Below are 55,497 nucleotides of genomic sequence, written 5' to 3' on the forward strand. Positions count from 1 at the left end.
GCCCATCCTCGGCGAGGCGGTGCGCGTATCGTGGTCCGATTCCGGGGATTGAGCGGAACAGAGCCTCCGGCTCCATCTCGCCCCGCAGCCGCTCCAGTTGGGACCAGCGCCCGGTCGCAACGATCTCGGCAATCGCGCCGGCCAGGCCTGTCCCGATTGCCGGGAGGGCGACGAGGCCATCGCGTCCCTCCCTTGCCAGAATTTCGCTTACGGGCCGTTCCAGCCTGGACAGGACATCCGCCGCCCTCCTGCAGGCCCGTGCGCGGAAACCGTCGGCGCCCTGGCTATCGAGGAGATCGGCAAAATCCCGGAACTTTCCTGCGACCCCGATGTTCTCGGGAAGCGGTGCCGTCGCCATTGCCGTCATTGGCTTCATGCCTGGGTCTGGCGTGGTGATTTGCAGAGGCCCCGGCATGACTTTCCTCGGCGCAGGAGTTCAGGGTCGATCGGTCCTCCTAGGCCATTCGACGCCTCGTATCCTTGACCCGCATCAATCCATTGGACTTCGAAAATGGATAGAAGAAAGTACGTGCTTCTTCGCGCTCGGAGGTTCGGAGCAACTCGGCGCGGCAACGGTGAGTTCGGTTCGCGTGACGAGTGAAGGGAACCATTCGATGGAGCCGCCGGACGCATCGGCTACCACGCGCCGCCGACCCTACAACTTTCTCGGAAGCTTAGGCCCAGGCCTGATCACGGGCGCGGCCGATGACGATCCAAGTGGTATCGCCACCTATAGCCAGGTGGGCGCGCAATTCGGCTACACGCTCGCATGGACCATGCTCTTCAGCTATCCGCTGATGGCTGTAACTCAAGGGATCAGTGCCGGGATCGGCGCGGTAACTGGCCAGGGTATCGCGCGCAATCTGCGTCGACACTACTCGCCCTGGCTGCTGCGCTTCGCCGTTCTCCTGCTGCTTATCGCCAACGTCATCAACATCGGCGCCGACCTCGGCGCCATGGGGGCGGCGCTTAAATTGCTCTTGGGTGGCCCGCAGTCCTTGTATGCGGTCCTCTTCGCTTTGATTTGCAGCTTCCTGGAAATCGTCGTGAGCTATCGGCGCTACGTGATGGTGCTTAAATGGCTGACCATGTCCCTGCTCGCCTATGTGGCGGTGGTGCTGTCAGTCCATGTGCCCTGGAGCGTAGCGCTTTATGGTGCGCTGGTTCCGCAGATCGTCTTCGACGCCGATCACGCCATGGCGCTGGTTGCCGTCCTTGGCACGACAATCAGTCCTTACCTCTTCTTTTGGCAAGCCGGGGAGGAGGTCGAGGAGCAGCACCGGCGACATCGTCAACGGCTGGGCGCCAACTCTCGCGCAGCCGGGCCGGAGCTGTCGCGCATCCGGGGCGACACACTGTTCGGAATGGGCTTCTCCAACTTGGTGGCCATTGTCATCATCATCGCCACCGCGGCAACGCTTCATGCCAACGGGATCACCCAGATCAAGACTTCGTCCGAAGCGGCAGAGGCGCTCAGGCCCGTCGCCGGGGAGTTTGCGTTTGCCATTTTCGCTGCCGGCATTGTCGGCACCGGAATGCTTGCCATTCCCGTGCTTGCCGGCTCCGCCGCCTATGCCGTCGCGGAGATGTTTCGTTGGCCCGAAGGACTCGATCGACCCCCGCGAGATGCCAAGGCCTTCTACGGCACGATCGCGGTCGCAACGCTGGGTGGAGTCTCCCTGACTTTTGTCGGCATGGATCCCATAAGAGCGCTCTATTGGAGTGCTGTGGTGAACGGCGTTTTGGCCGCTCCACTGATGGCGATCATGATGATGATTGCGATGAACCCCCGGATCATGGGTCACCTCACATTGCCACGCTGGATGGCTCTCGCCGGAGCGCTCGCCACGGCGGTGATGGCCTTGGCTTCAATTGGCTTTTTTATGCTGTGACAAAGCGAATGGCGTGCTGCCAGTACAGCCATCAGTGATTTGCGCATTGAGGCGACCGGTCCCGCATCGGCCGCTCTCGCGTGGTATCACTGCGAATGGCCTTCCAGCAAATTGATGCGGTCCTCGGTTATACGGCCGTCTACGACCTGGATGATCCGGTTGCAGCGGTCGGCCAGAGCATGGTTGTGCGTGACGATCAGGAAGGTTGTGCCGCGCTCTCTGTTGAAGCGCCGCATCAATTCGAAAACCGCATCGGCTGAGGCCGTGTCGAGATTGCCGGTTGGTTCATCGGCGAGCACCAGCAACGGATCCATCGCCAAGGCGCGGGCTATGGCCACGCGCTGCTGCTGGCCGCCCGACATGTTCAGCGCCCGATTGTTGCGCCATTTGCCAAGGTCAACCCAGTCGAGGAGTTCGTCGGCACGCCGTTCCATCGCGTCGTCCGGTCGGCCATGATCCAGCAGCATCGGCATCATGACATTCTCGCGAGCGGTGAAAGCAGAGATCAGATAGTGGTACTGGAAAACGAAGCCGATCGTATGGCCGCGCAGGCTGGTCAAGGCCGCTTCCGACAATTGCGTCGTGTCCTCGCCGTGGATCGACAGCCGCCCGGAGGTCGGGCGATCGAGCAGGCCGATGATGTTGAGCAGCGTGCTCTTGCCTGATCCGGATGGCCCCATCAGGGCGACGAATTCGCGGGGATGGATGGTGACGTTGATGCCGTGCAGCACTTCGGTCTCGACCGGGGTGCCGACATTGTAGGATTTGCGAATGCCTTCGAGAGCGAGCAGATCAGCCATGGATGGCATCCACCGGGTCGAGGCTTGCAGCGCGCAGCGCCGGCACGATGCCCGCTATCACCCCGGTAATCGTCGCAAGCGCTGCTGAAGAGACGAATAGGCTCGGTTGTATATAGAGGGGGAACAGTTCCGAGCCATCGGCCTGTCGTGCGTAGCGGTGCCACACCATGAGAGCGGCGGCGCCGACCAGCGCTCCGGCCAACGAGCCGACAAAACCGAGCACGCCGCCCTGGATCAGGAAAATCCTCAGGATTTGTCCGCGCGCGCAACCCATGGCGCGCAATATGCCGATATCCTTGGAGCGCTGAAGCACGGACACCACCAGCACGGCCGCAATGCCGAACGCCACGGACAGGCCGACAAAGATGCGGATCAGTGCACTGGAGAGGTTTTGGGCACGTATCGCGGTGAAGAACTGGGCGTTGGTCTTGATCCAGCTGTCGGCCTCCACCGGCAGCGTCGCCTGAACGTCCTGAGCAATGGTTTCCGCCGCATAGACGTCGGCGACAGTGAGGTCGATCGTCGTCACGCCGCCCAGCAGCCCGAGCAGGCTCTGAGCCGTCCGCAGCGCCACATAGGCGTTGCGCTCGTTCGCGCCCTTGTTGCCGAGATCGAATATTCCCTTGATCGTCAGGGTGCGGCTGCCGCCCATGGCGGTGGTTACGTTGATCTTGTCGCCGATCGTCGCGCCGATGTCCTTGGCGAGTTCGAGGCCGACGAGGATGTCGTCGGAGCCAAGGTCTGAATTGCCGGCGACGATGTAGTCCGGCACACGAACAATGCGGAAATAATCGTCGGGCTGCATTCCAAAGATGCCGATGCTGCGGCTGGCGTCGCCGCGTACGGCAAGCGCTGAACCGGATACGGTCGGGGTTGCGATCACCACGTCCGGCCGGGCGCGCATCGCGGCGAGAATCGTCTGCCACTGATCGATGGAGAGGATGCGCTGCGTCGGCTGCTGGACGATCGCGGCTTCGATCACCCCATCATGCCGTCTTAGCGGCCGGGCGACTTCTTGTGGCGCCAGGAGCTGGATCTGCGGCTGAGAGGTGAGCACGCGATTGGTGAAGTTGGTCTGCACGCTGGTCAGCATCGCCGACATGAACACGATGACGCCGACGCCGATGGCGATGCCGCTGAGGATGAATCCCGACTGCATGCGGCCTTCGGCGAGAAACCGCAGTGCCGCGATCCAGGCGAATGTCAGCCAGGGTTTCATGGCGCCACCGGCCTGATGCGCTGGCCGGCCCTGACGCCGGCGGCGACCGGAACGACCAGGTCGTCCTGCACAAGTCCCTCCAGGACCTCTATCTGGTCGCTCGTGCGCAGGCCGAGCCTGACCGCCTGTTCGCGCGGGCGGCCGTTGCGAACGACGAGAACCCAGGGTGAAGCGGATGTCGGGTCATGCACCGCGCGCGCCGGAACGACCAGCGTCGCGGCGCGCTTGTCGATCTCTATGTCCACGGAGACGGTCATGTCCTGGCGCAGATAGTGCGGCGGAGCTGTCGCGGTGAGCTTCACCGCAACCGACGCGCGCGTGATGTCGACCGACGGATTGATGTACGACACCTTGGCATCGAAGCGCTGGTCTGGATAGGCGTCGGCTGAAACCACTGCGTCCTGACCTACCCGAAGGAGACCGAGGTTCTTCTCGTCGATCTGCAGTACCAACTGGACATCACCGGCGGGCGCCAGCACGAGGAGGGCGTTTCCGGGTTGAACAATGGCGCCACGCTCGACATTGCGGGTGATGAGAGTGCCGTCTCGCGGCGCGGCGATGGTCGCATAGCCAAGGCGCGCTTGCGCGGTCGCGACATTGGCTTGTGCCTGATTGAGCTGGGTCAGCGCCATCACGTAGTCGCTGCCGCCGGGCTGTGCGGTGTAGACAGAGAGCTCGGCCGTGCGGACCTGGGTGCGCGCGACGTCAAGATCCTTGGTGGCGGCGTCAAGTGCCTCGCGGGTGCCGAAACCTGCCTTGGAGAGCTGTTCGGCCCTTTGGTAGGCCGCCTGGGCATTGACCAGTGTCGCCTGGGCCTGCTTGAGCGCTTGCTGCGCCGCCGGCAGCGTGAACTCCCGTTGCTGCCGCATCCGCGCCTCCGCCTGCGCGGCAGCGCTCTGCGCCTGGACGACCGCGGATTTCAGTTCGCTGGACTCCAGGACGATGAGCGGCTGGCCCCGTTTGACGGTCTGACCCTCGTCGACCAGCACCTCCGCCACCGTGCCGGTGTATTGCGTTCCGATACTAACGCGATAGGGTGTCTCGACGTGGCCGCTCGCCACGACGGTCCTTGTGAGATCGCCGCGGATCACGCGATAGACGACGACTTCGGGGCCAACGAGCCAGCGCGCCAGCGCCAGGGCAAGGGCGACCGCCAGCAAGGCCAGCCCGCCAAGCAGCCATTTGTGAAGCCAGATGAAATGTCGGGCCGCCGCCAAGCTGCGCTTGTGAGTGATGTCCGGATGTAAGTCGGCGTTGATCTGCAGCATGGCGGCCTCGATACAGGAATCTCCGAACTCATTACGGCGGCGCTGGCCACCTGGTGCCAGATCAACTCTGGCCTTCGACCGCCGTCGCCAAGTCGCGCGACACTCATTCTTGCCAAGGGCAGGTCGGCAGTGATTTCTCAACTTGGCGGGTCGACCACGATCCCGGACAGTGGCTCGACCCAGTATAGGTGGTCGGTCACAGCCTTTACGCCGGCGACGTTTTCTGCCGCGACAAGCGCGGCCTGGCGCTCGCGCTCGTCGAGGATCGCGCCATTCAGCTCGGCAACCCCCTTGTCGACCCTGACATGGATCATGCCTGTTCCAGCCCATGGCTGGGCGGCAAGTTCCGCAACGATCTTCTGGCGGATCTGTTCGTCGGTTGCCTCCGTCGAATCCTGCCTGGGAAGAGAGCGAAGCAATGCGCGCAGGAGATCGGAACGTGTAACGATGCCGATGACTTTTCCGCCCTCGACCACCGGAATGCGTTTGACGTGGTGCCGCGTCATGAGTTCGACGACGTCCTCCAATGCGCTTTCAGGGAATGCCGTTACGACGTCTTGGGACATCACCTCATCGACCCGCCGGCCGTTGGCATGGACATACTCCTCGGCGACACGTCCGGGACTGACGAGAAACTCCAGCCAGCGCGGGCGCTTGCGTTTGGTGCCCAGCTCGCCGCGGCGCAGAAAATCGCCTTCACTGATAATCCCGACCAGCGCGCCGGCGCGGCTGATGACGGGGAGGCCGCTGATCTTGCGCGACAGCATCAACCCGGCCGCGTCGGCAATCGACGCGGACGGTTCGACGGCGATGACGGGGGAGGTCATTATCGATGAGGCTTGCACGGTCGTCTCCTTTGAAATCGTCACTTCCTCGGCCTGCCGCCAAGGACCCACGACGGCATGGAATGATTAGCCTCATCCTATTTCCTGAGCAGGCGCGCGCTTTGACCGGCGTCAAGGCAGGATCTGCTCAGTGCACGGCCCACGATCGTCTCTGTGCTCGACGATGGTCTGGGTTTTGGTCATGCCGATCTCGTCAAAGTTGAGGTGATGACATCGCCGAAACCTTGGACAGCATGAGACACCAGTGGCTCGTAAACACTTCCGCCACCTCCTGACGACCGCGCCAATCGTCCAACCACCTGATTATCTGACCCGGCATTGAGCAGGATCAATGAGCAACGGCGCAAAGGCTGCTTTTGTCGTGGCTGCGGGCGAGACGTCCGCCTCAACAAACAGGAGACAGACCAATGACGGATTCAACATTGCGTCAGAATATTCTCGATGAGTTGGAGTTCGAGCCGAGCATCGACGCCGCCCACATCGGCGTCGCCGTGGAAGACGGCATCGTCACGCTCGCTGGACACGTTTCTTCCTACTGGGAAAAGACGACCGCCGAGAATGTGGTCAAGCGGGTCAAGGGCGTGAAGGGTATCGCCGAGGAAATCGAAGTCCGGCTGATTGGACAGAAGGGGACCGCGGACGACGAGATCGCCAGGCGGGCGGTCGATGCGGTCACCTGGAATGTTTCCATCCCGAAGGACAAGGTGCAGGTCAAGGTCCAGGACGGCTGGATCACGCTGACCGGAAAAGTTGAATGGCAATACCAGAAAAACGCGGCGGCCGAGGCCGTGCGCGGGCTGGCCGGTGTCGTTGGCGTTGCCAATCAGATCGAAATCACCCCACGTGCCTCGGTACCCGACGTCAAGAAGCGCATCGAGGATGCGCTGAAGCGTGATGCCGAAATCGAGGCGCAGGCGATCCGCGTCAACGTGCAGAATGGCAGGGTGACGCTTGAAGGCAAGGTCAAGGCATGGTCCGAGCGCCAGGCAGCGGAACGTGCCGCCTGGTCGTCGCCGGGCGTCCGGATGGTGGAAGACCGGATCGCGATCGTCTGATGGCTCGACCCGGCTGACGCGGCGGCTCAAGCGGCCGCCGCGCCGATAGTCCGAGGCAGGCGCCATCGCGAAGTGCGTCTGGCGGTGAAGATCGCAGCCAGTAATGGCAAGGCAACACCTTCGATCGATTTCAAAGGAGAACACATGATTATGACGACTGGCACGGTGGTCGCGGTAACCGACGGCAAGAAGTTGCGCCTGTTTCGCAACAAGGGCCACGAACCCCAGATCGACCTGGTTGAATTGGGCGAGCCGACGCTTCAAGCGGCTAGCAGCGGCTCGGGCGGTCGCCACCGCAGCTCCACTGCCAATCCCGACGACTCTCGCCTTCGGGAAGACGATTTTGCCGCTGCCGTTGCCGAATATCTCAATCGCGAGGCGCTCACGGAAGCGTTCGAGCATGTGGTGATGGTTGCCGACCCGCGCACGCTCGGCGAGCTGCGCAAGCACGTCGAGCCGTCGCTGAAAGCGAAACTGGTCGGTGAGCTCGGCAAGGATCTCGTGAAGCACTCAGTCGAAGCCATCGAGAACACGTTGGCAGCGGCTTGAGCAATCCGCACAGCCCGTAGACCGGGCTGCTGTGGACCGTCGTGGGCAACCTGCGGCGGTCTGCAGGCCTCACGCACCGGCGATCGGGAAGGCATTGCTGGCGGCGGAGACCGTCGCCGTCAGTGTCGACCGCAGAAACCCCAGCCAGGAATCTCCAGAGGGCCGCCGTGCCCCCGACAGGTCAGCACCGCGGCTAAAGGAGATAGAATTCCGAATCCAGGAAGACGAGAAACTGTCCGGTGATCAAAGGAATTAGCAGGACAGGACCGTCGTCACCGCTGTCTTGGATCGGTGATCCCGTGACACTCGGGTGCACCCTCAGGATCTCTTTCCAGATCGTCGGGAAATCCGCCCCTTTGCTCTTCTCAGCGTTGCACGCATTGATAAGCTCCCTAACGCTGTCCGTCATTGAAACCATATTGCCCGAGTGCCCGATCCCAAATCATATGAATGAACGCAGCGGGGACGGTCTTGATCTCGATCAAATTGCCCGGCCTGTCCGGATAGGCACCCACTCGCGGCCTTCCCTGCGATAATGGCGCTTCACGGCAGCCCACGCGACGCGATGGGCTGTTTCTTCACGCTTTTCGCCTTGATCGGTATATTCGTCCCAAGCGTTGTTGAAGGCGGCGCGAAAGATCTCCTGGGCGTGCGGGGGCAAATGCTTCCTGACGGGCAGTGGAAGGTCTTGCTCGGTCGCATAAGGCATTTGCCATCCTCCCTTCCAAGCCCCACCAGTGCCGTTGGCCGTAGCCGCTGACAAACACGCCAAGGCACGTCGAGGGTGCGTAGTCAGTTTGACATGAAACGGCAGAGCTGGACGCCGTCGAGCAGCGAGCGGGTAACGCCGCCGAACACCCATTCCCTGATGCGGCTGTGTCCATAAGCGCCTGACACGACCAGGTCGGCCTTGGCGGAACTCAGGAAGTCGATCAGCTTGTCGCTCTCGTCATCGGCTTTCAGCACTTCGGTGCGAGCCGTGATACCGTGCCTGGCCAGGAAGGTCGCGACATCCTTTATGCCGGCGGTCGTTTGGTCATCCGGCTCGGTATCGATCGTGACCACGATCACATCGTCCGCCATCGCCATCAGCGGCACGGCATCGGCCACCGAGCGCCTGGCTTCGCGGGTGTCTTTCCACGCAACCACGATCCTGCCTGTCGGCACGTGGCCTGCGCCGCCTGCCACTATTAGCAGCGGCCTGCCAGCGCGCAGCACCAGGCTGCCGGGATCGACGGTCCGATAGGTGTCTCCGGAAGAGACCCCTTCAGGAGCTCCGGTGATGATGAGATCCGCGCCCCTCGATGCCGCGACCAGGGCTTGGTTGGGATTGTCGAGCGCATTGCGCCATTCCGAAGCCACCGAACCGCCAACCAGCCTGTCAAACTCGACGTGGAGGTCCTCGAAGCGCTTCTTGATGTCATCCCTCAATTGCTGCCAGACCTCGGCGGCTATGGCGGCACCCTCGGGCGCCATCGTGACCGGCAAGGGTGCATCGGCTGCGCAGAACCCGATCAACCGTGCCTCGGAGCGCCTGGCGAGATCGATGGCGATCTTGGTGACCGGCGCGATTGGGCCATCTATGCCCACATTCAACAGAATGGATTTGTAGCTCATTGGTGACGCTCTTTTTCGGTATCGGTCGGATCAGCCAAAACTAGCCCGTCCCATGCATTGCGATCCTTGATGCCGATCAAGTTGCGACCTCAGGGCATGCGCGAATCGAAATGGATGGTCTCTCCGTCCACCACGAAAGTACCCTTTCCAATATGGTGCATGGTCTTTGGCTTTGGCTGCCCCGGGTCCACCCAGGCCTTCACGACCTCCAGAACGAAGAGACTATATTTGTTGACGAGCCGGGTATCGACCACGCGGCATTCGAGATTGGCAAAGCATTCGGCGACCAAGGGTGCGGCGACCTGCCCGGCGGGCAGTGGTGTCAGCCAAATCGTCGCGAACTTGTCTCTGTCCCGGCCTGAGCAGTTGCCGACCGCCACGACTTTCTCCGCCAGCCCCACGGCCGGAATCGCGATCACGCACTCCTTGGTGTCGCGCAACGCGCCGAACGAGAAATCATCACCCGAAACGACGCAGGCAATCGTCGGCGGTGTAAACTCCACCATCATGTGCCAAGACATGGTCATGACATTGGCGCGGCCTCTCGCCCGGGTTGTCAGCAGAACGACTGGACCCGGCTCGATCAGACGATAGACCTCGGCAAGCGGCAGTTCCTTCATCTTCGCACCTCAGTTGCATCCGATATTGGCTGGCGCAAGGCGGCCGCCAACGGGCGAGCGGCCTGCATTCGGCGCGTCAGTTCGAGAACAAGCGGTTGACGGATCCATTCCTGAGCAGGGAGCGGGTCATGCCCCCAAAGGCCCATTCGGACAATCGGCTATGCCCGTAGCCGCCGGCGACGACAAGGTTGGCACCCATGCCGTGGGCGAGTTCGATGATGGTATCGCAAGCATTGCCCGAGTCCAGGACCTTCGATCTCGCCTTGATGCCATGCCTCATCATGAACCGGACGACGTCGCCGGCACTCTCTCGCGCATCCCTCTGGTTATGTTCTTCGATCGTCGCCACGAGCACATCTTGTGCGCCGGCCAGGAAGGGCAATGCATCGGTGACTGCCCGCCGAGCTTCGCGAGTATCCTTCCACGCAACCAGAACCTTCTCGGGGTCGGGTGGAACAAGCCGGTCGGCCGCAATCAGCACAGGCCGTCCGGCCGACAGCACCAATGTTCCGATGTCGACAACCCGGTGGTGGCCGGCGCCGGAGGCCGGCGTTCCCGTCACGACGAGATCGGCGGCGCGGGCATGTTTCGCGAGCAGGCGTGTCGGGTCCCCGATCTCTTCACGCCAGGTGGCGTCGTCTCCGACGAGGCCAAGGAATTCCTCCTTCAGGATCTTCAGGCGATCCTCGATCTCGATCCGGCGCTCACGCATGATTTCCGCCGCCGCCGCCCCACCGTCGTCACCGGGGACAAAGACATATGAATCGGCTGCGGCAAAACCGATCAGCGTGGCTTCGAAGCGTCGCGCCAACTCCAGTGCATAGTTCGTTCGCGGCGCTGCCGGAGAATCGACATCGAGTTGAACCATGATGGTGTTGAAGATCATTTTGGTGGCCTCCGAAGCGATTTGTCGCAGGATCACCTGAGGTCCGATCGTGCGCCTTGATGCGCATCAAAGCCTGCCGGCCTCGCGGGTTCGCGCCTTTCGCCTCCAATCCAAATTCGGTGCTCCGTAACGCGCCGCCTACATCGTCATCTCTGGTTCGAGGGCGCGTTCCTTCGGCGGTTCCGGAATTTCGGTCATGGTCGCCTCGGTCAGGAGCAGGACGCTCGCCACCGAGACTGCGTTCTCCAGCGCGATGCGAACGACCTTGGTCGGATCGATGATGCCGGCTTCGACCAAGTCGACATACTCCTTCTTTCCCGCATCGAAGCCGAAATTGCCTGTGCCTTCGAGCATCTTGGCAATGACGACGCCGCCGTCGACCGCGGAATTCTCGGCGATCTGCCGGACTGGTGCTTCGAGTGCCCGCTTGAGGATCTGCACGCCGGTGCGCTCGTCGCCTTCGCAACGTTCCTGCTCGTCGGTCACAGTCCTTATGCAGCGCAAGAGGGCAAGCCCGCCGCCTGGCACCACGCCTTCGGCGACAGCGGCCTTGGTGGCGCTGATGGCATCGTCGAGCGCTTCCTTCTTCGATTTCATCTCGGCTTCGGTCGGCGCGCCGACCTTGATGACGGCGACACCGCCTGCAAGCTTGGCCAGCCGCTCCTGGAGCTTTTCGCGATCATAGTCGCTCGTCGTATTGTCGATCTCGCGCCGTATCTGTTCGACACGGCCCTTGATCGCCTTTGCGTCTCCGCCGCCGCCGATGATGGTCGTGTTGTCCTTGTCGACGACGATCCGCTTCGCGCGCCCCAACTGCTCCATGGTGACATTTTCCAGTTTGAGGCCGAGATCCTCGGAGATGACCTGTCCGCCGGTCAGGATGGCGATGTCCTGCAACATGGCCTTGCGGCGATCGCCGAAGCCGGGCGCCTTTACGGCACAGTTCTTGAAGGTCCCGCGGATCTGATTGACGATGAGCGTCGCCAGTGCCTCGCCTTCGACTTCTTCGGCGATCACGAGCAGGGGCGCTCCCGACTTTGCCACGGCCTCGAGCAGCTTGATCAGATCGTTCAGCGAAGCGATCTTCTTTTCGACGATGAGCACGAGCGCGTCCTCCAGGACCGCTTCCATCTTCTCGGGATCGGTCACGAAATATGGCGACAGGAATCCGCGATCGAACTGCATGCCCTCGACGACGTCGAGGACGGTTTCCGTGGTCTTCGATTCTTCGACCGTGATGACGCCTTCGCCGCCGACTTTCTCCATTGCTTCACCGACCAACTGACCGATGAGAGGATCGTTGTGCGCGGAGATCGTTGCCACCTGTTCTTTCTCGCGACGGGTCGAGACAGGCCGGGATATCTGCTTGAGCGTTTCGACTGCCCGCTTGGTGGCGCGGTCAAGACCCCGCTTTATGTCGATCGCGCTCGCACCGGCGACGACGTTGCGTACGCCGTCGGCGAACATCGCATGGGCCAGAATGGTCGACGTGCTGGTGCCGTCACCGACCATCTCCCCGGTTTTCTCGGCCGCCTGTCTGAGCATCCGCGCCCCAAGATTCTCCTCCGGGTCCTTCAGGTCGAATTCCTTGGCGATGGTCACGCCGTCGTTACAGACCGTGGGAGCACCCCATTTCTTTTCGATCAGAACCGATTTCGAGCGCGGCCCGAGCGTAACACGTACGGCGTCGGCGAGCTGAGTTGTGCCACGAAGTATCTTTTCGCGCGCTGCTGAACGAAACAATACCTGTTTGTGAGCCATGACCACCTCCGGGCTGTGATGCGTCCTGGCTAACAGGGACGAGTTCAGCCGGCTTTGATACGCATCAATCCAAGCGTCAGCGGCAGGGATCGGCGATGCTCGAGAAATACGGCCTCCGATCCTCATCCTACCTCACATTCGGCCCAGTTTTTGAAGACAAGCCGATCGAAGAGGGGGCCTTTCGACTTTGCTGTGGTGCGCTTTGGCCTGAACAGGCCCGCCACTGGCGGCCATGCGGCGCCATCATGGCACGGCTCGATGGCGACCTGATCTACGTGGCGGACGCGCAGGGAGCGCGCAATTATTCGATCCAACGATCCAGGCGGCTCGCATCGTGCTTGCGGGAGATAACGCCGAGTAGCGCCATCCCGAAGTGATTGCCCAGTAAGTCCCGGCCTAACACAAAGAACGGAAATGCTTGGCCGCCGCTACCGATGCAGACGCACCGTTTAGGGCGCCAGCTTGAAGAGCTAATTCGGGAGATCGAAAGGCTGGTCAACGCCATTGCCAAGGCCACGGCCAGCCGTACTGGGACCGCAATCAAAACGCTGCATGAAGCGCACAAGTGCATTTTGGCTGAATTGGATCAGGTGCCCGCCGCGACCGGAGTGATAGCGCTGCACCCTGCGGTTCTCGAGGAACAACTGAACCAGCTTCAGACCGGGCTTGCCAAGGGCACTGCTTCTGGCGATTCCAAATCTGCCGAGGTAATGCGTGACTTGGTCGAAGCTGTCACGGTGTTTCTAGATCCGTCGAGAACCGGCGGGGTGGAAGCCGAAATCGCTGGTCGGCTGACGGCGCTCTTGGACCCCGTGGTGGCACAGCGCCAACCGGCTGCGCCTTCTGGAGAAGCGGACTTCGACCCGTCCGATCGTGGTGGTGCGGTCGACGAAGGCGGGGCACTCCATATCGCAGCCGAATGAGTTGCAGCCGGAGCCGTTTCGGCGGCGCCCACGCTCCGTCCATCGATCGACTGAATTTTTTGGCCGCGATGAGCAGCGCGGCCGAGACCTAGAGAGCCGTCGCGCTTGGGACGCCAGTTATGGTCTAACGGTAGCGTAGCGGACATTTGGGGCCGTGCAGGACGGAAGCGCATAAAACGCCGTCAGGCGGCCAATGGGACAGAGGCCGCATTTGGGCTCGTCCGAAGGCTCGTCATATCTCGCGGTCTGGATGTGACGAACGACATCAGTGTGTGTTATCCGTTTCGCGATGCATAGCGGCAAATTCCGCCAAGGTTGGAAAATGGCCTCCGACGTTCGGCTGGGCGAGAGGGCGCTTCGTTGCACCTGGTCCCCCCATCCCAAACCTGCGGTCAATCCACACGCCGGCGAGCCCGATGCTCTCTGCCGGCGCATGATCATGAAACAAGCTCTGAGCCACATGCAGGACTTCGTCTTTCTGAATGCCCAGATCTTGCTTGAGCCTTTCGAACAGAAAACGAAAATTGCCCAGATCCGGCTTGTAGCTGCCAATGTCTTCCGCCGTGTAAACAGCATCGAAGCCCACACCAAGCTTACGATTTGAAGCCGCGAAACTTCGGCCGTCGACATTCGACAACACGACCAGACGAAAGTGCTGTTTCAGATAGGCCAGCGCCTCCCTGGAATCGGGAAAGGCGGGCCAGTCTGGCACCGAGGCGCCGAAACGTTCATGCAGATCGGCCTGCGCAGCGATCCCCCAATGTCGAGCGAGCCTTGCATGCACCGTCGCCAACAATGTTCTATAGTGCAAGGAAGGCGTCTCGGCTTCCTGCAGCACTTCTATATTCCCATAGGTTTCCAACGCTTCGTCTCGGCTGATCTCGCCATTTGCGAGGCTCAAAAGCGGCTGGAGCGCGTTCCAGATGCCGGTTTCCCAGTCGATCAGCGTGCCATACACATCGAATGTCAGCGCTTTGAAACGGGTCAAATCCATATCCATGATCCCTCAGACACGCGAAATTTTCGCATCCGTAGCACCCACGCGAGGCCGATATCTTGGCAAAACCTTCCGAATTTTAGGCTTTTCCTCCCGTTCTTCCGAGCAGATTTCGGCGAGCTTCGGCCGGGGTTGAGTTTCGCTCCCGCCGCATCGCGCGCGTCAAGGCGCTTTGGTCGGCGTGACCGCTGAAAATCGCGATATCGGCGATGGAAAGGCGCGGATCGGCAAGCATCCGTTCAGCCGCATCGAGGCGCATTGCAACCAAATACGCATGCGGAGTGATGGCGCGCCGCCTGATGAACGCTTCATGCAGACGGGTTGGGCTCATCCCTATCGCTTCCGCGATATCGGCGATGCGGATTGGTTCTGCGAGGTTTCGTTGCATGAACGCCGTGGCCCTTCTAACAGCCAGCTCTCTGCGATCTGGACGATCCCCGGGAGGAATGATGCGATCCAGCAGCAATGTCGACCAGGCGCGTCGAAGCGAGGCGGAGAGCTCCTGCGATGCGGCCAGTGCTGCGATGTAGTCGATCAGGCCCTGAACCTCCCGGCCGATCGCAAAGAATGCAGGTATGTCTTTATCCGGCTCCCCGATGCCGAGGCGGGACGGCAGGTCGAGGACAACGAAAGAGTCCGTTTGCCTGGCGTAGAACGCGTGCTGGCAACCGGCAGAAATAAAAGCGCCGGTGCTGCTCGAAACCCGTCCTGAACGGTGCCCCAGATCGATTTCGAGCGCTCCGGAAATGGGCAAGATCACTTGGGGGTAGTCGTGCTGGTGCCTCTCGATTTCCTCGGAGTATCTTCGGATTTCAACAACGGTCTCGTTCATCGATAAGTCCTGCACAAGCGTGGGGTATCGCTCTCGTGATGAGAAGCCGCGGGGCTCCGGCCATGGGGTTTATGCCATGCGGAGGGCAGCCTTGTAGAGATCCAGGATCGCCCCGTCGGTGGCGCGAAGGTCTTGGCGTCTGGATAAGGTTCCTGCATTCGGCAAGGAAGATGTGGTGAAGGGAATTCTGTGGCGCGATATAGCGGACCGTTCCGAGCGTATTCACCTCGGCGCGAAGATCGCCTGACAATGCCGTCGGCGACCAAACGAACAAGCCGCCTGTCGCCAGTCTGATGACTGCCACGCGTGTCGGATAGTGAAAACCGGCTGCAGCGGTGACTGTCGGCCCATTTGCAATCCAGATCTCGGAACCGAACTTGGTCAGCATCACAGCTCTCCCATATTCGTTCACAATAATAGCTATGTGAAAAGCCGCGCAGAGGAGCAGGAGGCGGGAATGAAGACCGCCGATGTCTGCCGCAAGCACGGGATCTCGGAAGCGACCTTCTACAAATACAAGGCGAAGTTTGGTGGCATGGACGTTTCCGACGCCCGCAAGCTGAAGGCTTTGGAGGAGGAGAACGCCAAATTGAAGAAGCTGCTGGCCGAGCAGTTGCTGGACAATGCCATCCTGAAGGATGTCGCCGCAAAGAAATGGTGACGCCCGATGCCAAGCGATGCGCTGTGGCCCACGCCTGCGAGCGGCACGGGGTGAGCCAGCGTCGGGCGTGCAAGGCTCTTTTCGTCGATCGCTCGAGCGTTCGCTACACAAGCATTCGGCCGGACGATGCCATCGTTCGAGCCGCGATGAAGACGGTGGCTGCCGAGCGCCGCCGCTTTGGCTACCGGCGCATCCACATCATGCTTGAACGTCAAGGGATCGTGATGAACCAGAAGAAGCTGCGGCGGCTTTATCGGGAGGAGAAGCTCCAGGTCCGCAAGCGTGGCGGCCGCAAGCGGGCCTTGGGAACGAGAAGGCCGATGATCGCGCCGGGCCGGACGAACGAGCGCTGGAGCCTGGACTTCGTGAGCGATGCCTTCACGGACGGACGACGGTTCCGGGTTCTGGCCATCGTCGACGACTTCACGCGGGAATGCCTGGCGTTGGTCGCGGATACATCGCTGTCGGGCGCCCGCGTCGCTCGGGAACTGGATGCCATCATCGCTCGCCGCGGCAGGTCCTGCACGATCGTCTCGGACAATGGCACCGAGTTGACGTCGATGGCGATCCTCAAATGGTGCCAGGAGAGCGGCGTCGAATGGCACTACATCGCACCCGGAAAGCCGATGCAGAACGGATTCGTGGAGAGCTTCAACGGCCGATTTCGCGACGAATGCTTGAACGAAACGCTGTTCTCTACCCTCACGCAAGCGCGGGCGGCAATCGATCTATGGAAGGAGGACTACAACCAGAACAGACCACACTCAGCCCTGGGCAACATCACGCCCATCGAATTCGCCATAAAAATGGCGCTGGAAAAACAGGCCGCATGAGGCCAGAAATGAAGCGCCGGACTCTCCATTGAAATGGAGGGAACAAGGGTCTCAGGTCACTGGTGAGAACACCACTGCAATAAGCGGACATCCTAGGCGCAGGGTGACAATCGCGAAAAGGGGAGCTTGCTCCGAACGGAGCGTGCCAGCGGACATCGGCTATTCTGAGCCATTCCGCGCGTCGCGGAAATCCAAGACGGCTACTAATCAGCCCTCAAATACCGCTTCCAGTAGGCAAATCACCCCCGGCCGACACATGCTCACCGCTGGCTGAGCGACCTGTAGAATTGTTTCTGTGCTCCCGGAGTGGGTTCGTATTGGAAGCAATCAGGAAACTGCTCGATCGCTTGCATGACCCCCAACAACGCTGGACCCGAGAAAGCTTGAGCCTGGCCTGCTTCCCAATGTGATAGGAAGTTTCCGACGATGCTGGCCGAATGCAGTTGCATGTCGCGTCGTTGAATAGCGTCTAGGATTAGATTTTGTGCCTGATGATGCAGTCGCACGGCGGCTTCAATGGCTTTCCTTACCGCGCGGTACACTGGAAAGCCCGCCCCCTCTGGCGGCCGCTACAATGCGGCCGTTGGACACGATAGTGGGTTTGAAGTGGTAGCGGGAGAGGGACTTGAACCCCCGACCCCAGGATTATGATTCCCGTGCTCTAACCAACTGAGCTACCCCGCCAGGGCGGCGAAAGGCCCGAAATCCGCCTTAAATCGAAAGGCATTTCGAGGCGTTCGCCAAGGTCGCGCGGATATAAGGTTGGGAGGGCGAGCCTGTCAAGCTTCGAAGCATTCCATATCGCCGCATATTCTCATTGCTGAAAAAGCTTTGCCGCATGGACATTTGGTTGCGACCGCCGGGGTTGAGTTCGAAGGGGCACGTCGCTATGTCTCGGCCACGAGTTTTTAGAGTTTGAAACAGATGAAGCCGCGCATTGCAGTCCTCGGTTGCGGATACTGGGGCAGCAACCATATCCGCACCCTCAAGGCGCTTGGCGCGCTGCACGCGGTTTCCGACGCCAACCGGGCGCGTGCCGAAGGCTTTGCCAGCGAACAGGATTGCCTGGCGATCGAGCCGGACCAATTGTTCGGCCGGGACGACATCGACGCCATCGTCATGGCCTTGCCGCCACAATACCATGCCGACCTCTCCGTGCGCGCCGTCGAGAGCGGCAAGGACGTGCTGGTGGAAAAGCCGATCGCACTGACCGTGCCGGATGCCGAGCGCTCGGTGCGGGCGGCCAAGGACAATGGCCGCGTCTTCATGGTCGGCCATGTCCTGCGTTTTCATCCCGCCTTCGAGACGCTGAAGGGGCTGATCGACAATGGCGAGCTTGGCGAGGTTCGCTACATCCACTCGCACCGGCTTGGCCTTGGCAAGTTCCACACCGAGAACGATGCGCTGTGGGACCTCGCGCCGCACGATCTGTCGATGATCCTGGCCATCACCGGCACTGAGCCGATCGAGGTGCGCGGCGAGGGTGCGGCACTCCTCGACAACCTCAGCGACTTCGCGCATCTGCACATGCGCTTTCCCAACGGCCTGCGCAGCCATCTTTTCACCTCGCGGCTCAATCCCTATCGCGAGCGACGGCTGACCGTGGTCGGCACCAAGGCGATGGCGGTGTTCGACGACGTCGAGCCTTGGGAGCGCAAGCTTGCCGTCTACCGCCACGCGGTCTGGCAGGACAGCGGCCAATGGGCCTTTACCACCAACGAGCCGTCCTATGTCGCGGTCGCGCAAGGCATGCCGCTGACGCGCGAGCTTGAGCATTTCATCCACTGCATCGAGACGCGGGCCGAACCGCGCACCAGCGGCGAGGAAGCAATCAGGGTGCTGCGCATCCTGACGGCAGGCACGGTCACCCATACCAAGTCGAAAGATTGAAAGAAGCGCCGACCGTCTATTCGGCGGGAATTTGCGCCGGCCTTGCTGCAAGCTTCGTCAGCATGGCCTCTGCCTCGGCGCCGCGCTCCGAGCGCTCGATGAAGCCGCCGCCGAAGACGCGCGCTTCGTTGCCGTCGTCGGAATAGAGCACGCAGGCCTGGCCGGGCGCGATACCGGACTCGCCGTCGGCCAGTTCGACCGACGTCACGCCGGCGATGTGGCGCAGCACCGCCGGACGCGGCGGCCTGGTCGACCGCACCTTGGCGAACAGTTCGAGGCCGCCTTCGGGAATATCGCCGAGCGGCCCGTCGCCAAGCCAGTTCATGTTGCGCAGATAGATCTTGTGCGTCTCCAGCGCCTCGCGCGGGCCGACGACGACGCGGGCCCGTTCGGCATCGAGATGGACGACATAGAGCGGCTCGCCGGAGGCGATGCCGATGCCGCGGCGCTGGCCGATCGTGTAGCGCAATATGCCCTCGTGGCGGCCGAGCACGCGGCCGTCGATATGGACGATGTCGCCCGGATTGGCGGCGGCTGGCTTCAGCTTGGCGATGATGTCGGAATATTTGCCCTGCGGCACGAAGCAGATGTCCTGGCTGTCCTGCTTGGCGGCCACCGTCAGCCCCATCTCCTCGGCTATGGCGCGAACCTGTGGCTTCGACAGTCCGCCCAGGGGGAAGCGCAGATAGTCGATCTGCGCCTGCGTGGTGGCGAACAGGAAATAGCTCTGGTCGCGATCGGCATCGACCGGCCGGTAGAGCGCGCGGTGGGCGCCGTTGGCGCCGGAGCGAATGTAGTGGCCGGTGGCGAGCGCATCGGCGCCCAGTTCCTTGGCGGTGGCCAGCAGATCGGCGAACTTCACAGTCTGGTTGCAGGAGACGCAAGGGATGGGGGTCTCGCCGGCGACATAGCTCTCGGCGAAGGGGTCGATGACGGCTTTGCGGAAGCGCTCCTCATAATCCAGCACATAGTGGGGAATGCCCAGCGTCTCGGAGACACGGCGGGCATCGTCAATGTCCTGCCCCGCGCAGCATGAACCGGCCCGGTGCGTGGCCGCGCCGTGATCGTAAAGCTGCAAGGTGACCCCGACGACATCATAACCTTCGCGCTTCAACAGGCCGGCGACCACGGACGAGTCCACGCCGCCCGACATGGCGACGACAATGCGGGTGTTTTCGGGACGTCCGGGAAGGTCGAGACTGTTCATGATGCTTTCATTCTGCGCGGCGTCTGAATGCCAATGTCGAGAATATAGGTCAAGCTTTCCGCCTGCGCCAGCTTGCAAGGCGATCGACCGATTGCGCGTGATCCGCGACCGGCCGGATTTTTCGCGACCAATCCAAGGCTTCCAGCCGGATATTTCAAATGCCTGCGAAAAGACTAACGCGGCGTTCACGATCCTTACCTAGTCATTAGGGTCTGCTTAGGCAATTTTTAAAGCTGTGGCGGTAACGTGGCGGGGATTGGGTCTTTGAGTTTTTTGTAGAGAGTACGATGACCGATCTGGTTAGACCTAGAGTTAAGTATGTTATCGGGCCCGACGGCAGCCCTCTCACGATTGCCGATCTCCCGCCGACCAACACGCGTCGCTGGGTTATCCGGCGCAAGGCGGAAGTGGTCGCGGCGGTGCGCGGCGGGCTTTTGAGCCTCGAAGAGGCATGCCAGCGCTACAAGCTGACCACCGAGGAATTCCTGTCCTGGCAGGCGTCGATCGACGAATATGGCCTTGCCGGGCTGCGCACCACGCGCATCCAGCAATACCGGCACTAGGGCCGGGCTGAAGATACAAAAGGGCGCGGCATGCCGCGCCCTTTTGCTTTCTAGGTCGTGACCTTGTCGGTCATGTCGTCAGCGCCACCTTGCCGATCGGCCTGGTGGCGAGAAAGGCGTGGGCGGCCCCGGCCTCTTCGAGCGGGACGCTCTTCGCCACATGAACGCTGAGCTTGTTCGCGTCGATCAGCCGGCCAAGCTCCACTAGGCCTTCGCGGTCGGGCATGACGGATATGCGCTCGACACGGATGTCGCGCGCGCTGGCCAGCGCCCTGGTGGTGTCGTTCAGGTCCAGCAAGGACACCAGCACGCCGCCGTTCCTGATGGCCTTCAGCGAGCGTTCGGCATGGTCGCCGCCGATCGGGTCCAGCACCAGATCGATGTCTCTGATCAGGCCGCCCCGGGTGTAGTCGATGGCCTCGTCGGCGCCGAGCTTACGGGCGAAATCGAGCTTGTTGGGGCTGGCGGTGGCGATGACGTAAGCGCCGGGCGCCTTGGCGATCTGCACCGCCAGGTGGCCGACCCCGCCGGCCGCCGCAGGCACCAGCACGCGCTGGCCCGATTTCGAGGCGCCATGGCGGACACGGCCCTGCCAGATGGATAGTGATCACGATTCCCCCTTCGGCTACGATGCGTTCCGGCGGACGTGTCCTTCCCATACCGTGCTCGAGATGCTGGCCAGCAAATGGGTGTATCTGGTGGTTTGCGCGCTGCGCAAAGGCCGGCTGCGCAATGGCGAGCTAGCCCGCAAGCTCGAAGGCATCACGCCCAAGATGCTGGCGCAGACATTGCGCGTGCTCGAGCGCGATGGCCTGGTGCGCCGTGAGGTCTTTCCAGTCATTCCGCCGCGCGTCGAATATGAATTGACCGAGCTCGGCCAGAATCTGGGAGGGCTGCTAACCCAGATCAGGGCATGGGCGGAGCAGCACGCGCCTGTCATCAAGGATGCCCGTGCCAGGGCGATAGCCGTAAGTGAGGGGGATTGGGCCGCCTAGAGCGGGGATCTCGCGGCAAGTGGGTGGTTCTTCGGGCCGACGGCCCGATGAGCACCCCGCCCGCGACGGTGCCGATCTCGCCGGTTCAGCCGATCATGGCGCTGCGGCCACCGGTTTCGGCCTCGCGGACCTTGGTGTCGCGCGATTCCAGCATTTCAGCCTTGGAAAGCTCCGCTTCAGCTTCGCCGAGTAATGATTCGGCAGCGCTTCGCTGTTGGGCGAGGTCGCTTTGCGAATTTCTGAGGTTGTCGCGGCGCAAGCGCGCCGCCTTGGCGAAGGTCGGATAGGCGAAATGATTGATGTCGGTGATGCCGGCTTTCTTTTCCTCGGCGGTGATCTGAAGCTCCAGTTCGACGGCCATGCGTTCGAACTCGGCGATCATCATGTCGAGCTGCAGCAGCTGCCGCCGCTTCTCATTCACCTGAAACTGTTTCAGCCGAACGAGGTTTTCACGTGACTTCATGATTCGGTACTCCCGGAAACGCACACCCGCACATATCGTCCAAACCACCTGGAAAGGCCCAGGCGTTGCCCGTGTCCACCGGCATCTCCCGAACTATGGGAAACAAAACCCTAAAGTTTTTTGCCTGCGGTAACCATTCGTTTACGGGCATTGTTAATCATACGGGTCAGGACTTAAGGCCGGGTAAAAATTCCGGCCGCCGAAGCGAAGGCGCGTCGATGAGTCCCTGGAGTCGCTTAGTCCAGGTTGTTAATGTGTTGCATTAGGAATTTGGGTATGAGATTCGTTATTAGATTCAAGAGGGTGTAGAAAGCGGTTAAAAAATCTGATACCGTCATGAGCGGGAAATTAGGTTTTATTAACCATTCAATGGCAGCCTCTGCACAAGGCAACCACTGCTCCGGGGCAGGACGGGTCGTGAAATGATCCGGCAGCAGAAAAGGGGAATGAAATGCGTGTTCTGCTGATAGAAGATGACAGTGCAACCGCACAAAGCATCGAACTGATGCTGAAATCGGAAAGTTTCAATGTCTATACGACGGACCTCGGCGAAGAGGGTGTCGATCTGGGCAAGCTCTACGACTACGATATCATCCTTCTCGATCTCAACCTGCCCGACATGTCCGGCTACGAGGTCTTGAGAACGCTTCGCCTCTCCAAGGTAAAGACGCCGATCCTGATCCTTTCCGGCATGGCCGGCATCGAGGACAAGGTACGCGGCCTCGGTTTCGGCGCTGACGACTACATGACCAAGCCGTTCCACAAGGACGAGCTGGTTGCGCGCATCCATGCCATCGTGCGGCGCTCCAAGGGCCACGCCCAGTCGGTCATCACCACCGGTGACCTGGTGGTCAACCTCGACGCCAAGACCGTCGAGGTCGGCGGCCAGCGCGTGCATCTCACCGGCAAGGAATACCAGATGCTGGAGTTGCTCTCGCTGCGCAAGGGCACCACGCTGACCAAGGAAATGTTCCTCAACCACCTCTATGGCGGCATGGACGAGCCGGAATTGAAGATCATCGACGTCTTCATCTGCAAGCTGCGCAAGAAGCTCGACGCTGCGTCAGGTGGCCAGAACTACATCGAGACGGTCTGGGGCCGCGGCTACGTGCTGCGCGAACCCGAAGACATCCGCGTCAGCGCCTGAGCGGCGAGCGCCGCCCGAATCATTGCCATCATCGACGAAAACCCGGCTTCGGCCGGGTTTTTTGCGTCATGGATCAGCGATGAGAGGCCTCTGCCGCCTCAAGCTGCGATTTTCAGGTTGCGAAAGCGCTCGAGCAACTGCGGGCGATTGAATGGCTTCAGCAGATAGCCCTGGGCGCCGGCGCGCTTGGCCCGCATGATCGAGGCGATGTCGAGCTCGACCAGCGAGATCAGGATCTGCGGCCGTATCGGGCTTTCCATGGCGCGTACGCGGCGGATGAGGTCAACTGCCTGCACGTCCGGCAGGGCGCCGTCGACGACGATGATGTCGGGCATGTCGGCGGCGCACATCTCCAGTGCATCAAGCCCGCTGGCTGCTTCGATCACCACCATGTCGGAACCGCCCAGGATGCGTTTTGCAACCTTCCTGATCACGCTTGAATCGTCGACGAACATGCAGCGTTTCATTTCCGGGTCCTCTTTGCCATGGGGCAATCCGGTCGTGCGGGGTATCTGGTGAACACCCTAGGCCGATCTGGTAAAGAACCCGAAAAGTCTTTAGGTAAAATTTTTGGAAAGATGCCGCTAGAGAGGCTTTTCTTCGCGAATGCTTCGCTGTCGCTGCGGATTGAGCAGTCACGGCAATATTACGTCGCTGAAATACTTCGTTTTCCCGGCAAGCCGGCCGGACGTTCAGGCTGCCGAAAGCACGATTTCTTCCGGCGTCGCATGGATCGATATCGTCATGCCGGCCTCGCGGGCCAGCAGCAGCGTGTAGTAAGGTTGCACCGAGTGCGCATCGATCGGCTCTTCCGGCTTGTGACCGGAATGCAGTTCGAGGAATTTCGGCGGCACGCGCAGCATCGGGCCGCTTGCCGAAAGCGAGAGACGCGGCTCGGTCTCGAGATTCTCGAGGGTGACGACCAGCTTGCCGCCACGCGGAATGGCGGCGTTGGCGACAAGGAGCAGGTTGAGCAGCAGCTTGACCTTGTTCTTGGGCAGAAGCGCGCGCGCCCCGTTCCAGGTCAGTTCCGGCTTTTCATTCTTGAGGAAGGCGATCGCCACCGCTTCAGCGTCGCCGGTGTCGATCAGCATGCCGGCGGAGCCTGCCGCGCCGAAGGCGATGCGGGCGAACTGCAACCGCGCCGAGGCGTTCTTGGCGCTCTGGCGGATCAGCCGCATGGCGTCTTCGTCGGCGCCGCCCTCGTCAAGCAGTTCAAGCCCATTGTTGATCGCGCCGACCGGCGAGATGATGTCGTGGCAGACACGGCTGCACAGAAGCGCCGCGAGGTCAGGCGCGGAAAGGGTGAACAGATCGGCCATCGGTGAAAATCCCTGCAAAATTCCACAATTCCTGGCCGAGCGATTGATCGTCGCGTCTGCCGACACGAATCACGCTTCAACCCGAGGCTTTCTGAATACACAGCACCCGTACGTACAGCAACAAATCCAAAATTGTCGTCGGCGCAAATGGCGCGGTTGCGCGGACTTTCAGCGCCGCGAGACCGCAAAAGCCAGCCTTCGAACCGCCATCTTCGTGTGGGAGTTAATGGTTGAAAAAGGATTACGGCATAGTTTGCCCCTAACAGTCATCCTTAACGGCCGCCTAAAGAGCCGGACCGGATGCGAGGCGTCGGCGAAAGTGCTCCATGACGGAGATTGGAAGCATGTTTTCCCGATTCTACGACCGGAGTTCCCTCCGCGTCATCTCAGGCCGGACGTTTCTCCGTGTCTGCTCAATGGCTATCGCGCTCATGGGCGTCCTCGTCTTTTCGACTTCAGCCCTGCGGGCCCAGGAGTACACCGCTCAGGAGATTATCGATTCCGGTCACAAGTTCTTCGGCGCGACATCGGGTGGGCTCGCCACCGTCGTCGAGAAGATCTTCGCCTCCTATGGCTTGCCCAATGGCTATCTGCTCGGTGAGGAGGGGTCCGGCGCGCTGATCGGCGGGCTGACCTACGGCGAAGGCACGCTCTACACCAAGAATGCCGGCGATCACAAAGTGTTCTGGCAAGGCCCGTCGCTAGGCTGGGATTTCGGCGGCGAGGGGTCCCGGGTGATGATGCTGGTCTACAATCTCGACGATGTCAGCAATCTCTACAACCGCTACGGCGGCGTCGCCGGGTCGGCCTATGTGGTGGCGGGCGTCGGCTTCAATGTGTTGAAGAACAACAATGTGCTCCTGGTGCCGATCCGCACCGGCGTCGGCGCCCGGCTCGGCGTCAATCTCGGCTATCTGAAACTGACCGAGCGGGCGACCTGGAATCCGTTCTGAGTCCGACCGATGATGACCGAAATGCCAAGTTTTCGATGGGAATTCTAGGCCTTTGACCCTCCACACGCTGTGGCAAGCTCTTGCCGCAGCGCCGGATTTCCGCCATGCCAGTATGATGCGGTCCAGTTCCGGCGGTTGCCGCCGATAGCGGGTAGTCCTTTGGTTCAGTCGGTTCTGTTCTTTGCCCTCGGCTTTCTCTGCGCCGGCTTTCTGGCGCTGATGGTGGCTCCGGCCGTCTGGCGCCGTGCCGTCGCGTTGACCCGCAGGCGCATCGAGGCCTCCATCCCGCTGACGCAGACCGAAATCCAGGCAGACAAGGACCGCATCCGGGCGGAATACGCCATGGCAACGCGCCGCCTCGAAATGAACGTCAAGGCGCTGCGCGAGAAAGCCGCCGAACAGCTCGTCGAGATCAGTCGTGGCCATGAAACGTTGAAGGAATTGGCGATCGAACGCACGGACAAGAACCACGCGCTCGCCGAACTCGGCGCCAAGAACGAGGCGCTGCGGCAGCGCGAAGAGGACCTGCACCGGCTTTCGGAGCGGCTCAAGGAAACCGAACGCAAGCTGGAGAAGCGGGCGCTGGAGCTCGAAAAGCTGGAGCAGATGTATGACGATGCCAGTTTTTCCTCCTCCAGCCGGCAGATCGAGCTCGTGGCGCGGGAGTCCGAAGTGCAGAAGCTGGCCAGCGACATCGCGCTGCTGCGCGGCCAGCGCAAGGAAGCGGACCGGCGCCAGCAGGAGATCGCGGCCGAAAGCAAGGCCGCGCGCGAAGCGCTGAAGGCGGAGAAGAAAAGGGTGGCCGAACTCGACAAGAAGGTCGAACGGCTGCTGGCGACTCTCGCCGATCGCGAGGACAAGCTCGACCGTCGCGAAAAGGAGCTGGCGCGGCTGCGCGAAAAGGCGAAGGCCGAGGAGGGCGGACCGGCCCTGCGGCTGGTCGGCAGGCCGGATGAAGCGGGCCGGCCCGACGAGGCCAAACAGCGCGATGATCTCGACCAGGCGATCGCCAAGCTCGACAGGGACCGCGAGCGGCTGGAGGCCAGGCTCACGGCGCTGGCGCGCGAGAACAAGCGGCTCAGGGCGGATCTCGGCGCCGCGGCATCGTCCGGCACGGCGAATGCGAGTGCCGCGCTGCGCGAGCAGATGAACGAGCTGGCGGCTGAAGTCGTCCACCTGACGGCCAAGCTCGAGGGGCCCGATTCCCCGATCGCCAAGGCGCTGGCGGCACCACAGGACAGCCGATCCAACGGCGGCGATCGCAGCCTCGCCGACCGCGTGCGGGCCTTGCAGAAGGCGGACGCGAACTGAAGCGGCGGTGCGCCGCAGTCGCTTGCTCAACGATGCGAGAAGTGATGCAGGGCAATGGCTGACGCGGCGGCGACATTCAGGCTGTCGAAGCCTCTCGACATGGTGATCCGCACGGTTTGCAGGCGCGCAAGCAGGCTTTCCGGCAGGCCTTCGCCCTCGGTGCCGAGATAGAGCGCCAGCCGCTTGGCCGGTCTTGCATCGCTGATGTCGATGTTTCCGCGCGGCGATAGGGCGAATTGTTCGAAATCCCGTTCGGCGAGCATTGCCGTAAAGCCTGACGTGTCGCTGAAGGACGCAAACGGGATCTTGAGCGCGGCGCCGACGGAAACGCGGATCGCCTTGCGGTACAGCGGGTCGCAGCATGTCGCATCCATCAGCACCGCATCGGCGCCGAAGGCGGCGGCGTTGCGGAAGATCGAGCCCATATTGTCGTGGTTGGCGATGCCGACGAGCACCACCACCAGGGCCTGGCCGGGCAAGGCATCCAGCAATGACGTGGCCGCTTGCGGCGTCTCCTTGCGACCGATGGCCAGGATGCCGCGATGCATGTGGAAGCCGGCGATCGCATCCATCACCGCGCTGGTGACCACGTAGACCGGCAGGTCTGCCGGTGCCTTGTGCAGGATGTCATTCAGGCCGCCGAGCCGGTTTTCCAAGACCAGTATGGATTCGGCGCCGAAGCGACCGGACGACAGAAGCAAGTCGAGAACCACCTTGCCTTCGGCGACGAAACGGCCTTGCCGGCCGGCAAGATCGCGTTCGCGAATATCGAGATAGGCGGCGACGCGTGAGTCCCGTGGGTCGTCGATGCGAATTGGGTCCATGTCCTGCGCTCAAACATCGAGAGCGTGGCTCGTGCGTTGGAGAGACGCACAAGCCACGCTCCGGAAATCGTCAGCGAGGTAAGCAGCCGCAGCAGCGTCCGGTCAACTCCCGGCGCGGCGCAATCTCTGTGCCATCTGGGACAGGTCCTCCTTGCCGGTACCGAAAATACCATCCAGCATGACAAGCAACTCGCGCACCGCGTCGGATTTGCAGGAATAGTAGATCATCTGACGGTCGCGGCGGGTTTCCACGAGGTCGAGCGCCCGCAGCTTGGCCAGATGCTGCGAGAGCGCGGATTGGCTGAGCATCACCTTGTCGGCGATGGCACCGACCGACATTTCACCGTCGATCAGATAGCTCATAATCAGGAGCCGCTTTTCGTTGCCCATGAGCATCAAAAATTCGGCAGCAGATTCGGCGTTGGCGATTAGCTTTGTCGAGACCATGAATGCCCCATGCTGTTGTGCTCATCGAGGCGCCATGGGGGCAATGGTGCCTGAATCCATAAATTCACTTGCGAAAGGCTACCGACGAGTCGGCGCCGCCTCTGAAACGTAGAACATTTCTTTCAAATCTCAAGTGTTGCTTTTGATCAAACGCAATTAAGTTTCGCTATTTGCCTGTCCCGCAGCCCGGCCGCCCCAGGCCATTTCGACCAGGGCGGGTCGCAAACCCTTCACTGACACCAGAGGTTGTGGAAAGAATACCCGGCAAACCCTGTCTCCCAATACGAGATCCATGCCTTCAGCGTCAAAACCGGCGATGCTCCAGCCGTCGCCAGATGCCCCGGCGTAATGATGGGCGTAAATTGCGATCGCGTCCAGATGGTCCGCGTTCATGTGCTCGACCGCGGACTGTTCGCTCGCCGCAAGTTCTTCGATGATGGGTCCGACGCTGATAAGATCGGAGCGATCGAGCAGATAGGCCTTGCCGAAGCCGCCATTGAGGCTGGCGCGCTGCGGCTCGAGGCGAAAGATCGAGAAGTCGCCAAGCCCGGCATACAGGCTTGCCTTGGGATTGCGGTTGAGATAGCGGCGCTCGGCGCGGGCGTGCGTGTCAGTGCCACGCTCGAGCCGCGATGCCTGGCAGATCAGCGTCAAGCGGGGATGCGCCAGCGGGTCTCCCTTGCCCGGCTCTCCGAGCAGCAGGGAACAGCGTGGATCGGCAAGCATGGCGGGCGTGTGCGCCGAGAGCATCGAGACCAGGATCAGCGGGGCGCCGTCGATATCGGTGGCGACACCAACCCGGCTCGCCAGCGGCGACCCGGTCTGCGGTTCCAGCACCGCCAGGGCACCGAAGCGGGCGCTGCGCAGAAGCGTCTTCGCCAAGCGGATCGCCTCGGCGTCGGTCTCGCGGATCACGTCCTTCTTTCGATCGTCCAAGGTCTCGTCCTGCTAAGTTGATTTTCCTATTCCACCTATCGGACGATGATGCCGGTCCTGGCAAGCGTACTGTGTAATTCGCAAGAGCATGCGCACTTCTGGACTTATACTACTTCGGCGCCATGCGGATGGCGCCGTCGAGGCGGATGGTTTCGCCGTTCAGCATCTGGTTTTCGATGATGTGCAGGGCAAGCGCGGCATACTCGGACGGTTCGCCGAGGCGGGACGGGAAGGGCACGGCGGCGCCGAGCGAATCCTGCACCTCCTGCGGCATGCCGGCCATCATCGGTGTCTTGAAGATGCCGGGCGCGATGGTGCAGACGCGGATGCCGGAACGCGCAAGATCGCGCGCCACCGGCAGGGTCATGCCGACCACGCCGCCCTTCGAAGCGGAATAGGCGGCCTGGCCGATCTGGCCGTCATAGGCGGCGACCGAAGCGGTGTTGACGATGACGCCACGTTCGCCGCCCTGCAGCGGGTCGAGCCTGGCGGTGCGGTCGGCGACCAGGCGGATCATGTTGAAGGTGCCGATCAGATTGACCTCGATCACCTTGCGGTATTGATCCAGTGGATGCGGCCCGTCCTTGCCGATCGTCTTCACGCCAATGGCGATGCCGGCGCAATTGACCAAAAGGCGCGGCTCGCCAAGCTTGCTCGCCGTCTCGGCGACGGCGGCGGCGCCGCTGTCGGCGTTGCTGACGTCGCATTGCACGGCAATGCCGCCGATTTCAGCCGCAACCTTGGTGGCGCGGTCGATGCCGACATCGAAGATGGCGACGCGGGCACCCTTGGCGGAAAGCGCGCGAGCCGTTGCCTCGCCAAGGCCGGAGCCGCCGCCGGTGACGATCGCGATCTGGCCGTTAGGGTTCATGGCGTCATCCTCTCCCGGAGCAATCCATTATTTCACGAAAGCACCGAACCGTTTCACATCTTCCTGGAATTGCTCCAAGAAAACAGGGATGGATCAGGCCCGGATCGACGGTCAAGGTCAAGCCATCGCCTAGACGTGCTCGGCGACCCTGGCCTGGCTGGCATGACCGACCTCGCCCGTGAGCCTGGCCACCGCGCCCGGCGTGATCTCGTGCGACAGAAGCCGGTCGAGATCGACAGGGCGCGGCATTGAGATCTGGCCGCGCGGGATGCGCTTGAAGCCGAGCGGCCCGTAATAGGGCTCGTCGCCGACCAGGATGACGGCGGGCACGCCGGCCTTTGCAGCCGCTTCCAGCGCGATCGCCACCAGCCGGCGGCCGATGCCGAGGTTCTTGAAGGCGGGCCGCACCGCGAGCGGCCCGAGCATCAGCGCGCGTCCGGCACCGGCGGCTATGCGGGTCATTCGCACCGAGGCGACGACGCGATCGCCATCGACCGCCACAAAGGACAGCGCGCGCTCGTGGCCGCCGGCTTCGCGGATCTTGTAGGCGGCAAGCACGAAGCGGCCGGGCCCGAAGGCCTCGTCATTGATGGCATCGATTTCGGGGTCGTGCGCGGGAGTTTCCGGCAAGTATTTCACGTCGGCAAGGCTCATGGTCTTTGCGTTCCGGTAGAGGAGGAAAGGTTGCTGCAAACGGCAGCGTTCGCCAGTCAGCGCTTCATCAAGCGCGGGCGCCCTTTCGTCGTCGGTCAAACCGGATCAAGGCAAAGTCGAACATGCGGAGTGTCCGCTAGCATCAATTTTCGGCCGCCGCAATTGGCCTGATGTGTTGGTCGTCTCCGTCAAGTGACGGTCTGTTCAGCGCCTGACGCCTTCGGCGGCGCAACCCTGGACCTAAATAATGGGAAAGGACGCAAGGAGAATCGCATGGGATTGCTGGTGGAGGGCAGGTGGCAGGATCGCTGGTACGATACCGCTGACAACGGCGGCAGGTTCGTGCGAACGCAGTCGCAATGGCGTGACTGGATCACCGTCGACGGGGCGCCGGCCGAAGGCCGGCGGCGCGGCTTCAAGGCCGAACCGGGGCGCTACCATCTCTATGTCTCGCTCGCTTGTCCGTGGGCGCACCGGACGCTGATTTTTCGCGCGCTGAAGAGGCTCGAGGGCATCATCTCCGTCTCGGTCGTGCATCATTTCATGGGCGCCAATGGCTGGACATTCCTGGGCGAGGACGGCGCCACCGGCGACACGCTTTACGGTCTCGATTTCCTGCACCAGATCTATGCCAAGGCCGATCCCGCCTATTCCGGCAGGGTGACCGTGCCGGTGCTGTGGGACAAGAAGGAGCAGACCATCGTCTCGAACGAGTCTTCCGAGATCATCCGCATGCTCAATTCGGCATTCGACGCATGGGGCGATGCAAGCCTCGACTTCTATCCCGGGGACCTGCGCAATGAGATCGACCGCGTCAACGCGCTGGTCTATCCCGCGGTCAACAACGGCGTCTACCGCGCCGGCTTCGCCACCACGCAGCGTGCCTATGAGGAGGCGTTCGGCGAACTGTTCGCGGCGCTCGATACGTTGGAGGAGCGGCTGTCAAAACAGCGCTATCTCGTCGGCGACCGCATCACCGAGGCCGACTGGCGGCTGTTCACCACGCTGGTGCGCTTCGATCCGGTCTATGTCGGCCATTTCAAATGCAATCTGCGGCGCATCGCCGACTATCCGAACCTGTCGAACTATTTGCGCGATCTCTATCAGGTGCCTGGTGTCGCCGCGACCGTGAACCTGCATCACATCAAGGCGCACTACTACGGCAGCCACGAAACGATCAATCCGACACGAATCGTGCCGGTGGGGCCGGAGCTTGACTATGGGGCGCCGCATGATCGGGCAAGATTCGCGATCTGAGATCTGCAATACCCGCGGCGGGCATCGTCGCTATCGGAAGGTTTCCGTGTTGATGCGAGCCTGCCTGGCAAGCTCCGCTTTCAGGAAACTTTTGCCCATGCGGCTGGAGTAGCCCAGGGCGTTGATAGCGAAAACCACAAGCCCGGCAAACAGCAAGATGAAAACCCAGACGAGGGCAGGCAAGGTATCGCTTCCCGGCATGGCTCCGCCCGCAACGGCAAGGCCTACCAGCATCAGTGAAAGCAGGCACGAGGCCAGAGACGAAAAAAGCGTTATCTTCCAATATTCGTCTCGATTGAAAAGCCGAAGGTTCCTGTTGATGAATTTGTAGGAGGCGAAAGAGGTCGACCCGAACGCAATAGCGAAGCCGCTTGCATGGCCAAAGCTGTCGGGTAGCGACGGAGCCATCATCGCCACGCCCATAAACACAACGGTCAAGCCCACCATCATAAGACTATAAAAGCCGACATAGGGCCAAACGCTCACTGATCTTGCTTGTTCGACATCCATGGAATCACGCCCGTTATTTTCCTGATCAGTATAGCTCAGAGGTTTTTTGCGGCTAAGGCAAGCTTACCAATAGGGCGATGCGGGTTCCTCCCCAAAAACTTCGGCGATCCGTCGCAGCGTTGCCGGCGTCGTTCCCTCCGGCAAGCCATCGAGCGGGAAGAAGCCGGCCTCGGCGATCTCGTGGTCCGGCAGCTTCGGCACCGCCTGACTGAAATGCTCTATGACGTAGAAGCCGACATGGTCGCGGCGGCTGGAGCGGCAGTTGAAATGCATCGACTTCAGCACTGCCGGCGCGTTCAGCGCGATGTTGCCTTCCTCGGCGAGTTCGCGCACCAGCGCCTCGGCCAGCGTTTCTCCGACCTCGACGCCGCCGCCGGGAAGCTGCCAGCCGGGCACGTAGGTATGGCGGATCAGGAAAACGGAATTCGTCGCGGCGTCATGGACGAGGCCGCGCACGCCGAGTGTCATTGGCCGCCGCAGTACGAAATAGAGGTGGAAGAGCCTGGCCCGCAACCCCGGCCAGCCGGTCTGGCGGAAGATGTCGTCCGGATTTGCCATCAGGTGCCAAACCGTGGGTGATAAAGGAAACCTTGAGTGGAAAGCGGGGCGCTGGTCGCCTATGAGGGGTGGATGTTCAGGCTCGCGCATATTTCCGATGTCCATCTGGGGCCGCTCCCCGATGTATCTTATCGCGATCTCGCCTCCAAGCGCGTGCTCGGCTACGTCAACTGGCAACGCAATCGCCGGCGCCATATGCATGACGCCGTCATCGACGCCATCACGGCCGACATCAAGGCGCAGAACCCCGACCACCTCGCCGTCACCGGCGACCTCGTCAATCTGGCGCTCGACGGCGAGATCGAGATGGCCAAGCACTGGCTGGAGACGCTGGGATCGCCGAACGACGTTTCCGTGGTTCCGGGAAACCACGACGCCTATGTGCCCGGCGCCTTCGACAAGGTCTGCCGCGCATGGGCGGCCTGGATGAGCGGCGACGGCGTCAACACGCCGGTCGACCGCAACGCGTTCCCCTATCTTCGCGTGCGCGGCAATGTCGCGCTGATCGGCGTCTCGACGGCGCGCGCCACGGCACCCTTCATGGCCAACGGCTTCTTCATGGAAGGGCAGGCGGAGCGGCTCGGCAAGATTCTGCGCGACACTGGCGGGCAAGGCCTGTTTCGCGCGATCATGATCCACCATCCGCCGGTGCGCGGCGCCGTCTCGCAGCACAAGCGGCTGTTCGGCATCGCCCGCTTCCACAAGGTCATTCGCAAGAACGGTGCGGAACTCGTCCTGCACGGTCATTCGCATCTGCCGTCGTTGTTCCAGATCGGGCTGCGCGGCGCCAAGGTTCCGGTGATCGGTGTCGCCGCAGCCGGCCAGGCGCCGGGCGGCAAGCATCCGGCCGCACAGTACAATCTGCTCGATATCGACGGCGAAAAGGGCAATTGGCGCATCCGCCTGACGCGGCGCGGCCTGACCGGGCCGGCGATACCGCCCGCCGATCTGCAGACCTTGGAACTGGGTGTGGAGGCCAGCGCTTCTACGGCCGCAGGCTGAACACCACGGCCACGAGGCGGTCCCACAACAGGGCGACCGACACCGCCAGGCCGACCAGCGCGCCGGCGGCGACAAGGCCAAGGCCTGACAGGAAGGCCGACCAGCCCTTGCCGCGTTGCGGCGACCGCAGCGGCGGCTCGGCCTCCGCCACCTCGGCGCGCGTCATGCCGGCGACGGCCGGCTCGACCCCGCCCTCCATCATCCTCTGGCGCTCGACGATGCGCTCGGCGACATAGCGGGTCACCGAATCTGCAACCGGCCTCATCTCGGTCGATTCGGCAAGCACCACGCGGCCGATGCGGGTGTCCTTGAGGAAGCGGTAGGTGCGGCGGTCGCGCCCCATGGCGACATGGCTGACGGCGTCGATCCACAGGCGCGGCTGCAGCCCTGACGAAACGACGAAGTCGAAATTGTCCATGTCGGCGGGCACATCGGCAAAGACGGGTGCGAGTTCGGCGGCCAGGAGATCGAGGCGCATGCGATGCGCCTCGCGCATGTCGACGACGACATCGTCGCGGTCGGCGAAGGCGTTCTTCACATCACGGATGGCATCGGACAGCCTTCTTGACGGATCGATCTTTTCGCCTGCGTCCTTCATCGGCGTCTGCCTCGCGGGTTTGGTTAACACGGGGTTAACACAGACGCCGGCAAAATGCACTGGCGAGATGAAGCGGACCGATGGGTTCCGGGATGTGACGCTTGAACGTGATGCGGTAGCTGCGGTGTCCTGCCATGGTTCTCTCTCCGAAAACCCGACAGCACTGGCAAATCCTCAATCCGTCCACCCGCAGGGCGCACTCGAACCGAGGTCACCGTTGGGCGGCAGGCATTAAGCAACTCAACTGGCGGCGGCGAGTTTGGGGCGAAGGGGTCTGGCCCGACGGTTGATATTGCGCCGGATGATGCTGGCGATCAGATCAGGCGCTTCCTCGATCAGCATATGGCCGGCCTCAAGCACGTGATGCACATGAAAGCGCGCCGGCAGGTCGTCGGCCTGGGTGAATGGCAGCACTGCGTCATCACTGCCCCATACCACCATCACCGGCATGGTCAGTCTGTCCAACTGCTCACGCGAGATGACGCCTTGGCGGTCGTCCCTGGTCATAGCAGCGGCGATCTCGACGAGTTTTTCCGATTGTCCGGGCCGCTTGCGCATTTCGCAGAGCGTATCGGCGATGCGATCAAAAGGTAGCGCCCGTGGACCCGACATGGCGGCAAGGCAGGCGAGGATCTCGGACCGGCTCTGTGCGCCGGCATAACGACGCAACAGCGACCCGTTGATCTCCGGGCCGAAGCCGCCGGGCGCCAGAAGCGTCAGCGACGCCACCCTCTCCGGCTCGGCCAGAGCCATCAAGGTCGCCACCGCTCCGCCCATCGAATGGCCAACGAGATGGATGCCTTTGGCCCTGCGGGCCGCAAGGTCGGCAAGAACGGCCCTTGCCGCCACCTTTGCAGGCCCGGCATCGGGAAAGTCGAGCGACAGGCCATGGCCCGGCAGGTCATAGGCAAGCGTGCGCGCGGAAGGTGCGAGCGCGACGGTCACGTCGCGCCAGACGTCCGCGCAACCGCCGAACCCGTGCAGTAAGACGATGGTCTTCGAGCCGGCACCCATTTCGGCAGCGTGAAGCGATGAGATCATGGAAGCGGAAGGTATCAAATTGCGGGAACGCTTGAATGCGACTGGATTGCTCTTTGTCCAGAGCGATGGCCAGTAAAACTTTCGCGATTTCGCGAGCGCTGGCATGTCATCCAGGGGTTCGTCCGGCAAAAGCCGGGAAATCAGCCCGATCGGCGCTTCGTCCCGTGCGCGCGAACGCCCAACAATTCCATTGGTCCAAACAGTCCCGACCTGCCGAGGTCAGCTGGCGGCGCCGAGCCCGGCGGCGCGCAAGGCGCCGATCAGCCGCTCGGTCAGATCGGCCGGGTATTTTCGGTCAATGAAGGTCGCGCGTGGATTGGCGGCGAATTTGGGGAATTTGGTGGTCAGTTCATCGAGCAGCTTACGTGCCAGGCTGTCCTGACCGGAGATCCTGGCGCCGATCAGCCGGGCTGCAAGATAGTGCGATTTTGTCGCGGTGGTTCTCAGGGCGGAGCTGGCGATCGCGGCCTTGTTCGTGTCGCCGAGCATGAGTTCCCCGGCGAAAAGCCCGAAATCCCACCATGTCGGATGGCCGCTGGAGGCATCCACGGCATGGGCCAGAAGGGGGGTTCCCTCGGCGTAGCGGCCGGCGAAAACCAACCCGTAACCATAGGCGGCCGCCATGGCGACGTCATAGGGGTTGAGGTCATAGGCCTTGCGCATCCAGCGCAGCGCTTCGTCGGCGTTGCCAAGACGCGAATTGATGTAACCGTAGGAGCGATGCGCATAGGGACTGGTCGGCCCCATCTGCACGGCGCGATGGGCGAATGTCATCGCCTTTTCGATCGTCGCATCCGGCGGATAGGCGTAGTGGTCGTTCACGGCCTCGAGGTGCAACGAGGCGAGTTCGGAATAGACAAGCGACGATTTTGCGCCGTTTTCGGCAAGGGTTTCGAGGCAGCGATAGGCGGCTTCGTGGGTTCTGGCGTTCTGGTCGAGATAGTATTTGCCGTTGAGCAGCAGGCACTGCGTCAGGCCGTTCTGAATGCCGCTCTGTTCGATGTAGTTGTAGATCGTGCCGGACGCGGGCAGCGCGGAACTGAGGATGCCGGCTATGCGGTCCTCGACGTCCGATGGCGCGCTGTCGGCGGCCGTTAGATTGCGCGACAACAGCACACGTCCGGTCGCCACGCTTTGCAGTTCGATGGTAATCTCGCCCGCGCCCGGTCCAGGCAGGACATCGAACATGAAGCTCGTTGCGCTGGCGCCCGGATCGGTCTTGTCGACGGTGTCGCGACCGATGAAGTCGATCGTATCGAAGCCGCTCAGGCCGGCGCGCAACGAGGCGGCGACGCGGCTGGCGTCCGCGCCGCTGGCCTTGACGGCGATGTAGACGAGCGGCAGGGCCTCGCTGACCGGGGACGGTGCGATGCTGCTGGTCAGGCCCGCGCTCTCGAGCGTCGCCGGCAGATCGCCGCCGGCGAGCAGCGCGTCGCCGCCCTGGCGCAGGATCAGGACGCCCAGCATGGCGATGACCACGGCGATCGCCATCCAGAAGAAGCGGAGGTGGCGCGCCACCGAAGGCACGGGTGCAACGGCCTCCTCGGCAGCGCCGGGCTGCTCGGCTGGAGCCGCTGCCGCTGGCGTCTGCTCGGCGGGTTTGGCCCCTTCCGGCAGACGGATCGCGTTGAGCTCATAGGCCGGGACGTAGCCGCCGCGCGGGATGGCGATGCGGACGGGCTCGGCAATGCCTTCATTGGCGAAATACTGCTGCAGCAATTCGCGCAGCCGGCCTGCCTGCACCCGCACCACGGCATCGGTCGACGGATCGAAATCGCCGTCCTTGCCGAAGACGTCCATGGCGATGGAAAAGCCCTTGAGCCTGTCGGCTTCGCCGGCCTGCTCGCGTTCGACGAGATAACGGATCAGCTTGCGCGCGCGCTCGGACCGTCCGAACGTTTCGCTGGCAAGCAGTCGCTCCAGTGTCTCGCGCACTGCGGGGGCGGCAGGCGTGGCATGCTGCAAGTGTCGATCCTCTCGAAGTCGGCACAGGTTGAGGCGCGATCATATAGGGCTCGCACCACCAAACAAGTATCCACTCACTATGCGATCGCGTACCTCACCGGATAATTTTCCGGTGGTTAATGACGCGGCCGACGCCGGCTACAGGATCGGTGTGGCGCCGGTGTCAGCCGTTCAAGGCCAAGGCATTGTTCGGTCTTGAAAAATGGCCGGCGCGAGAGTGGTCGTGATCTCTCGCGCCAATCGTCGGTAAACGCTACCGCGGCTTGCGGCCGACGATGCGGTTGGCCGCCGAGGTCACCGCTTCCAGCGAGGCGGCGACGATGTTGGTGTTGATGCCGGCGCCGAACAGCTTGCCGCCGGGATATTCCATTTCGACATAGGAAATGGCGGATGCATTGGAGCCACGCTGCATCGAGTGTTCGGAATAATCGAGGACCGACATCTCCACGCCGACATGGCGTGACAGTGCATCGACGAAGCCATCGATCGGGCCTGTGCCGGTGCCGGTAATGGTCATTTCCTTGCCCTTGTCGAGGATCACTGCCTCGACCACGCGCCGGCCTTTGACCACTGTATCGGGATAGGTGTGGTGGTCGAGGAATTTCAGGCGCGCGCCCGGCTGGTCGACATAGGTTTCGAGGAAGCGCTCATAGATGCGCTTGGCGGGCACTTCCTTGCCTTCGGCATCGGTGATCGCCTGGATCGCCTGGCTGAATTCGATCTGCAGATTGCGCGGCAGATTGAGGCCGTAATCGGCCTGCAGCACATAGGCGATGCCGCCCTTGCCGGACTGCGAGTTGATGCGGATGATCGCCTCGTAGCTGCGGCCGACGTCGGCGGGGTCGATCGGCAGATAGGGCACTTCCCACAGGCCGGTGTTGGCCCTTTTCAGCGCCTTCATGCCCTTGTTGATGGCGTCCTGGTGCGAGCCGGAAAAGGCGGTGTAGACGAGCTCGCCGACATAGGGATGACGCTCGGGGATCTTCAACTGGTTCGAGTATTCGTAGACGTCCTTCATGCGGTTGATGTCGGAGCAGTCGATTCCCGGATCGACGCCTTGCGTGTACATGTTGAGCGCAAGCGTGACGATGTCGACATTGCCGGTGCGCTCGCCATTGCCGAACAGCGTGCCTTCGACGCGATCTGCACCGGCCATCAGGCCAAGTTCAGTGGTGGCGATGCCGGTGCCGCGGTCATTGTGCGGATGCAGCGAGATGATCAGGTTCTCGCGGTTGTCCAGATTGCGGCACATCCACTCGATACGGTCGGCGTAGATGTTGGGCGTCGACATCTCGACCGTCGACGGCAGGTTGATGATCAGCTTGTTGTCCGATGTCGGCCTGACGATCTCGGTGACGGCGTTGCAGATCTCCAGCGCGACTTCGAGCTCGGTGCCGGTAAAGCTTTCCGGCGAGTACTCGAAGCGATAGCCGCCGCCGGCCTTGGCCGCCATGTCGGTGATCATCTTGGCCGCGTCCGTGGCGATGCGCTTGATGCCGCCGACATCCTTTTCGAAGACGACGCGGCGCTGCAATTCGCTGGTCGAATTGTAGAAGTGCACGATCGGATTGGTGGCGCCCTTCAGCGCCTCGAAGGTGCGCGTGATCAGCTCGGGCCGGCACTGCACCAGCACCTGCAGCGACACATCGGCGGGCACGTTGCCTTCCTCGATGCACCAGCGGGCAAAGTCGAAATCGGTCTGCGAGGCCGAGGGGAAGCCGACCTCTATCTCCTTGAAGCCCATGTCGAGCAGCAGGCCGAACATGCGCGCCTTGCGCTCATGGCCCATCGGGTCGATCAGCGCCTGGTTGCCGTCGCGCAGGTCGACCGAGCACCAGATCGGCGCCTTGTCGATGACCTTGTTGGGCCAGGTGCGGTCTGTGAGGCCGACGGTCGGATAGGGTTGATATTTGCGCGCCGCGTCGGGCATGCCGCGGGCTGGTTCCACATGCTCGCCGGCGACAGCGGCATCAGGGCGGACTTGTTCTCGTGCGTTCATCGTCTTGTTCTCCCTGCTGCCCTCGGATCCGTCTCGGACGGATGGCTGGCGAGTGGTGCCTTTACCAGATTTGCGTTCGCTTGATGTGACTGCCAATTGTGTGACTGGCCAAGGAGCATGCGCTTGCGCGGCGGTTCGACCGCCGGGCGCTCCTTCAGCGAACCCGGCGATCGCCGATAAGGCCGAGAAGAAGCAGGGTCGAGGCAAGCGCGCGCACGGTCTCGCCGGCAAAGCCGGTCTGACGGGAAGCGGTGGTGGCGCGGGTGTTCATGCGGGCTCTCATACAGGAGCGCCCCCGCAGAGGCAAGCGGGGGCTCAATCCGTTGAACATTATCCCTGATGCGGGTGCTCTTCCACAGGCGCCGCAAATGCGCCAGACTCGAGCGTCGGCGGGGCTGCGCTGCGCCGCCGCCATGAGGGGGTGTCCATGAATTTCGTGTTCTTCTCGCCGCATTTTCCGGCCAACGGCGCCGATTTCTGCGACCGGCTGAAAAAGGCCGGCGCCACCGTGCTCGGCATTGGCGACGCCCCCTATGATGCGCTGAACGGCAAGCTGAAGAGCGCGCTTTCGGAATATTACCGCGTCGCCGACATGGAGGACTACGAGCCGGTGTTCCGGGCGATGGGGCATTTCATCCACAAATGGGGCCGCATCGACCGCTTCGAATCGCTCAACGAGCACTGGCTGGAGCTGGAAGCCAACATCCGCACCGACTTCAACATCTACGGCACCAAGCTCGATTTCGTGAAGAACCTGAAGCGCAAGAGCCGCATGCGCGCCTTCTTCCGCAAGAGCGGCGTCGAGACGATCGCGCAGCGCAAATGCTCCGACCGCGCCGGCGCCATGACCTTCATCCGCCGCGTCGGCTATCCCGTGGTGGTAAAACCCGACAGCGGCTCCGGCGCCTCTAATACCTTCAAGATCTCCAACACAGGGGAGCTCGACCAGTTCTTCCGGGACAAGCCCGAGGACGTGACCTTCGTCATGGAGCAATTCATCGAGGGGCTGGTGGTGACATATGACGGGCTGGTCAACCGCGACGGCGATGTGGTGCTGGCGGCCAGCCACCGCTACGACCAGAGCGTCATGGAGGTGGTCAACAAGGACCGCCATATGAGCTACACCTGCTTTCCCCATATCAGGCCGGCGGTCGAGGAGGCCGGCCGCAAGATCCTGAAGGCGTTCGACGTGCGCGAGCGCTTCTTCCACATCGAGCTGTTCGAGACCAGGGACGACCGGATCATCGCGCTGGAGGTCAACATGCGACCGCCCGGCGCCTGGATGACCGACGCCATCAACTACACGTTCGACATCGACGTCTACGCGGCATGGGCCGACATGGTGGTCAAGGACGCCGCCGGCGGGCCCTATGAGGGCAAGTATTTCACCGCCTATGCCAGCCGCAAGCGGCACCTCCGCTATTTGCACAGCCATGAGGACGTGCTAGCGGCGCACGGAGACAAGATCGTCCACCATCAGGCCATCGAAGAGGTTTTCAGCCGCGCCATGGGAAATTACGCCTACCAGTTGCGCTCGAAGGATCAGGCGGCGCTGCGCGAGGCGGTCGCCTATATCCATGCGGAAAGGGCCTGAGGCGATGGACGTCTCCTATCAAAAGCATTTCTCCGGAAAGCTCGGCCGCGACATGGAATACAAGCGCTACGGCCATGCCGGCCGGCCGGTCGTGGTGTTCCCGACGTCGCAGGGACGGTTCTACCAGTTCGAGGATTCCGGTGGAGTGGGCGCATTGGCCGAGTTCATCGACACCGGCCGTATCCAGCTGTTCACGGTCGACGGCATCGATTCGGAATCGTTCTTCGACAAGCATGCCGACGCCGCGCACCGCATCGGCCGCCACGAGGCCTATTTCGGCTATGTGCGCGAGGAGGCGTTGCCGGAAATCCTGTCCACCGCATTGGCCGCCAATGGCGGGCGCAAGCTGAAGCCCTTGTTTTCAGGCTGCTCGATGGGTGGCTACCATTCGTCGAATTTCGTTTTCCGCTTTCCCGAACTGGCCAGCGGCGTCATTTCGCTGTCGGGGGTCTATTCGGCCCGCGATTTCTTCGGGAAGGCTCTGGAGGGCGACATCTTCTACAACTCGCCGCTCGATTATCTGCCCGGCATCGTCGATACCAAGCTTCTGGCCCGGCTGAAGGCGCTGCGCCTTATCTTCTGCTGCGGGCAGGGCGCCTGGGAAGAACGCATGCTGGTCGAGACGCGCCAGCTGGAACAGATCCTGCGCGACAAATCCATTCCGGCCTGGGTCGACTATTGGGGCGGTGACGTCAGCCATGACTGGCCATGGTGGCACAAGCAGCTGGTCTATTTCTTCGGCCGCTGGCTGGATGATGATTTGATGCACAGATTGGATTGATGAGGATTCCGCCGGCGGAAGGTACTTATCGTGTCCGGATCGCCGAGTGAAGCAGGGCCTGTCAGTCCCGGATGCTTCTGGCAACCATCCGGGCGACGCTCGGGCCGACGAGCAGGACGATCAGGAAGCGCGCCGATTGCAGCGCCATGACGAAGGAGATGTCGACGTTCTGCGCCGCGGCGGCGATGATGGCCACGCTGTCCATGCCTCCGGGGCTGGTCGCCAGATAGGCGGTGAGCGGATCGATGCCAAGGAGATGGCTGATCAGGAAGGCGAGCCCGCCGCAAAAGGCGATCAGCGCTAGGATCGAGGCGATGATCTGCGGCAGAGCACGCGTCGCATGGCGCAGGATCGGCCTGGTGAAGTTCAGCCCGATCGACCAGCCGACCATGGCGTAGCTGATTGCCAGCAGCCAGGGCGGCAGCTGCATCTCGACATCAAGGCCCAGATGCACGATGGCGCCGAAGATGAAGGTGCCGAGGAAGAAGGGCGAGGGCAGCCGGCACAGCTTTCCCGCCAAGCCGCCGACCAGCGCGATGCCTGACGTGGCGGCGAGGGCTTGGACATCGATCGGCGGAAACCAGATGATCGGCGGGACTTCGATGCCCGATGTGTCGACCCACATTTTGGCGACGATGGCCGCCGTCATCGAAACGAAGATGACGCGCAGATACTGCATGAAGGCGACAAGGCGCTGGTCGGCGCCAAAGGCGCCGGCCATCAGCACCATGGCGGTAGCTGCACCCGGCGAGGAGCCCCAGACGGCGGTGGTGCCGGGCAGGATGCGCCAGCGGCTGATCAGCCAGCCAAGCAGGCTGGAGGCCGCGACCGTCGCAATCACTACGCCCAGGAACAGCGGCCACTCGGCATGGAAGACACGAAAGATATCGGCCGAGATCGACGCCGCGACGAGGCAGCCGACAATGGCCTGGGCGGAGCCGAAGAGCAGGCGCGGCACCCGCACCGTGGCGCCATTGGTGCCGGCGACGATGGCTGCCAGCATCGGCCCGATCAGCAGCGCCGCCGGCAGAGCGGCGAGTTCGAGCGCGCCGGCAAAGAGGGCAGAAATGGCGACTAGGACCAGCCATTGCCAAGGCTTGCCCATCCGCGCCATGCGGTCGGTGGCGGGCTGGTCGGGAGGCTGCGCCGGGGAATCCATGTTTCGGTCTTAGACGCAGAGTACGGCGATGCGAACCCCGCCGTGCTGAAAAAGCTGCCCGAAGGCCTCAGCCTGTCTTGCCGTCAGGCAACCCGAAGCCGCCGACGGGGTTGGTCTCCACCTGAAATTCGAAGCCGGCGATGAAGGGTCGCGCCTTGGCGATTGCCGCCTGGACTTCCGGAAGCTGCAGCGAGGTCTTGTGACTTGCCTGGTCCGTCCACACTTCGGTCACCCAGATCGCGTCAGCATCTGCCGGGTCGGTGGCGACGATATAGCTCAGGCAGCCGGGCAGGGCGCCGGTGCTGGCGCGCAGCACGTCCATGACCGCGTCGCGCTGGCCGCGCGCCGCCCGCATCTTGCCGATCAGTCCGTACATTCAGCTGTCTCCCTTCAAGGTCCTCGACAAGAGCATGTGGACCGTCAGTATGCAGATAGCCGGTCAGGGCATCAACTGGCCGCCATTCACCTCGATCACCTGGCCGGTGATGTAGCCGCTCAGCAGGTCCGATGAGAGGAACAGGTAGGCGCCAACGCAGTCTTCCGCCGTGCCGGCGCGGCCCTGCGGAATGGTGGCGACCATGCCCTTGATCTGCTCCTCGGTCGAATAGCGCTCGTGGAAGGGCGTGAGGATCGTGCCGGGCGCCACGGCGTTGACGCGGATGCCGAAGCCGATCAGCTCCTTTGCCATGCCGCGCGTCACATTGGAAACGAAGGCCTTGGCCGAGCCGTAGAGGCCGGCACCGCCGCCGGCACCATTGCGCGCGGCAATGGACGAGGTGTTGACGATGAAGCCTCCCTGCTTCTTCAGCCACGGCATCGCCTTGCGCGAAGCGGTCAGCACCGAACGCGCATTGAGGTCCATCACCGCGTCGTAATGCTCTTCGGTCTGTTCGGCATAGGGTACGCGGCCGAGCATGCCGCCGGCATTGTTGACCAACCCGTCGAGCCGGCCGAAATGCTGCGCGCTGTCCTCGACGACGCGCTCGACGTCGGCGGGGACGGAAAAATCGCCCTGAACGAGGAACACCTCGCCGCCGCTGTCGGCTATGGTCTTGGCGAGCTTCTCGGCTGCCTCGCGGCTCGAATTGTAATGCAACGCCACCCTCGATTTCTGCGCGGCGTAGGCCAGCGCGAGTGCCGCGCCGATGCCGGTCGAGGCGCCGGTGATCAGCACCGCCTTGCCGGCGAGATCGGGAATGCTAAGCGTATTGGTGGCTGGCACGGTTGTTCCTCCGGGATGTCTGCCGCCCTTCGTAGGCCTTTGCCACCGCGGTGTTCAAGCCTCAGGGGCGTAGATAGGTATAGCCCTGGCTTTGCAGTTCCGCGAGCTTGACGACGCCACCCTTGTCGGCGGCATGAAAGCCATCGAGCAGGTCGGCGAGCGAAATATCCATGCCGCGCATGGTGTTGCCGCAGGCTTGCGGCTCGAGGCCCTGCTGCACCAGGCCGGCGAAGCGGCCGGAGATGGCAGCCGATATGCCCTTCGACTTGAAGCTCGCCAGGGCCGGGCCATGCACGACCAGCACGATGTCGACCTTGCCGCCGGTGCCCTCATAGTGGTTCTTGATGTTGCCGAGCACGAAGTTGACCTTGTCCACATCGCTGAGATGATAGGCAACCTTCAGCCTGGCAGGCTCCGTGACCGCAGCCTGCGCGGCCCGCAGGCCGAGAAACGTTGCGGTCCCGGCAAGAACCGCGCGGAACATGTCGCGTCGGCGCATGGCATCCTCCTCAGATCGTACCGCGATTTGCGTGGCTGCGGCTACAATACTAGCATAAATTGACGCGACGTCCTGTCGATGCGAGGAGAGGTCACATGACGTTCAGGGCAGGGGAATGGAAGACAGTCGCGAGCGCCGGATTTGGCGTCGTGCTGCTTGGCTTGCTGACGGGCAAGTCCGTCGCCGCCGACGCACTCAAGCTCAAGGAGCTCAGCCCGAACGGGGCGGACGTCTGTTTCGGCCGGGTCTACGACGCGGCTCATCTCAAGGCACATCCAAAGCAGAAGGTGGCGCGGATCTTCTTCTACTATGGCCATGATCCGGTCAGCCGGCCGAACGAAGAGCCCGCGGCAAATGCCGACACGTCGTATAATGGCTTTCTTACCACGACGGTGCGTGGCGCCAAGGCGCCGCAATGGGCCGGTGGCTGGTGCAACCATGAATCCGAGGATGGCACATCAGGGCCGATCCGTTGCGGCATGGACTGCGACCGCACCATGGCCTCGCTGAAGGTCGATGACAAAGGTCGCCTGATTGTCACCGATGTCTCGGCCGACCTCTATCTCGATGCCGGATCGGAAGAGGAACTCGGCAAGGCCGAATATGACCGGCAGGCGTTGGGTTCAGAGGACGACAATTTCCGCCTCGACCCGATGCCGGCCGCGACCTGCAAGGCCGAGTTCGCACGCATCGACCCGATCGATCCGGCGCTCGGGGATCCGTTGCGCGTGCGGCTGAAGCCCGACCAGCCGTTCTGCTACGGCCGCGACTACGATACGGCACATCTGGCTTCGCATCCCGACCAGCTGACGCAGTCGATCCGGGTTTTCCGCGGGCCGGTGGAACTGGCGTCTTTCGCTTCTGGCGGTGACATCGCCAACTGGCCTGACGGCGCCGACATCGCCGTCTCGGTGACGACGCGGCTGAAGTCCGGCAAGGTCACGCAGACTTATTCCTGCCAGGGCGAGGCCGATCAGTGGCGCTGCGCGGCAAGCTCGAAGATGAGCGATTTCTCCTGCGACATCGCGCAGAAGGAAATTTTCCTCAAGCGTGGCGCCAACGGCACGATGATGCTCGCGAACCCCAACAGCAGCCTGGCGATCGTCGATCTCTGCTCGAAGGCAGCGGATGGCAAGACGAAGTCGGACGACAAGGTCTATCGGCTGGAGCCAATGCCGCAATCGGCTTGTGCGCCTTAGTCACTTTAGCAGCCATTTGGTAATGAATATGATGCGTCGCAGCTTTCTTGGTTTTCTGACTTCCTTGGCCTTCATCGGATCCGCCGACGCTGAAGGCGAGGCTGAGGCTCGCAAGGCGGCCTCAACAGCACAGTTGAAGAAGGAGGGCGTACCCTTCATGGACCATTTGCCGACGATCGAAACCGCAGCCGAAAGTCGGCGACGGACGACGGACGAGGTGGTTAAGCGCGCCATCGCATTGGTGATCGTGGCCGTCAAAGGGGAGACCAATGATCGAAATCTCGTAAGCAACTTGATCAGCCAGTTTGGAGCAGAAGGGTTTTTTACGCCCAAAGAGCAAGCGTTTGTCGGTAACCCCGTTGCAACCGGGCAAGATCGCGCAAATTTTAGCTGGCGCTATGAAGGGGCTTTCGTAATGTTGTGGGCGTTGCAATTCTTTGAAGACCTTGGGCGCCCAGATAAGCCTTGCGATGTGTCGCGTATGGTTTCGATCTTGCGTGACCTCGACACGGAAGGGTTGCTCAAGCGGGCCAATTTGCGTCCGCAAAGCGACCTTCTCGATGCTGCCGATCTGATCTATCGGTACAATTGGGCTGTGGTGGATGCGCGGGTGAACGGGAAAGCCGCGCCGGCAGGATTGGAACAAGACGTGGTTGTCGAGCGTCATTACGCGCTCAATTGGCTGATTGGGTATATGGGGCAGGAATGGGACGACATTTCGACCGACACATGATGAGCCGGTAGCAAGCAGGGGGTGCTACCTTGGATCGGACTTCGCTTGCCGAGTTTGGATTTGACAAACTTAGACGGTTCACCTGACTACGGTTTTGAGGCCGAGCTGGCGTGCCTTTGATCAGCAGGCGCTGCCCGATTTGGCGATCTATTCTGGAATTAATGCCTGGATGGAGCCATTGGCGGGCTACCCCACATGGCGCTAATGGCCCGATCGATCCGGCGGGGTCGGCAGATCCTCGCCCGAGGATGATGCCCTGAGTTTTTCCTCAAGCAAACGGCACGGCCGTCGTGCCCTTCGGCAGCTTCGCCTCGTCGTCGGGCTCGACGTGAATCGTCACCCGCACCGACGGAATCTCGGCTTTCAGCGCGTCTTCGATGCGGTCGCAGATGACGTGGCTGGCGCCGACCGACATGTCGGCGTCGACGACCAGATGGAACTCGATGAAAGTGGCGCGGCCGGCGATGCGGGTTTTCAGGTCATGCACCTCCAGCGCGCCCTTGCAATTGGCCGAGATGACGTCGCGGATGCGCATGTGTTCCTGGGTATCGACGGCACGGTCCATCAGGCCGTTCATCGACGAGCCGATGACATGCCAGCCCTGCCACAGGATGTTGAGCGCGACGATGACGGCGAGCGCCGGATCGAGGATCTGCCAGCCGGTCAGGATTGCCCCGACCAGGCCGCCGAAGACGCCCACCGATGTGACGACGTCGGTCATGATGTGATTGCCGTCGGCGACCAGCGCCGGCGACTTTTCGGCCCGGCCGACGCGGATCAGCGTCCAGGCCCAGAAGGCGTTGATCAGCGTGGCGATACCGTTGACGGCAAGGCCGTTCCAGGGGCGTTCCAGGGGCGCGGGCGCTTGCCAGGAGCGCCAGACCTCGTTGAGGATCAGCAGTGCGGCGACGACGATCAGCACGCCTTCGAGCACCGCCGAGAAATATTCCGCCTTGTGATGGCCGAACGGATGATCCTGGTCGGCCGGCTTGTAGCTGACCTGGATCGCCCAGAAGGCGGCGACCGAGGCAATGACGTTGACGATCGATTCGAGCGCGTCCGAATAAAGCGCGACGGAGCCGGTAATGTACCAGGCGGCCAGCTTCAGCCCGAGCACGACAAAGGCGACCACGATCGACCAGAAGGCAAGGTTGGCAACCTTGCGCCTCGCAGCCGTCCTGGCTGCGATCGCCACCGTGTTCTCGGTTTCGGCCATCGAGGTCAGGCTGCCTTTTCCTTGGCCTTGCGGGGCAAATGGCCGACGATGTTCTCGATGATGCGCATGCCGGCGTTGTGGCCGAGCGTCATGATCGATTCCGGATGGAACTGAACGGCGGCGATCGGCTCCTTGCGGTGCTCGAAGGCCATGATGATGCCGTCCTCCGTCTCCGCCGTGACAATAAAATCATCGGGCAGGCGCACCGGATCGGCGAAGATCGAGTGGTAGCGGCCAACGGTGACTTCCTTGGGCAGGCCGGAGAAGATGATGCCGGGCTTGGAGACGCGGATACGCGAGGGCTTGCCGTGCATGGGAATATGCAACTGCCGCAGTTCCCCGCCATAGGCCTCGGCCAGCGCCTGCAGGCCAAGGCAGACGCCGAAGATCGGCAGGTCGCGCGCGCGCGCTCGTCTGATGGTCGCGGCGCAATCGAAATCCTTCGGCGTGCCCGGTCCGGGTGAGAGCACGACGAGGTCCGGCTTCAGCCGCTCGAAGACTTCGTCCGGCACCGGCGTGCGCACGGTCGAGACATTGGCGCCGGTCTGGCGGAAGTAGTTGGCCAGCGTGTGGACGAAAGAATCCTCGTGGTCGACGAGGAGGATATTGACGCCGTCGCCGACGCGCGCGGTGGTACGCTCGGTGGTGGCGGAATTACCCATCTTGGCGTCGCGGATGGCGGAGAGCATGGCGGATGCCTTCAGTTCGGTTTCGGCTTCTTCTTCCTCGGGGATGCTGTCGAACAGCAATGTGGCGCCGGCGCGCACTTCGGCGATGCCGTCCTTGATGCGGATGGTGCGCAAGGTGAGGCCGGTGTTCATGTCGCCGTTGAAATTGACCATGCCGATCGCGCCGCCATACCAGGCGCGCGGGCTCTTCTCGTTCTGCTCGATGAAGCGCATGGCCCACAGTTTCGGCGCGCCGGTGACGGTGACCGCCCAGGCATGCGACAGGAAGGCGTCGAAGGCGTCCATGCCTTCGCGCAGCCGGCCCTCTATGTGATCGACGGTGTGAATCAGGCGCGAATACATCTCGATCTGGCGGCGGCCTATGACGCGCACCGAACCCGGCTCGCAGACCCGCGACTTGTCGTTCCGGTCGACGTCCGAGCACATTGTGAGCTCGGACTCGTCCTTCTTCGAATTGAGCAGTTTCAGGATCTGCTCGCTATCCGAGATCGCATCGTCGCCGCGCTTGATGGTGCCCGAGATCGGGCAGGTTTCGACGCGGCGGCCGTTGACGCGCACGAACATTTCGGGCGAGGCGCCGATCAGATATTCGTTTTCGCCCAGATTGATGAAGAAGGAATAGGGCGAGGGGTTGATCGACTTCAGCTTGCGCGAAATCTCGGAGGGCTGGGTCTCGCAGCGCTCGTAGAACATCTGGCCCGGCACCACCTCGAACAGGTCGCCGCGCTTGAACGAGTCCATGGCGCGCCGCACAAGGTTGGCATATTCGCCCGGCTCATGGTCGCCGCGCGGCGGGATGCGGTCGGCGGTCTTGAACGGCTCGGCGAGTGCGGCGCGCGGCAGGCCCTCGGTCGAAAATCCCTCGCCGGAATAATCGTAGCGGTCGGTCCAGGCCTTGGCCGAATAGTGGTCGACGACCAGGATCTCGTCGGGCAGGAACAGCACCAGGTCGCGCTGGCTCGGCTTGCGCTCGAGCTTGTAGTCGACCGGGTCGAACTGGAAGGCGAGGTCGTAACCGAAGGCGCCATAGAGGCCGAGATTGGCGTCTTCGTCGGTCCTGAACAAAGCGGTGATGGCGCGCAACACGGTGAAGACCGAAGGCACGCGGCTGCGCTCCTCCTCGGTGAAGACGCGGCCGGGTTTGGCGACGTCGAGGCGGATCAGCGTCTTCGTCGTCTCTGCGATGGTGATGTCGGCAAGGCCGCCCAGCGTCTTGCCGATGACCGGCAACAGCGCCTCGCCACGGCGGTTCAGTGCTTCTATGCGCATGGCGCGGCCGCGCGCGGAGATGACCAAGGGCGGGTCGATGATGGCGGTGTCCCAGCGGGTGTAGCGGCCGGGATATTCGTAGTTGGAGGAAAACACCGCGCCCCGGCGCGAGTTCAAGCCATCGACATAGGCGTCGATCGCCCCCGCATAAGGCCGGTCGTGGCGCTCACGCACAATGGTGATGCCACCCGCGGTCATGAAACTTTCAGCGCCGTTTTCCAGAACCTTCATCGTCATTACCGTCTCCATCAGCTTGTTGGGGCAACGGACCCGGGACTGGCTTGGAAAAACAAATGGCCGCCCGGACTTTCCGTTGCGGCCACCCTCTCTTTTCACGCACGCGCGTTCGAACAGGCCGCTGTCAGCAGGCCCACCACCAAATGGTCTTGGTCGAACGCATGTCCATGGCGAAATCCATAGCGGCGAAAAACCGGATGCGCAACAGGTTTGAAAAGTCTGTCCGGTGGCCGCCGCTTCCCGGGCCCATGGCACATCGCCAGGGCCGGCGGTCCCGGCTAGGCTGGACCTCCAGCGATACCAAGACGGGAAAACACCCATGACCGACCAAGCCCAGCGCGCGCGGACGTTCCATTCCCTTCACGTCAAGGGCAACCCGATCGTTCTCTACAATGCCTGGGATCCGGGCTCGGCCAAGATCATCGAGAAAGCCGGAGCCAAGGCCATCGCCACCGGAAGCTGGCCGGTCGCGGCCGCCTTCGGCTATGCCGATGGCGAGAAAATCCCGCTGGAGCTGGCGCTCGACAACATCAGGCGCATCGTGCAGGCGGTCGATCTGCCGGTGACCATGGACCTCGAAGGCGGCTACGGCGTCGAGCCGGAAGTCGTCGCCCGGACGGTGACACGCGCCTTGCAGGCCGGCGCCATCGGCTTCAATTTCGAGGACCAGATCGTCGGCGGCACCGGCCTGCACGACATTGGAGTCCAGGTGAAGCGGGTCGAAGCGGCGGCGGCGGCCGTCAAGGCCTCGGGTATCCCGGCCTTCCTCAATGCCCGTACCGATATCTTCCTCAAGGCCAAGCCCGACGCGCATGACAAGACGCTGCTCGACCAGGCGATCGAGCGGGCGCATGCCTATGAAAAGGCCGGAGCGAGCGGCTTCTTTGCGCCGGGCCTTGGTGACGAGGTTCTCATCCAGGCGCTGTGCAAGGCAACGGTGCTGCCGGTCAACATCATCGCCCTGGCGCATGTGCCGCCGCGCCAGCGGCTGGCCGAACTCGGCGTTGCCCGCATCAGTCACGGCCCGGTGCCGTACCGGCAGATGGCCGAGTGGCTGGAAGCCAAAGCGCGGCTGGCGATATCAGGCTAGGTCAGTCCTCCAGCGTACCCGACCTGGCATCGGCGCTCTTCCTGTCGCCGACCAGCTTTAGCAGATCCTCGCCGGCGCGGATGATGCGACGCGAGCGGCGGGTCAGGATGATGCCGTCCTGCGGCGCGAACACTTCCGCGCGGCCATCGGTTTCGCCTGGTGCGTGGATGATGGTGGCGAGACGATCGCCCCTGGCGACACGGTCGCCGGGCTTCACGTCATAGAGGACAGCGCCCGCCCGGGGCGCGGGCATCATGTCGATGTTTTCCAAGGGGGCCACGACGCCCTTGAATGGGTCGGGCGCGGGCAGCGCGCTGTCGGCGATGACACCACGCGCCACCAGCAGCCGATAGAGGCCTTCGGCGTCGGCTTTGGCCAGGGCGCTATCGACATCGAGGATGCCGCGATATTCGACGGTGGTGGCGACGCGACGGTCGAACTTAGCCACATCCGCGGGAACGTTCTGGTAGGGCATGATCGAGGCGCCCTCGAAGGTGCCGTCAGTGTCCTCGCTCCACAGTACCACCGCATCGACGCCCATGGCTGCGGCGCAATCGGCCATGGCCGGCCACAGGCTGGTGTGGATGTAGAGATAGGCAAGGCCCTCGTCGTCGCAGTGCAGGTCGAGCACGATGTCGTGGCCGAGCGACAGCTGGACCAGGCGGGACTTCAGCCGCTGGTCGGCGCCGCCAAAGCTGGTGTCGGGCAAGAGCTTGGCGTCGGGGGCGGCAAGCAGCGGGAAGGCGCGATTGAAATTGGTGCGGGTGCCCAGGTGAAAGCGGCCCTGATGCTCGCCGAAATGATATTGCGCACGGCCGATCGGATTGGCCCAGGGCACGATGGTGATGTCGCCCTTGATGCGGCCTTCGGCAGCGGCCTTGTTCAGCGCCGGCATCAGCGCGTCGATGGCGACGACGCCCGGTAGCTCGCCGGCATGGAGGGCTGCCTGCAGATAGGCCGAGGGCGCCGCCTTGTCGCTGCCTGTGAAGCGGAACACCGGGAATTCGTAGGAAACGCCGTCGCTGTCGCCGGCGATGCGTTCGATCGATTTCTGCATGACTTCCTCCATTGGAGCGAGAAGACATGCCCATTTGAAGTATCGCTGTCGATTGGTCCAGTCGGCTGCGCTATGGGCGCAAGAGTTCCGTCCCTTTGGCGAATGGACGTCTATTCGGCTGCCGCCTGGAGCGGGACGGGCACGCGCCGGTCCAGCGCCTGCGACAGCACCGCGACGGTGACCGCCAGCAAGGCGAGCACCGCGCCGACCAGCGGCAAGTGGGCGAAGGAGACGCCTGCCGAAAGCGCCACGCCGCCGATCCAGGCGCCGCTGGCATTGCCGACATTGAAAGCGCCCTGGTTCAGCGTGGCGGCAAGGTTCGGCCCTTCGGAAGCGGCTTCGACGACACGGATCTGCAGCGGCGGCACAACGACGAAAATGAGCAGTCCCCAGAGGAAGACGATGCCGATGGCGACAACGGCAATCGCACCGAACTGCATGAAGCCGACGAACAGCACCGCCATCAACAGCAGCGTGCCGATGACAGTCGGCATCAGCTTCCAGTCCGCCAGCCGCCCGCCAATGATGTTGCCGATGGTCATGCCGGCGCCGAACAACAGCAGCACCCAGGTGACCGCGGACGTCGACAGGCCGGAGACTTCAGTGAGGTAGGGTTTTATATAGGTGAAAACGGCAAACAGGCTGGCCGAGGCCAGCGAGGCGATCAGCATCGCCAGCCAGACCTGCAGCCTGCCCAGCACCCGCAATTCGCCGCGCAGGCCCTCGCCGCTTGGTTCGGCGACATCCGACGGCACCAGCCAGGCGATGGCAACGACCGAGATCAGGCCGATGCCGACCACGGCGATAAAGGTGGAGCGCCAGCCGAAAGCTTCGCCAAGTGCTGTTCCGGCGGGCACGCCCAGGATGTTGGAGAGGGTCAGGCCGGCAAACATCAGCGCCATGGCGCTGGCGCGTTTGTTGCGCGGCACCAGGCTTGCGGCAACGACCGAGCCGATCCCGAAGAACGCGCCGTGACCAAAAGCGGTGAAGACGCGCGCCGCCATCAGTGTCCAATAGTCGGGCGCGATGGCGCACAACAGATTGCCGACGACGAACGACGCGGCCAGCCCCACCAGCACCGGCTTGCGCGGCAGATGCGCGGTCGCCATGGCGACGACCGGGGCGCCGAAGACGACGCCGAGCGCATAGCCGGTGACCAGCAGTCCGGCCGAAGGGATCGACACGCGAAGGTCGGCGGCGACCTCCGGCAGCAGGCCCATGATGACGAATTCGGTGGTGCCGATGCAGAAGGACGCAATGGCAAGCGCAAGGATCGGCAGAGGCATGGGGCGTCCAGACTGAATCGGTTCAATTCCAGACTGCGCGCGCATCCATATCGGGCGCAATGTCTATCGCTGCAACCCAGCAATGCAGAAAGCGAGGGGCAGATCGAAAACGGGGTGCCAAGGCGTCCCGTTTGTCGGTCATCCGCGGAGGAACTTCCGGATCATGGCGCCTTCGGCAAGGCATAGGCGATGATGTAGTCGCCACGGTCGGGCGATTGGCGCGCCCCGCCCGCCGAGACGACGACGAACTGCCGCCCGCTTTCGGGCGAGGTATAGGTCATCGGCGTTGCCTGCGCGCCGACCGGCAGGCGACCTTTCCAAAGCTCCTCGCCGGTGGTGACGTCGATGGCGCGCAGATAATAATCCTGCGTGCCCGCATAGAAGACGAGGCCGCCGGCCGTGGTCACCGGGCCGCCGAGCGACGGCATGCCGATGGGGATTTGCAGGCCGGTCTTCATGCCGAGCGGGCCGGTGTCCTGCAGCGTGCCGGCCGGCACCTGCCAGACGAGTTTTCGCGTGGTCAGGTCGATGGCGCTGATCGTGCCATAGGGCGGCTGGTGGCAAGGCACGCCGAGCGGCGACATGAAGCCATTCTTCAATGCGCCATAGGGCGTGCCGAGCTGGGTGCCGAGGCCGTCATGCGCCGCCGAGGGGCCGTAATTGTCGGCCACGGCGCGCGGCAGCAACTCGACGAATTGCGGCATGCGGATGTCGTTGATGATCAGGTAGCCATTGGCTTCGTCGATCGAGGCGCTGCCCCAGTTCATGCCGCCGTAATAGCCGGGAAACTGCAGCGAGCGCGTCAGGCCCGGCGGCGTGAACTCGCCCTCATAGCGCAGTCGTTTGAAGCCGATGCGGCAGAAGAGCTGGTCGAACGGGGTGGCGCCCCACATGCTGGCCTCGGTGAAGGGCTGATCGCCGATCGAAGGCATGCCGACCGAATAGGGCTGGGTCGGCGACAGGAAGTCCTCCTTGGCGCCGCCATCCTGCGGCACCGGCTTTTCCTGCACTTCGGCGATCGGCTTGCCGTCGCGGCGGTCGAGCATGAAGATCTGGCCGCGCTTCGTCACCTGGATAAGTGCCGGCACTTTGCCGCCCTTGCCGTCGGGCACATCATAGAGCGCCGGCTGCGAGGGAAGGTCGTAGTCCCACAGGTCGTGATGCACGGTCTGGAATTTCCAGCGCTCGCGGCCGGTGGCGATGTCGAGCGCGACGACCGAAGCGGTGTAGTCCTCCGCCGCCTTGCTGCGTTCGGCCCCGAAAAAGTCGGGCGTGGCGTTGCCGGTCGGCAAATAGACGAGGCCGAGGGCATCGTCATAGCTCGGCGTCGACCAGACATTGGGCGTGCCGCGCGTGTAGCTCTGGCCCTCTGGCGGCAGTTTGGTGATGGCGGGGTTGCCGAGGTCCCAGGCCCAGACCAACTCGCCAGTCCTGGCGTTGAAGGCACGGATGGCTCCGGATGGCTCGCCGGTCTCGACATTGTCCCAGACCCAGCCGCCGACCATGATCAGGTCACGCATGACGGTCGGAGCCGAGGTCTGGAAATAGAAGCCGGCCTTGACCTCGCCCATGCCTTGCTTGAGGTCGACGGTGCCGCCCTGGCCGAAATCCGCGCAGGGCTGGCCGGTCCTGGCATCGATCTCGATCAGCCGCGCGTCGATGGTGGTCATGACAATGCGCCCGGCACAGGCGGCTGGAGAGCCGCCGGCCGCTGCGTCGGCCGCGGGCTGGTAGTAGCTCACGCCACGGCAGCGTTGCCACAGCGGCGCCGAGGCCTTCGGGTCGAATTTCCAGCGCGGCTCGCCGGTCTCGGCGTTGAGCGCATGGACGATATTTGTCGAAGAGCAGGTGTAGACGGTGTCGCCGATCTGCAGCGGCGTGTTCTGGTCCTCGGCGCCCTTGGCCGGGACATCGCCGGTGCGAAAGGTCCAGGCGACCTCGAGGTCCTTCACATTGTCCTTGTTGATCTGGCCGATCGGCGCATAGCGCGTGCCGGCGGGCGTGCGGCCGTAATGGCGCCAGTCGGTGCCGGAGGCCGTCGCGGCGGCAGGCGCCGGCGCTTGGCTGGCGGCGACCGTGTCGCGGATGACGCCATGCGGCTGGAAGGCATAAGCGGCGGTGGCGACAAGGCCGAGGACGAGGATGCCGGCAAGGGTGAGGGGACCGCGCTTGCCACCGCTGGACGAGGGGAACAG

Annotated in this window: 56 protein-coding genes, 1 tRNA gene and 1 pseudogene (1 of these 58 only partly in view); 20 read left to right on the top strand and 38 right to left on the bottom strand. The window is 62.7% G+C overall.

Features of this window, described 5'->3' with window-relative positions:
* Positions 1-367: pseudogene (locus tag C1D09_RS07365) on the bottom strand (DNA-binding protein); the annotation flags it as partial.
* Positions 368-614: 247 nt separating this feature from the next.
* On the opposite strand from C1D09_RS07365, the gene C1D09_RS07370 reads away from it, so the two are divergent.
* Entirely contained in the window at positions 615-1,892 is a 1,278-nt protein-coding gene (locus C1D09_RS07370) for an NRAMP family divalent metal transporter (protein ID WP_143973723.1), read from the top strand.
* An 86-nt stretch (positions 1,893-1,978) separates the two neighbouring features.
* Here the strand turns inward: C1D09_RS07370 and C1D09_RS07375 are convergent, their stop codons facing one another.
* From C1D09_RS07375 to C1D09_RS07390, 4 genes are all read right to left on the bottom strand, one after another.
* A complete protein-coding gene (locus C1D09_RS07375; protein WP_143973654.1) occupies positions 1,979-2,692 on the bottom strand; it encodes an ABC transporter ATP-binding protein in 714 nt (237 codons plus the stop codon).
* Entirely contained in the window at positions 2,685-3,911 is a 1,227-nt protein-coding gene (locus C1D09_RS07380) for an FtsX-like permease family protein (RefSeq protein WP_143973655.1), read from the bottom strand. The genes C1D09_RS07375 and C1D09_RS07380 overlap by 8 nt, the downstream gene beginning before the upstream one ends.
* Positions 3,908-5,179 carry an efflux RND transporter periplasmic adaptor subunit gene (locus C1D09_RS07385; protein ID WP_143973656.1) on the bottom strand — a complete coding sequence of 424 codons (1,272 nt, stop codon included), beginning with the start codon at positions 5,177-5,179 and terminating at the stop codon, positions 3,908-3,910. Before C1D09_RS07385 ends, C1D09_RS07380 begins: the two co-directional genes overlap by 4 nt.
* Positions 5,180-5,316: 137 nt before the next feature.
* Positions 5,317-6,006, bottom strand: coding sequence for a CBS domain-containing protein (locus C1D09_RS07390; RefSeq protein WP_246135676.1), 690 nt, complete (start codon positions 6,004-6,006; stop codon positions 5,317-5,319).
* Here C1D09_RS07390 and C1D09_RS33685 point away from each other — a divergent pair.
* The 3 genes from C1D09_RS33685 to C1D09_RS07400 all read left to right on the top strand — a co-directional run bounded on the left by C1D09_RS33685 (position 5,933) and on the right by C1D09_RS07400 (position 7,628).
* Entirely contained in the window at positions 5,933-6,094 is a 162-nt protein-coding gene (locus tag C1D09_RS33685) for a hypothetical protein (protein ID WP_246135677.1), read from the top strand. The genes C1D09_RS07390 and C1D09_RS33685 overlap by 74 nt on opposite strands.
* Positions 6,095-6,431: 337 nt before the next feature.
* The gene (locus C1D09_RS07395) at positions 6,432-7,079 is read left to right on the top strand and encodes a BON domain-containing protein (protein ID WP_143973658.1); all 648 of its coding nucleotides are present in this window, start codon (positions 6,432-6,434) and stop codon (positions 7,077-7,079) included.
* Between the two features lie 72 nt (positions 7,080-7,151).
* Positions 7,152-7,628 (top strand): host attachment family protein, encoded by a 477-nt coding sequence (locus C1D09_RS07400; RefSeq protein WP_342780211.1) that lies wholly within the window; start codon positions 7,152-7,154, stop codon positions 7,626-7,628.
* Positions 7,629-8,109: 481 nt separating this feature from the next.
* Here the strand turns inward: C1D09_RS07400 and C1D09_RS07405 are convergent, their stop codons facing one another.
* The 5 genes from C1D09_RS07405 to groL form a co-directional block, all read right to left on the bottom strand.
* On the bottom strand, positions 8,110-8,337 hold the full coding sequence (locus C1D09_RS07405; RefSeq protein ID WP_143973659.1) for a ChaB family protein: 228 nt from the start codon (positions 8,335-8,337) through the stop codon (positions 8,110-8,112).
* An 83-nt stretch (positions 8,338-8,420) separates the two neighbouring features.
* The gene (locus C1D09_RS07410; protein ID WP_143973660.1) at positions 8,421-9,245 is read right to left on the bottom strand and encodes a universal stress protein; all 825 of its coding nucleotides are present in this window, start codon (positions 9,243-9,245) and stop codon (positions 8,421-8,423) included.
* 89 nt (positions 9,246-9,334) lie between these two features.
* The gene (locus tag C1D09_RS07415) at positions 9,335-9,865 is read right to left on the bottom strand and encodes a flavin reductase family protein (protein WP_143973661.1); all 531 of its coding nucleotides are present in this window, start codon (positions 9,863-9,865) and stop codon (positions 9,335-9,337) included.
* Positions 9,866-9,941: 76 nt separating this feature from the next.
* Positions 9,942-10,751 carry a universal stress protein gene (locus tag C1D09_RS07420; protein ID WP_143973662.1) on the bottom strand — a complete coding sequence of 270 codons (810 nt, stop codon included), beginning with the start codon at positions 10,749-10,751 and terminating at the stop codon, positions 9,942-9,944.
* A gap of 138 nt (positions 10,752-10,889) precedes the next feature.
* Positions 10,890-12,512 (bottom strand): chaperonin GroEL, encoded by a 1,623-nt coding sequence (gene groL, locus C1D09_RS07425; protein ID WP_143973663.1) that lies wholly within the window; start codon positions 12,510-12,512, stop codon positions 10,890-10,892.
* Positions 12,513-12,607: 95 nt separating this feature from the next.
* Between groL and C1D09_RS07430 the strand changes: the two genes are divergently transcribed.
* Together C1D09_RS07430 and C1D09_RS07435 are read left to right on the top strand one after the other, a co-directional pair.
* Positions 12,608-12,889, top strand: a complete 282-nt coding sequence (locus C1D09_RS07430; protein ID WP_143973664.1) for a hypothetical protein — start codon at positions 12,608-12,610, stop codon at positions 12,887-12,889.
* A 57-nt stretch (positions 12,890-12,946) separates the two neighbouring features.
* Positions 12,947-13,435 (top strand): hypothetical protein, encoded by a 489-nt coding sequence (locus C1D09_RS07435; protein WP_143973665.1) that lies wholly within the window; start codon positions 12,947-12,949, stop codon positions 13,433-13,435.
* A 265-nt stretch (positions 13,436-13,700) separates the two neighbouring features.
* Here the strand turns inward: C1D09_RS07435 and C1D09_RS07440 are convergent, their stop codons facing one another.
* Both C1D09_RS07440 and C1D09_RS07445 read right to left on the bottom strand, forming a co-directional pair.
* Entirely contained in the window at positions 13,701-14,435 is a 735-nt protein-coding gene (locus C1D09_RS07440) for a haloacid dehalogenase type II (RefSeq protein WP_246135671.1), read from the bottom strand.
* 76 nt (positions 14,436-14,511) lie between these two features.
* Positions 14,512-15,264 (bottom strand): AraC family transcriptional regulator, encoded by a 753-nt coding sequence (locus C1D09_RS07445; protein ID WP_143973666.1) that lies wholly within the window; start codon positions 15,262-15,264, stop codon positions 14,512-14,514.
* 400 nt (positions 15,265-15,664) lie between these two features.
* On the opposite strand from C1D09_RS07445, the gene C1D09_RS07450 reads away from it, so the two are divergent.
* Positions 15,665-16,758, top strand: a protein-coding gene (locus C1D09_RS07450) for an IS3 family transposase (RefSeq protein ID WP_143973726.1) whose coding sequence is annotated in 2 segments (ribosomal slippage) — positions 15,665-15,920 and positions 15,920-16,758 — 1,095 coding nt in all. Because the reading frame shifts where the segments join, the coding sequence is not laid out codon by codon here.
* 607 nt (positions 16,759-17,365) lie between these two features.
* Here C1D09_RS07450 and C1D09_RS07455 read toward each other — a convergent pair.
* Positions 17,366-17,442 (bottom strand) — tRNA-Met (locus C1D09_RS07455).
* A gap of 240 nt (positions 17,443-17,682) precedes the next feature.
* Between C1D09_RS07455 and C1D09_RS07460 the strand changes: the two genes are divergently transcribed.
* Positions 17,683-18,648 (top strand): Gfo/Idh/MocA family protein, encoded by a 966-nt coding sequence (locus C1D09_RS07460; protein WP_143973667.1) that lies wholly within the window; start codon positions 17,683-17,685, stop codon positions 18,646-18,648.
* Between the two features lie 16 nt (positions 18,649-18,664).
* On the opposite strand, the gene mnmA is transcribed toward C1D09_RS07460, so the two are convergent.
* Positions 18,665-19,855 (bottom strand): tRNA 2-thiouridine(34) synthase MnmA, encoded by a 1,191-nt coding sequence (gene mnmA / locus C1D09_RS07465; RefSeq protein ID WP_143973668.1) that lies wholly within the window; start codon positions 19,853-19,855, stop codon positions 18,665-18,667.
* 287 nt (positions 19,856-20,142) lie between these two features.
* Here mnmA and sciP point away from each other — a divergent pair, with 287 nt between their 5' ends.
* Positions 20,143-20,418 carry a CtrA inhibitor SciP gene (gene sciP, locus C1D09_RS07470; RefSeq protein ID WP_006203587.1) on the top strand — a complete coding sequence of 92 codons (276 nt, stop codon included), beginning with the start codon at positions 20,143-20,145 and terminating at the stop codon, positions 20,416-20,418.
* Between the two features lie 70 nt (positions 20,419-20,488).
* On the opposite strand, the gene C1D09_RS07475 is transcribed toward sciP, so the two are convergent.
* The gene (locus C1D09_RS07475; RefSeq protein WP_246135673.1) at positions 20,489-20,968 is read right to left on the bottom strand and encodes a zinc-binding dehydrogenase; all 480 of its coding nucleotides are present in this window, start codon (positions 20,966-20,968) and stop codon (positions 20,489-20,491) included.
* Between the two features lie 46 nt (positions 20,969-21,014).
* Between C1D09_RS07475 and C1D09_RS07480 the strand changes: the two genes are divergently transcribed.
* Positions 21,015-21,413 (top strand): winged helix-turn-helix transcriptional regulator, encoded by a 399-nt coding sequence (locus C1D09_RS07480; RefSeq protein ID WP_143973669.1) that lies wholly within the window; start codon positions 21,015-21,017, stop codon positions 21,411-21,413.
* Positions 21,414-21,498: 85 nt separating this feature from the next.
* On the opposite strand, the gene C1D09_RS07485 is transcribed toward C1D09_RS07480, so the two are convergent.
* Positions 21,499-21,876 (bottom strand): flagellar export protein FliJ, encoded by a 378-nt coding sequence (locus C1D09_RS07485; protein ID WP_027030743.1) that lies wholly within the window; start codon positions 21,874-21,876, stop codon positions 21,499-21,501.
* A gap of 451 nt (positions 21,877-22,327) precedes the next feature.
* On the opposite strand from C1D09_RS07485, the gene ctrA reads away from it, so the two are divergent.
* Positions 22,328-23,023 (top strand): response regulator transcription factor CtrA, encoded by a 696-nt coding sequence (ctrA, locus tag C1D09_RS07490; protein WP_006203583.1) that lies wholly within the window; start codon positions 22,328-22,330, stop codon positions 23,021-23,023.
* A 98-nt stretch (positions 23,024-23,121) separates the two neighbouring features.
* Here the strand turns inward: ctrA and C1D09_RS07495 are convergent, their stop codons facing one another.
* Together C1D09_RS07495 and chpT are read right to left on the bottom strand one after the other, a co-directional pair.
* The gene (locus tag C1D09_RS07495; protein WP_019860755.1) at positions 23,122-23,490 is read right to left on the bottom strand and encodes a response regulator; all 369 of its coding nucleotides are present in this window, start codon (positions 23,488-23,490) and stop codon (positions 23,122-23,124) included.
* Positions 23,491-23,715: 225 nt separating this feature from the next.
* Complete coding sequence (gene chpT, locus C1D09_RS07500; protein WP_143973670.1) at positions 23,716-24,345, bottom strand: histidine phosphotransferase ChpT; 630 nt, start codon at positions 24,343-24,345, stop codon at positions 23,716-23,718.
* Between the two features lie 416 nt (positions 24,346-24,761).
* Here chpT and C1D09_RS07505 point away from each other — a divergent pair, with 416 nt between their 5' ends.
* Complete coding sequence (locus C1D09_RS07505; RefSeq protein WP_246135674.1) at positions 24,762-25,298, top strand: DUF1134 domain-containing protein; 537 nt, start codon at positions 24,762-24,764, stop codon at positions 25,296-25,298.
* A 159-nt stretch (positions 25,299-25,457) separates the two neighbouring features.
* The gene (locus C1D09_RS07510; protein ID WP_143973672.1) at positions 25,458-26,609 is read left to right on the top strand and encodes a coiled-coil domain-containing protein; all 1,152 of its coding nucleotides are present in this window, start codon (positions 25,458-25,460) and stop codon (positions 26,607-26,609) included.
* Positions 26,610-26,635: 26 nt separating this feature from the next.
* Here the strand turns inward: C1D09_RS07510 and C1D09_RS07515 are convergent, their stop codons facing one another.
* The 5 genes from C1D09_RS07515 to C1D09_RS07535 all read right to left on the bottom strand — a co-directional run bounded on the left by C1D09_RS07515 (position 26,636) and on the right by C1D09_RS07535 (position 30,341).
* On the bottom strand, positions 26,636-27,433 hold the full coding sequence (locus C1D09_RS07515; RefSeq protein WP_143973673.1) for a TrmH family RNA methyltransferase: 798 nt from the start codon (positions 27,431-27,433) through the stop codon (positions 26,636-26,638).
* A gap of 102 nt (positions 27,434-27,535) precedes the next feature.
* On the bottom strand, positions 27,536-27,880 hold the full coding sequence (locus tag C1D09_RS07520; RefSeq protein WP_143973674.1) for an ArsR/SmtB family transcription factor: 345 nt from the start codon (positions 27,878-27,880) through the stop codon (positions 27,536-27,538).
* Between the two features lie 156 nt (positions 27,881-28,036).
* Positions 28,037-28,816: a HugZ family pyridoxamine 5'-phosphate oxidase gene (locus C1D09_RS07525; RefSeq protein WP_143973675.1), complete on the bottom strand. Its 780-nt coding sequence runs from the start codon at positions 28,814-28,816 to the stop codon at positions 28,037-28,039.
* A 109-nt stretch (positions 28,817-28,925) separates the two neighbouring features.
* A complete protein-coding gene (locus tag C1D09_RS07530) occupies positions 28,926-29,687 on the bottom strand; it encodes a 3-hydroxyacyl-CoA dehydrogenase (RefSeq protein ID WP_143973676.1) in 762 nt (253 codons plus the stop codon).
* 129 nt (positions 29,688-29,816) lie between these two features.
* Positions 29,817-30,341 (bottom strand): GNAT family N-acetyltransferase, encoded by a 525-nt coding sequence (locus tag C1D09_RS07535; RefSeq protein ID WP_143973677.1) that lies wholly within the window; start codon positions 30,339-30,341, stop codon positions 29,817-29,819.
* Positions 30,342-30,614: 273 nt separating this feature from the next.
* On the opposite strand from C1D09_RS07535, the gene C1D09_RS07540 reads away from it, so the two are divergent.
* The gene (locus tag C1D09_RS07540; RefSeq protein ID WP_143973678.1) at positions 30,615-31,598 is read left to right on the top strand and encodes a glutathione S-transferase family protein; all 984 of its coding nucleotides are present in this window, start codon (positions 30,615-30,617) and stop codon (positions 31,596-31,598) included.
* Positions 31,599-31,628: 30 nt separating this feature from the next.
* On the opposite strand, the gene C1D09_RS07545 is transcribed toward C1D09_RS07540, so the two are convergent.
* Both C1D09_RS07545 and C1D09_RS07550 read right to left on the bottom strand, forming a co-directional pair.
* Positions 31,629-32,108, bottom strand: a complete 480-nt coding sequence (locus C1D09_RS07545; protein ID WP_143973679.1) for an ABZJ_00895 family protein — start codon at positions 32,106-32,108, stop codon at positions 31,629-31,631.
* 63 nt (positions 32,109-32,171) lie between these two features.
* Positions 32,172-32,666 carry an NUDIX domain-containing protein gene (locus C1D09_RS07550; protein ID WP_143973680.1) on the bottom strand — a complete coding sequence of 165 codons (495 nt, stop codon included), beginning with the start codon at positions 32,664-32,666 and terminating at the stop codon, positions 32,172-32,174.
* Positions 32,667-32,738: 72 nt separating this feature from the next.
* On the opposite strand from C1D09_RS07550, the gene C1D09_RS07555 reads away from it, so the two are divergent.
* Positions 32,739-33,668: a metallophosphoesterase family protein gene (locus C1D09_RS07555; RefSeq protein ID WP_143973727.1), complete on the top strand. Its 930-nt coding sequence runs from the start codon at positions 32,739-32,741 to the stop codon at positions 33,666-33,668.
* Here the strand turns inward: C1D09_RS07555 and C1D09_RS07560 are convergent.
* The 4 genes from C1D09_RS07560 to leuA all read right to left on the bottom strand — a co-directional run bounded on the left by C1D09_RS07560 (position 33,652) and on the right by leuA (position 39,271).
* Complete coding sequence (locus C1D09_RS07560; protein ID WP_143973681.1) at positions 33,652-34,266, bottom strand: hypothetical protein; 615 nt, start codon at positions 34,264-34,266, stop codon at positions 33,652-33,654. The genes C1D09_RS07555 and C1D09_RS07560 overlap by 17 nt on opposite strands.
* A 240-nt stretch (positions 34,267-34,506) precedes the next feature.
* Complete coding sequence (locus C1D09_RS07565) at positions 34,507-35,307, bottom strand: alpha/beta fold hydrolase (RefSeq protein WP_143973682.1); 801 nt, start codon at positions 35,305-35,307, stop codon at positions 34,507-34,509.
* 219 nt (positions 35,308-35,526) lie between these two features.
* Positions 35,527-37,272: a tetratricopeptide repeat protein gene (locus C1D09_RS07570; RefSeq protein ID WP_143973683.1), complete on the bottom strand. Its 1,746-nt coding sequence runs from the start codon at positions 37,270-37,272 to the stop codon at positions 35,527-35,529.
* Positions 37,273-37,525: 253 nt separating this feature from the next.
* The gene (gene leuA / locus C1D09_RS07575; protein ID WP_143973684.1) at positions 37,526-39,271 is read right to left on the bottom strand and encodes a 2-isopropylmalate synthase; all 1,746 of its coding nucleotides are present in this window, start codon (positions 39,269-39,271) and stop codon (positions 37,526-37,528) included.
* 427 nt (positions 39,272-39,698) lie between these two features.
* Here leuA and C1D09_RS07585 point away from each other — a divergent pair, with 427 nt between their 5' ends.
* Both C1D09_RS07585 and C1D09_RS07590 read left to right on the top strand, forming a co-directional pair.
* On the top strand, positions 39,699-40,865 hold the full coding sequence (locus C1D09_RS07585; protein WP_143973685.1) for an ATP-grasp domain-containing protein: 1,167 nt from the start codon (positions 39,699-39,701) through the stop codon (positions 40,863-40,865).
* A 4-nt stretch (positions 40,866-40,869) separates the two neighbouring features.
* Positions 40,870-41,646, top strand: a complete 777-nt coding sequence (locus tag C1D09_RS07590) for an esterase family protein (RefSeq protein WP_143973728.1) — start codon at positions 40,870-40,872, stop codon at positions 41,644-41,646.
* Between the two features lie 61 nt (positions 41,647-41,707).
* On the opposite strand, the gene C1D09_RS07595 is transcribed toward C1D09_RS07590, so the two are convergent.
* From C1D09_RS07595 to C1D09_RS07610, 4 genes are all read right to left on the bottom strand, one after another.
* On the bottom strand, positions 41,708-42,805 hold the full coding sequence (locus tag C1D09_RS07595) for an AbrB family transcriptional regulator (RefSeq protein WP_143973686.1): 1,098 nt from the start codon (positions 42,803-42,805) through the stop codon (positions 41,708-41,710).
* Positions 42,806-42,872: 67 nt separating this feature from the next.
* The gene (locus C1D09_RS07600) at positions 42,873-43,181 is read right to left on the bottom strand and encodes a putative quinol monooxygenase (RefSeq protein ID WP_143973687.1); all 309 of its coding nucleotides are present in this window, start codon (positions 43,179-43,181) and stop codon (positions 42,873-42,875) included.
* A 63-nt stretch (positions 43,182-43,244) separates the two neighbouring features.
* Entirely contained in the window at positions 43,245-44,027 is a 783-nt protein-coding gene (locus tag C1D09_RS07605) for an SDR family NAD(P)-dependent oxidoreductase (protein ID WP_143973688.1), read from the bottom strand.
* Positions 44,028-44,088: 61 nt separating this feature from the next.
* On the bottom strand, positions 44,089-44,526 hold the full coding sequence (locus tag C1D09_RS07610; protein WP_143973689.1) for a DsrE family protein: 438 nt from the start codon (positions 44,524-44,526) through the stop codon (positions 44,089-44,091).
* Positions 44,527-44,621: 95 nt separating this feature from the next.
* On the opposite strand from C1D09_RS07610, the gene C1D09_RS07615 reads away from it, so the two are divergent.
* Positions 44,622-45,725 (top strand): hypothetical protein, encoded by a 1,104-nt coding sequence (locus C1D09_RS07615; RefSeq protein ID WP_143973690.1) that lies wholly within the window; start codon positions 44,622-44,624, stop codon positions 45,723-45,725.
* A 28-nt stretch (positions 45,726-45,753) separates the two neighbouring features.
* Positions 45,754-46,458 carry a DUF4272 domain-containing protein gene (locus C1D09_RS07620; protein WP_143973691.1) on the top strand — a complete coding sequence of 235 codons (705 nt, stop codon included), beginning with the start codon at positions 45,754-45,756 and terminating at the stop codon, positions 46,456-46,458.
* Positions 46,459-46,726: 268 nt separating this feature from the next.
* On the opposite strand, the gene C1D09_RS07625 is transcribed toward C1D09_RS07620, so the two are convergent.
* Positions 46,727-47,674, bottom strand: coding sequence for a cation diffusion facilitator family transporter (locus tag C1D09_RS07625; RefSeq protein WP_143973692.1), 948 nt, complete (start codon positions 47,672-47,674; stop codon positions 46,727-46,729).
* A 5-nt stretch (positions 47,675-47,679) separates the two neighbouring features.
* Positions 47,680-49,869, bottom strand: a complete 2,190-nt coding sequence (locus tag C1D09_RS07630; protein ID WP_143973693.1) for an anthranilate synthase — start codon at positions 49,867-49,869, stop codon at positions 47,680-47,682.
* Between the two features lie 319 nt (positions 49,870-50,188).
* Between C1D09_RS07630 and C1D09_RS07635 the strand changes: the two genes are divergently transcribed.
* On the top strand, positions 50,189-50,959 hold the full coding sequence (locus C1D09_RS07635; protein WP_143973694.1) for an isocitrate lyase/PEP mutase family protein: 771 nt from the start codon (positions 50,189-50,191) through the stop codon (positions 50,957-50,959).
* 1 nt (position 50,960) lies between these two features.
* Here the strand turns inward: C1D09_RS07635 and C1D09_RS07640 are convergent, their stop codons facing one another.
* From C1D09_RS07640 to C1D09_RS07650, 3 genes are all read right to left on the bottom strand, one after another.
* The gene (locus tag C1D09_RS07640) at positions 50,961-52,016 is read right to left on the bottom strand and encodes a succinylglutamate desuccinylase/aspartoacylase family protein (protein ID WP_143973695.1); all 1,056 of its coding nucleotides are present in this window, start codon (positions 52,014-52,016) and stop codon (positions 50,961-50,963) included.
* 110 nt (positions 52,017-52,126) lie between these two features.
* Positions 52,127-53,302, bottom strand: a complete 1,176-nt coding sequence (locus C1D09_RS07645; RefSeq protein ID WP_143973696.1) for an MFS transporter — start codon at positions 53,300-53,302, stop codon at positions 52,127-52,129.
* A gap of 161 nt (positions 53,303-53,463) precedes the next feature.
* A protein-coding gene (locus tag C1D09_RS07650; protein WP_143973697.1) for a membrane-bound PQQ-dependent dehydrogenase, glucose/quinate/shikimate family crosses the window boundary here: on the bottom strand, positions 53,464-55,497 show its 3' portion. Its footprint extends 333 nt past the window's final position; 2,034 of the gene's 2,367 nt are visible here — the last part of the coding sequence; its start codon lies off the right edge, out of view; it ends in the stop codon at positions 53,464-53,466.

The organism is Mesorhizobium intechi, from assembly GCF_002879535.1.
Classification (GTDB): domain Bacteria; phylum Pseudomonadota; class Alphaproteobacteria; order Rhizobiales; family Rhizobiaceae; genus Mesorhizobium; species Mesorhizobium intechi.

Bases quoted from the DNA above. Each gene is read 5' to 3' on its own strand.
- sciP (WP_006203587.1), top strand. From the start codon at position 20,143: ATGACCGATCTGGTTAGACCTAGAGTTAAGTATGTTATCGGGCCCGAC.
- C1D09_RS07610 (WP_143973689.1), bottom strand. From the start codon at position 44,526: ATGCGCCGACGCGACATGTTCCGCGCGGTTCTTGCCGGGACCGCAACG.
- C1D09_RS07620 (WP_143973691.1), top strand. From the start codon at position 45,754: ATGATGCGTCGCAGCTTTCTTGGTTTTCTGACTTCCTTGGCCTTCATC.
- C1D09_RS07530 (WP_143973676.1), bottom strand. From the start codon at position 29,687: ATGAACCCTAACGGCCAGATCGCGATCGTCACCGGCGGCGGCTCCGGC.
- ctrA (WP_006203583.1), top strand. From the start codon at position 22,328: ATGCGTGTTCTGCTGATAGAAGATGACAGTGCAACCGCACAAAGCATC.
- C1D09_RS07595 (WP_143973686.1), bottom strand. From the start codon at position 42,805: ATGGATTCCCCGGCGCAGCCTCCCGACCAGCCCGCCACCGACCGCATG.
- C1D09_RS07485 (WP_027030743.1), bottom strand. From the start codon at position 21,876: ATGAAGTCACGTGAAAACCTCGTTCGGCTGAAACAGTTTCAGGTGAAT.
- C1D09_RS07495 (WP_019860755.1), bottom strand. From the start codon at position 23,490: ATGAAACGCTGCATGTTCGTCGACGATTCAAGCGTGATCAGGAAGGTT.
- C1D09_RS07515 (WP_143973673.1), bottom strand. From the start codon at position 27,433: ATGGACCCAATTCGCATCGACGACCCACGGGACTCACGCGTCGCCGCC.
- C1D09_RS07375 (WP_143973654.1), bottom strand. From the start codon at position 2,692: ATGGCTGATCTGCTCGCTCTCGAAGGCATTCGCAAATCCTACAATGTC.
- C1D09_RS07385 (WP_143973656.1), bottom strand. From the start codon at position 5,179: ATGCTGCAGATCAACGCCGACTTACATCCGGACATCACTCACAAGCGC.
- C1D09_RS07565 (WP_143973682.1), bottom strand. From the start codon at position 35,307: ATGATCTCATCGCTTCACGCTGCCGAAATGGGTGCCGGCTCGAAGACC.
- C1D09_RS07520 (WP_143973674.1), bottom strand. From the start codon at position 27,880: ATGGTCTCGACAAAGCTAATCGCCAACGCCGAATCTGCTGCCGAATTT.
- C1D09_RS07395 (WP_143973658.1), top strand. From the start codon at position 6,432: ATGACGGATTCAACATTGCGTCAGAATATTCTCGATGAGTTGGAGTTC.
- C1D09_RS07630 (WP_143973693.1), bottom strand. From the start codon at position 49,869: ATGACGATGAAGGTTCTGGAAAACGGCGCTGAAAGTTTCATGACCGCG.
- C1D09_RS07505 (WP_246135674.1), top strand. From the start codon at position 24,762: ATGGCTATCGCGCTCATGGGCGTCCTCGTCTTTTCGACTTCAGCCCTG.
- chpT (WP_143973670.1), bottom strand. From the start codon at position 24,345: ATGGCCGATCTGTTCACCCTTTCCGCGCCTGACCTCGCGGCGCTTCTG.
- C1D09_RS07440 (WP_246135671.1), bottom strand. From the start codon at position 14,435: ATGGATATGGATTTGACCCGTTTCAAAGCGCTGACATTCGATGTGTAT.
- C1D09_RS07415 (WP_143973661.1), bottom strand. From the start codon at position 9,865: ATGAAGGAACTGCCGCTTGCCGAGGTCTATCGTCTGATCGAGCCGGGT.
- C1D09_RS07430 (WP_143973664.1), top strand. From the start codon at position 12,608: ATGCTCGAGAAATACGGCCTCCGATCCTCATCCTACCTCACATTCGGC.
- C1D09_RS07645 (WP_143973696.1), bottom strand. From the start codon at position 53,302: ATGCCTCTGCCGATCCTTGCGCTTGCCATTGCGTCCTTCTGCATCGGC.
- C1D09_RS07545 (WP_143973679.1), bottom strand. From the start codon at position 32,108: ATGGATGTCGAACAAGCAAGATCAGTGAGCGTTTGGCCCTATGTCGGC.
- C1D09_RS07600 (WP_143973687.1), bottom strand. From the start codon at position 43,181: ATGTACGGACTGATCGGCAAGATGCGGGCGGCGCGCGGCCAGCGCGAC.
- C1D09_RS07410 (WP_143973660.1), bottom strand. From the start codon at position 9,245: ATGAGCTACAAATCCATTCTGTTGAATGTGGGCATAGATGGCCCAATC.
- C1D09_RS07560 (WP_143973681.1), bottom strand. From the start codon at position 34,266: ATGAAGGACGCAGGCGAAAAGATCGATCCGTCAAGAAGGCTGTCCGAT.
- C1D09_RS07535 (WP_143973677.1), bottom strand. From the start codon at position 30,341: ATGAGCCTTGCCGACGTGAAATACTTGCCGGAAACTCCCGCGCACGAC.
- C1D09_RS07420 (WP_143973662.1), bottom strand. From the start codon at position 10,751: ATGATCTTCAACACCATCATGGTTCAACTCGATGTCGATTCTCCGGCA.
- C1D09_RS07550 (WP_143973680.1), bottom strand. From the start codon at position 32,666: ATGGCAAATCCGGACGACATCTTCCGCCAGACCGGCTGGCCGGGGTTG.
- C1D09_RS07390 (WP_246135676.1), bottom strand. From the start codon at position 6,006: ATGACCTCCCCCGTCATCGCCGTCGAACCGTCCGCGTCGATTGCCGAC.
- mnmA (WP_143973668.1), bottom strand. From the start codon at position 19,855: ATGAACAGTCTCGACCTTCCCGGACGTCCCGAAAACACCCGCATTGTC.
- leuA (WP_143973684.1), bottom strand. From the start codon at position 39,271: ATGAACGCACGAGAACAAGTCCGCCCTGATGCCGCTGTCGCCGGCGAG.
- C1D09_RS07540 (WP_143973678.1), top strand. From the start codon at position 30,615: ATGGGATTGCTGGTGGAGGGCAGGTGGCAGGATCGCTGGTACGATACC.
- C1D09_RS07405 (WP_143973659.1), bottom strand. From the start codon at position 8,337: ATGCCTTATGCGACCGAGCAAGACCTTCCACTGCCCGTCAGGAAGCAT.
- C1D09_RS07480 (WP_143973669.1), top strand. From the start codon at position 21,015: ATGGATAGTGATCACGATTCCCCCTTCGGCTACGATGCGTTCCGGCGG.
- C1D09_RS07625 (WP_143973692.1), bottom strand. From the start codon at position 47,674: ATGGCCGAAACCGAGAACACGGTGGCGATCGCAGCCAGGACGGCTGCG.
- C1D09_RS07370 (WP_143973723.1), top strand. From the start codon at position 615: ATGGAGCCGCCGGACGCATCGGCTACCACGCGCCGCCGACCCTACAAC.
- C1D09_RS07640 (WP_143973695.1), bottom strand. From the start codon at position 52,016: ATGCAGAAATCGATCGAACGCATCGCCGGCGACAGCGACGGCGTTTCC.
- C1D09_RS07445 (WP_143973666.1), bottom strand. From the start codon at position 15,264: ATGAACGAGACCGTTGTTGAAATCCGAAGATACTCCGAGGAAATCGAG.
- C1D09_RS07585 (WP_143973685.1), top strand. From the start codon at position 39,699: ATGAATTTCGTGTTCTTCTCGCCGCATTTTCCGGCCAACGGCGCCGAT.
- C1D09_RS07555 (WP_143973727.1), top strand. From the start codon at position 32,739: ATGTTCAGGCTCGCGCATATTTCCGATGTCCATCTGGGGCCGCTCCCC.
- C1D09_RS07435 (WP_143973665.1), top strand. From the start codon at position 12,947: ATGCAGACGCACCGTTTAGGGCGCCAGCTTGAAGAGCTAATTCGGGAG.
- C1D09_RS07460 (WP_143973667.1), top strand. From the start codon at position 17,683: ATGAAGCCGCGCATTGCAGTCCTCGGTTGCGGATACTGGGGCAGCAAC.
- C1D09_RS07635 (WP_143973694.1), top strand. From the start codon at position 50,189: ATGACCGACCAAGCCCAGCGCGCGCGGACGTTCCATTCCCTTCACGTC.
- C1D09_RS07615 (WP_143973690.1), top strand. From the start codon at position 44,622: ATGACGTTCAGGGCAGGGGAATGGAAGACAGTCGCGAGCGCCGGATTT.
- C1D09_RS07380 (WP_143973655.1), bottom strand. From the start codon at position 3,911: ATGAAACCCTGGCTGACATTCGCCTGGATCGCGGCACTGCGGTTTCTC.
- C1D09_RS07590 (WP_143973728.1), top strand. From the start codon at position 40,870: ATGGACGTCTCCTATCAAAAGCATTTCTCCGGAAAGCTCGGCCGCGAC.
- groL (WP_143973663.1), bottom strand. From the start codon at position 12,512: ATGGCTCACAAACAGGTATTGTTTCGTTCAGCAGCGCGCGAAAAGATA.